The organism is Rothia sp. HMSC072E10, assembly GCF_001813965.1.
Lineage (GTDB): Bacteria > Actinomycetota > Actinomycetes > Actinomycetales > Micrococcaceae > Rothia > Rothia mucilaginosa_A.
The window spans coordinates 133,647-191,317 of sequence record NZ_KV814488.1 but is presented as its reverse complement, the minus strand read 5'-3'; the positions used below and the strand labels follow the sequence as shown (position 1 = coordinate 191,317).

Genomic DNA, 57,671 nt, shown 5'->3' with positions numbered 1-57,671 from the left:
CAGAGGCAGAGGGCAACAGGAAGATAAAACCCCTCCTAACGGAGGGGCTCTAGAGATACCTCTCGAGAAGTATAGAGAAAAGGGAGGGGCACTCCCCCACCGATTACTCAGTAGAGAAGAACCCCTCCCCCTCTATGTATAGAGAAAATCAGAAGAGACTAGACCAGCTCAACCGCGCCCTGGTTCTTCTTACCACGGCGAACCATCGCAAAACGACCGTGCAGCAGGTCATCCTTGGAGATGGTGGCGTCCTCACCCTGAACCTTCACGCCGTTCACCGAAGCGCCGCCCTCCTTCAGAATGCGACGAGCCTCAGAGTTAGACTTCGCAAAGCCCAGCTCGGTCAGCACCGAAATCAGGTCCAGGCGGTCCTCGGTCAGCTTCGCCGAAGGAAGCTCCGCAACCACAGATTCCAGGGTTACCTCGTCCAGAGCAGCGAAATCACCCTTGCCGAACAGAGCCTCCGAAGCAGCCACGGCCTGATCGGTAGCCTCGGTGCCGTGCACCAGCGAAGTCACCAGGTACGCCAGAGTCTTCTGAGCCTCACGCTTAAACGGTTCCTTCTCAACCTTCTCGGCAAACTCAGCAATCTCAGCGCGAGTCAGGAAGGTGAACACCTTCAGACGATCCACAACATCCGCATCCGCGGTGTTCAGCCAGAACTGGTAGAACGCGTACGGCGAGCACATCTGCGGGTTCAGCCAAATAGCGTTACCCTCGCTCTTACCGAACTTGGTGCCGTCAGAGTTAGTAATCAGCGGGGTACCAATAGCGTGAACGCTCTTACCCTCGACCTTACGGATCAGCTCGGTACCGCTGGTCAGGTTGCCCCACTGATCAGAACCACCGGTCTGCAGAGTGCAGCCGAAACGACGGTTCAGCTCCAGGAAGTCCAGGCCCTGCAGAATCTGGTACGAGAACTCGGTGTACGAAATGCCCTCGTCTGAGTTCAGGCGCTTCGCCACAATCTCCTTCTTCACCATAGTGCCCACGCGGAAGTGCTTACCAACATCGCGCAGCAGCTGCAGAGCAGACATCTGACCGCTCCAGTCCAGGTTATTCACCATCCGAGCAGCGTTCTCACCCTCGAAAGACAGGAAACGCTCAATCTGTGCACGCAGGGACTTCACCCACTCAGCAACAACCTCAGGAGAGTTCAGCACACGCTCAGACGTCTGACGCGGATCACCAATCAGACCGGTGAAACCACCCACCAGGCCCAGCGGCTTGTGACCTGCCAGCTGCAGACGACGCATCACCAGCAGCTGCACCAGGTGGCCCAGGTGCAGCGAAGCCGCGGTCGGATCATAACCCGTGTAGAAAGTCAGGGTCTCCTCACTCAGCGCCTTCTCCAGGGCAGCCTCATCGGTGCTCACGTGCACCAGGCCGCGCCACTTCAGCTCCTGCCAAATATTCTCGAAGGTATCGTCATTATGCTGCGCGTTGAGGATCTCGGCAGACATGCTTCTCCCATTCACAAGGTAACGACGCACGAGGCGTCCGAACAAAATATGTACTAAGCCTAACACCGCACCGGCACAAACGCTCAGAACAAGCGCCCGGCGGCGGGTGCATGGATGCGGCTACAGGCCCGCGGGCATGCGCGAGCCCACCAGATACAGGCGCTGGGTGGGACGGGTCATCGACACGTACACGTCACCCACCGCGCCGTCCGCATCATCAATCAGCTGCTGCGGTTCAACAATCACCACAACGTCGAACTCCAGGCCCTTCGCCTCCCACGGGGTCAGCACCAGCACCTGGTTTTCCAGGGCCGTCTGCGCGGTACCCGTGCGGTCGGCGTGCGCACGAGCCACCGCTCGAGCCGTCTCAAGGTACAGGCTCGACGGGCAAATCACGCCAATCAGCGCGCCGCCGGACTGGGCAACCTCATCGCTCACCACGGACACGGTCTGCTCCACCACGGCATCGGGGGCAACCTCGCGAATCAGCGGAGGCCACTGACCCTCACGAACCGCGCGAGGAGCCGACACCTCGTAGCCGGCAGCCCGAGCCACCGAAGCCGCCGCCTGCGCAATCTGCGCCGGAGTGCGGTAGTTAATCGTCAGCTCGTCCAGGGTGAAACGCTCCCCCACGAACGGTTCCAGGGCCTGCGCCCACGACGAAGCCGCCGCCGGCGACGAAGCCTGCGCAATATCGCCCACAATCGTGAAGGACTTCATGGGGCAGCGTCGCATCAACAGACGCCACTGCATCGGCGAGAGCTCCTGCGCCTCATCCACCACCACATGACCGTACGCCCAGGTGCGATCGGACGAAGCCGCGGCCGCCGCGGTCATCCGCTCGCCACGCACCTCGTTCATCATCGCAATCTGCTCGGGGGTAATCACGCCATCGGCGCCAATATCCTCCAGGGACTGATGTACGTTCTCCAAAGCCTTCGTCGCGTTCTCAAGGTTCGCGCGATGCTCGGCCGCCGCACGCGCCGCCGCAGCGGCACCCGTCACCTTCAAGAAATCGCCCAGCAGCTCCGCGGCCTCATCCAGCAGGGGGACATCGGCCTCGGTAAAGGGAGCATCCGCAGGACGAGCCAGAAGCTCTCGCTCCGCCTTCGACAGACTACGGGTAGCCGACTCCAGGTAGTGCGGCTTCGAATACAGCGAGCGCAACAGGGTCTCGGGCGAGAGCGGCATCCATGCCAGGTTTAGGGCGCGACGCACGTCCATGGAGGCGCGCACATCATCCTGCAGATACGGACGCTCCACCACACGACCCGCCGCACGGTTCAGCTGATCATCCAGCTTCGCGGTCAGCTCCTTCAACAGAATTTTCACGAAGGTTTCGCGGGCCTCGTTGTGCGGCTTACCGGTCGAGCGAGCGCGGGAACGAGCCGAACGCACCATCTCGGGGGTCAGCTCGACGTCCGTTCCCTCAACGTTCAGAAGCTGCGCCCGTGCGGGAACCTTCTGACGGTCCGCCACGGCGCGCTTGATGACCTTGACCATACGCAAATCGCCCTTAAGGGCGGCCACCGCGCGGTCTTCCTCGGGCACGGCGCGCAGGCCCGGGTACAGGGTCGCCAGCGAAGCCATCACCACGCCGGTTTCGCCCAGCGAAGGCAACACACGCTCGATGTACCACATGAAAGAATTCGAGGGGCCCACCACGAGCACACCCGCCTTCGACAGGCGCTCACGATTTGTGTACAGCAGATAGGCCGCGCGGTGCAGAGCCACCGCGGTCTTACCGGTACCGGGACCACCCTGGACCACGCGCACGCCCGGCAGCTCCGAGCGGATGATTGCATCCTGCTCGGCCTGAATGGTCGCCACGATATCGCCCATGCGGCCGGTACGCTTCTTATTCAGCGCAGCCAGCAGCGCGCCCTCGCCGTGCAGGGCGTCCGAGTCCTCCAGCATGGCCTCGTCGAAGACCTCGTCCTCAATGTTCACAACGGTGCGGCCCTCCAGCATCAGATGACGACGGCGACGCACGCCCATCGGCTGAAACGCGGTGGCCTGGTAGAAGGTACCCGCCTCGGGGGCACGCCAGTCCATGAGAAGGCGACGCTGGTTATCGTCGGTAATGCCGATGCGGCCGATGTAGCGCACCGCGTCCGCACCCTCGCGGTCCATGTCCAGACGGCCGAAGGCCAAGCGAGAATCCACGGCGTTCAGCTGAGCCAGGCGATCCTCGTAATAGGTTGCGAAGGAATCACGCTCCGAACGGTTCTGGTGCCCGCCCACCGCCTGGTTCTTGCGCACATCCGCCAGCTTCTGACCGGTCTCTTCGCGTAGCTCGTCCAGACGAGCGTATACGCGGGACACGTACTCGCGCTCAGCAGCCATCTGCTCTGCAAATAGCTGCTCAGCCTTCGACGATTCCTCGGGCCGGTGGGACAGGGATTCAGATGACACGCAAGCTCCTTAAACATAGTGCGTCTCAGTGCGGCACCGTGAGCGGCACCTAAAAATACGGGTCACTATTCTACAGGATGGGCTCTCGAGCCCAGAAATATGACGGCTTCCGGCAGCGCCGGTCAGACGGCGAGGTGCCCCTCCCGAAAGCATCGGAAGGGGCACCTCTGGTTCTGCCCTACGGCAGGAAGAAATAATGCGGAATCCGCTATCGGGCCGCTACTCGGAGACCAGGCTCAGGGTCTCAACGCGGTAACCGGCCAGCGCATCGCGGCCGCCCAGGCCGTCCAGCTCCAGCAGGGCAGCCACGCCGGCAACCTTAAGCTTGGCGCGCTCCACGAGCTTCACCGCGGCCTCCAGGGTACCGCCGGTTGCCAGAATATCGTCAAGAATCAGCACTCGGGTACCCGGCGCGAAGTCGCTGCAGTGAATCTCGACGGCCGCGGTACCGTACTCGAGCGCGTACTCCTCACGGTAGGTTTCGCGGGGAAGCTTGCCGGCCTTGCGAATCGTCATGATGCCCTTGCCCGTAGCGTAAGCCAGGGCCGATGCCAGCAGGAAGCCGCGGGCCTCCACACCGGCGACCACATCAAACTCGCCCTCGAAGCGGTGGGCCAGCTCATCGATGCAGGCCTTGAATACCTCGGGATTGGCGAAGAGAGTCGTCACATCGTAGAAGAGGATGCCCTCGTGCGGGTAATCCTGAATCGTGGCGCAGGCTGCGGGGATGCGCTGTTCGATGGGGGTAGCCTCAGAAGCGGGAACGCTCATGCTCTCTCTTTCGTGGGGTGGCGTCGGGCCCGAACGGCCCGGAATCGTCTGCGGCGGCACAGGCCGCCTAGAGAATTCTACTCTGTTCCAGCGCTTTTTTCCTCTATACACCCGCCGGTCACCCACATTAGCCCGCATCAACGCGAGGTTAATGCGCAAAGCCCCGGCCGCTTCCTCATGTGAGGGGGCCGGGGCTTTGAAGCGCGGGAAGCATCGGGGGTTAGGGCCCCGCGTTCTAGGACTCTACGCTCTCAGTATGCTCTTAGGAGTCCGCCAGCTTCGAACGCAGGTCCCGCTTCAGAATCTTTCCGGTCGGGCCCAGCGGCATCGCATCCACCGCAATGTAGCGGCGCGGGTACTTGTAGGCCGCAAGGCGGGTTCGGGCCAGGGCGTTGAGCTCCGCCTGCACCACGCCCCAGTCGGCTCCGGCCCGCGGCACCACAACGGCGACGATCTCCTCGCCCACTCGCTCATCCGGCACACCCAGCACCGCCACGGACTGCACCAAATCATGGGTGTACAGCACGTCCTCAATCTCGCGCGGGTACACCGAGTAGCCGTTGCGCAACACCATGTCCTTGATGCGGTCCATGATAAAGATATTGCCGTCGGCATCCACACGAGCCACGTCCCCGGTCGCAAACCACTCACCGTCGAACACTCCGGCGGTTGCCTCGGGGTTATTCCAGTAACCGAGCATCACGTTCTCGCCGCGCACCCACAGTTGGCCGCTCTCCCCCGTCGGGCGCTCAACACCCGCCGAGTCGCGCACCCGAACCTGCACACCCGGCAGGACGCGGCCCACCGAACCCAGCACCATGCCGAAGGCCACCTGGTTGAAGGAGACCACGGGCGAGGTCTCGCTCAGACCGTAGCCCTCGTACACGGTACAATCGGCCAGCTCCTTCCAAGCCTCGTGCACCGGAGCGGGCAGAGCCGAACCACCCGAAATGCCGAAGCGCACCGTACCGCGCAGCCGGGCGCAACGCTCCGGCTGCTCAGCCATGAGGGCCGCAAGAGAGATGTACATGCTCGGCACGGCCGCCAGCACCGACACCCGGGCCGCCTCAATCAGGCTCAACGCGTGGTCGGGCGTAAAGCGCGGAAGCAAAGCCACCGTTGCGCAGGCCGCAAAAGCCGCGTTCATCGACACCGTCTGGCCGAAGGCATGGAATAGAGGGAGGCCGCCAAAGATGACGTCCTCGGCGGTGAAACCAAAAACCTTCACACAGCTGCGGGCGTTCGAGAGGATATTCGCGTGGCTGAGGGTGGCTCCCTTCGGGCGGCCGGTCGTGCCCGAGGTGTACAGGATAACCGCGGGATCCTGCTCTTTCACCACGGCGGGTGCCAGCGGAACGTCCACACCGTCAAAGGGGGCCAGGGGCGAGGCGGAGGGCTCAAAAATTTCGCACCGCACCGAACCGTTCTTCACCGGCACCGTCGAGGCGGCCTCCTGCGCCAGGCGAGTGCCGGCAAAGGCGAAGAGAACCTTTGCTCCGCTGTCTTCAAGGTGGTACTCCAGCTCCGCACCCGACAGCAGGGGGTTGAGCGGCACGCAAATCGCACCGCGCGCGGCAATACCGTAGTAGAGGGCGGGCATCAGCGGCACGTTCGGCATGGACAGGGCCACTCGGTCGCCCGCCTCCACGCCCAGGGTTCCCAGGTATCGCTGCACCTCTGCCGCGGCGGAGGCCAGTTCGCCGTAGCTGATGTTCAGTAGCGAGGAGGACTCTGCGGAGTCCCCCGCGGCGGGCAGTGCGAGCGCGACCTTGCGTGGGGAGGCCGCGGCCGCCTCCGCCAGAATTGAGGCGGTATTATTCCGGGCCGAGGGCTCGGCCTGCGAGGGGTGACGGGGCGCAGAGCTGGGTGTCGAAGTCATCGTTGAGTTCTCCTGCGGTATTGTTCGAATCGTCTTCGTCTGTAGGCGAGAGGCCCTCGTGCGGGCGGCTCCCGCTGCCCGGGGTCGCTTGCCGCGGCGTGGGCACACAACGGGGGTGCGTCCGGGACCGCCGATTCGTTCATCGGAAGGTCCGGGACACACCCCTCGCACGCTACTGGGCTGCCGACCAGTCCAGGAAGCTTTCAGCCAGCCCGGCCCCGCCATTGGGGTCGCGGGTAATCACCATCACGGTGTCGTCTCCAGCAATCGTGCCCAGGATGGCGTCCATGCCACTCTGGTCAATCGAGGAAGCCAGGAACTGGGCCGCCCCCGGAGGGGTACGCAGCACCGTGATATTCGCCGAACCCTCGGCGGTAATCAGCAGCTCCTTGAACAGGGAAATCATGCGGGCGTCCGGCGCGGTGCCGCCACCGCGACGAGCCGGATAGTTCGGAACAGCGTAAATCAGACCGGCGCCCTCATCGCGGATGCGCTCGGCTCCAATTTCAACGAGATCGCGGGAAAGGGTGGCCTGAGTAACCTTCATACCGTCATCGGTCAGGTACTGCGCCAGTTCAGCCTGGGAACGTACACGTCGGGTCTGCAGCAGCTCAACGATGCGGGCCTGACGCGCGATCTTGGTCGAGGGGAAAGGCATGTTATCTCTTCTTCCTACGGTGCCAATCACGAGTGTGGACCTTCCCGTCCGTCGGTGGAACGGGTAGCGTCCTCTCTACCCAAGATAATACATATGCACATAAATATGCGTCATAAATATGGATTATTCTCATATTTATAGGGAAATCCGCCCCGGAATCTCACGATATGTACGTTCCGGCCGCCGTATCTCCGCGTGCAAATACGCACCCGGACGTATAACCTCGCGTGCTATGCATAGGCGCCGCCCCCCTCTTTGGGGAGCATCTTCCGGGAGCACAGCGAAAGCCCGCCTACCGCACCGACTACGCTCATCACGTACCGGCGCGGGAGGCGGGCCCCCACAAAATCGTTATGGAAGGACTGATCGGTTAGTCCTCGTTATCCACCAGACCGTCCAGGTCCTCGTATTCCACGTTACGGGAACGGCGGTTCAGCCACACGGCGAACACCATACCGCCCAGCAACACCAGGATCGCACCGATGATGCTTGCGATGCCGGCCACGCGATGACCGGTCACCTGGCCCTCGGTTACGGGCTTCAGGGTGCCCTTCTCTGCGGTGTAAACAACCTCGAGCTGACCGTTGTTTTCAACCAGTAGGCCGTCCACCTCACGCGGGAAATCGGCCGGAACGTCACCGGTCTGCGAACCGCGGAACTCCACCGTAGCGCTGGAATTGACCTTGTACTTATCCTTCAGATTCGACACGTACGTCTTGCCGTTGAGCGCATCATCGGCGGGGAGGTTGCCCTTATAGCGCGCCACGTTCTCCTTGGTAATCAGGTCGGGAGTCAAATCCTGGTAAGTGCCCTGCACAACCCAGCTGTGGCCGGCGTAGTCGGCATTCGCGTTCACCCAGGCGAAGGAACGCACGCCCACGACCGCCAGAATAATGGCCACGACCACCGCGACGACGGCCGAGAGCACCGACAGCCAGTTCACGCCGGGGCGCTCCTCCAGCTCATCCTCGCTCATCGCAAAAAGGGAGGCGTTTTCCTCGTCATCCTCGTCGTCATCGTACTCTTCGTAGTCGTCGTACTCGTCGTACTCTTCATACTCTAGTTCTTCGGGCTCCTCGTAGCGGAAATCCTCGGAATGATTAGTCGCAGAATCCTCGTTCTGCGGACGGCGATCGTGCGAGCTTTCTCGGTTAGACATTATCTCTCCCTCAAATCGTCTACCTTCTAGGGTACCCATTACCGCGGAGCATCACCAATAAAAGAACAGACTTGCGCTTTATTCTTTATCTGACGAGGCCAAACGCGCATATTCAGATACAAATTCGGCGGATGCGCCGCCGAACGCGCAGGTGTTCACGCAAACGGGGTGGGAGCCGAAGCCCCCACCCCGTCAGCGTCACTTGGTCTCGACTAGACGCGAGCCTCCGCGCCCAGCTGCTCGACGGCGGCCGCCACGGCTGCCTCTCGAGCGGCGGAAGCCTCGTCCGCGGTCAGAGTGCGATCCGGTGCGCGGAAACGCAGCGCGAACGCCAGGGACTTCTTCGACTCATCGATGCCGGTACCGCGGTAATCGTCGAACACGCGGATATCCTCCAGCAGCTCGCCGGCGCCCTCACGCAGCACGCGCTCCACCTCAGAAGCGGGCAGATCGCGGTCCACCAGCAGAGCTACGTCCTGGGTTGCCGCCGGGTAGGTCAGCACCGGAACGGCCTGGTGTACCTCGACGCGGTGCGCGAACAGGGCGGAGAAGTCCAGCTCAAAGGCGCAGGTGCGCTCCGGCAGGTTCAGCTCCTGCAGCAGCTTCGGGTGCAGCTCACCGGCGAAACCGATGCGCTCGCCGTTCGCATCCAGGACCTCGGCCACGCGCCCCGGGTGGAACGCGGTATGAACGCCGTTAAGCACGGTAATCGGCGCGGATACGGCATCCGCAATCAGACGCACGGCGTCCAAGGCATCGCGCCAATCGTAAGCACGAGGAGCCGCACCGGGCATCACCTCGTGCTCGGTGCCGGCGAACAGGCCGGCAATAAACGAGGGCTGCTTCGGGATGCCAGCGTTCAGGTCCGCCAGAACCTCATCCGAGGGGCGAACGCCCAGCGGCGGGATAGAGTCCGACCCCAGCTTCTCACCCGGGATGAACACGTGGCCGGATTCGAAGATAGCCAGGTTCTTGAAGCCGCGGGAAAGGTTGCGCTTGAGCACCTCGACCAGGCCGGGCAGCAGCGAGCGGCGCATCCAGCCCTCAGCCGAAGAAATCGGGTTCTCCAGGCGAATTGAGGGCACCTCGGTCACGGGGTTCTCGGGGGTGCTGACCCACGGAGCCGACCACAGGTTGTTCGCCTCAGCCGACACGAAGGGGTAGGCGAAGACCTCGGTCAGACCGGCTGCGGCCAGCGCGTTCAAGGCGCGGCGCTTGCCCGCCTGCTCCGGGGTGTAGCCGCGACCCGCGGGAGCCACCGGCAGGGTCGAGGGGATGTTCTCGTAACCGTCGATACGGGCGATTTCCTCGGTCAGGTCTTCCTTCGCACGCAGGTCGGGGCGCCAGGAAGGAACGGCCACCAGGTAGCCGGACTCGGTGCGCTCCACCGAGCAACCAATCTCGCGCAGGCTGGACTCAATCTGCTCCGGGGAGTAGTCCACACCGATGCGGCCGGCGGTGTACTCGGCGGGCAGCTCGATGACGACCGGCTCGTAACCGAGGGACACGTCGGTAACGCCCGGCTCAGCCTGGGCGCCGGCCAGCTCGACCAGTAGCTCCACGGCACGCTGGGCGGCAGCTGCCTGAATCTGCGGGTCCACGCCGCGCTCGAAACGCTTGGAGGCCTCGGAAATCAGCTTGTGGCGGCGGGCGGTGCGAGCCACCGACACCTCGTCAAAGCGTGCGGCCTCAATCAGGATGCGGGTGGTCGAGTCGGTCACCTCGGTCGAGGCTCCTCCCATCACACCGGCCAGGCCGATTACGCCCGAATCATCGGCAATCACGATGTCCTCGGGGTGCAGGGTACGCTCCACGCCGTCCAGGGTCACCAGCTTCTCACCGGCCACCGCGCGGCGCACCACAATCTCACCCTGAACCTTGTCAGCATCGTAGAAGTGCAGCGGCTGACCGGTCTCCAGCATCACGTAGTTCGAAATATCCACCGGCAGCGACAGCGAGCGCACACCCGCCAGACGCAGACGCGAAGACATCCAGGTCGGAACCGGGGTCTCGGCCTTCACGCCGGATACCTCGCGCATCACGAAGCGCACGCAACCCGGATTACCGTGAATCGGGGCATCGTCGCGCAGGACCACCGGGTGACCGGCGTCGTTCGCCTCCGGGGCGCGCTCGCCGTACGCCAGCACAAAATCCTCGAAGGGGGTTCCGGTTGCGTGGGACCACTCGCGGGCGATACCACGCAGAGAGAAGGCGTAACCGCGGTCCGGGGTCACGTTCACCTCAGCCGCCTGATCGTACAGGCCCAGCAACTCCATCGCGTCGGTGCCAAGCTCCGGATCCAGGCCCAGGGTCGAGAGCACCAGAATGCCGCCGTGATCTTCACCAATACCCAGCTCGCGGGTCGAGGCAATCATGCCGGCCGACTTGTGGCCGTAGGTCTTGCGGGCGGTAATCGCGAAACCACCGGGCAGAACAGCGCCGGGCAGGGTCACAACAACCTTGTCGCCGGGCTTGAAATTGTGGGCACCACAAATAATGCCCTGAACACCGGAAGGCTCGATGCCCTTACCGGTCAGAGTCTGCTCCTGACCCTCCGGAACCACGCGCACCTGGCACCAGTTCACGGTCTTGCCGTTCGAGTGGGTCTCCGGCTCCATAGAGAGAACCTGGCCCACCACAATCGGGCCCGACATCTCGTCGGTGGGGCGGTGAACGTCTTCTTCTTCCAGGCCAACCTTCACCAGGGTTGCCATCAAATCTTCAGCCGAAGCATCCTCGGCTACAGGCACGAACTCGCGCAGCCATGACAGGGGTACACGCATAATTTAGATCTCCATCCCGAACTGCTCAGAGAAACGGATGTCGCCCTCGACCATGTCGTGCATGTCGGCGACGTTGTTACGGAACATGAGGGTACGCTCAATACCCATACCGAACGCGAAGCCCGAGTACTCCTCGGGATCGATGCCGGCGGCACGCAGCACGTTCGGGTTCACCATGCCGCAGCCACCCCACTCGATCCACTGGGGGCCGCCCTTGGCGTTGGGGTGCCACAGGTCCAGCTCGGCGGAGGGTTCGGTGAAGGGGAAGAAGTTCGGGCGCAGGCGAATCTTAGCCTCTTCGCCGAACATGGCGCGTGCCATGTACTCCAGAGTGCCCTTCAGATCGGCCATGGTCAGGCCCTTATCCACGGCCAGGCCCTCAATCTGGTGGAAGACCGGGGTGTGGGTCGCGTCCAGCTCATCGGTGCGGTACACCTGGCCGGGGCACACAATGTACAGGGGCAGCTCACGCGAGAGCATCGAGCGCATCTGCACCGGGGAGGTGTGGGTGCGCAGTAGCAGGTGAGCGTTCTTCGGCTCAACGTAGAAGGTGTCCTGCATTTCGCGCGCCGGGTGGTCCGGCTTAATGTTCAGGGCGTCGAAGTTGTACCACTCGGACTCCAGCTCGGGGCCGTCGGCAACCTCCCAGCCCATGCCGACGAAGATGTCGGTCAGACGCTCCTGCATCAGGGCGATGGGGTGGCGACCGCCCAGGGAGCGGCGAGCGGATGCGGCCGACATGTCCACGGCCTCCTCGGCCAGGATGCGGGCCTCACGCTCGGTCTCCAGCTCCTTAGTGCGAGCCTCAATAACCTCGGTCAGTGCGGCACGGGCCTGGCCCAGCAGCTTGCCCACGGGGCCCTTGTGCTGGTTCTGGAGGTCGCGCATCTGGCGGTTGGCAACGCTCATGACGCCCTTCTCGCCGAAGAAGCTCAGGCGCACCTCCTTGAGGCTGTCAAAGTCTTTTGCCTTCTCGCGAATCTCCCGCTGGGCGCGCTCTCGCTCGGCCTCAAATGCCTCACGAACGGCGTCCAGACCCTTTTCGGGGTTGTTCTCCAGGACCTGCGCGATGTTGGCGAGGACCTGCGCCGGGCCCTTCGGGCCCTCGTGTTCCTGCACGGAATCGGTCATTGTCACTCTTCTCTGCGTACCACCGGCACGTTGGGGCCGGTCGGCTGGTTTGTCACTATGGGGCGGCACCGCGGGGGACCGCGAGAGCTCACTAATTGCCCCGGGCACGGCGGGCGCCGAGCGTGTGAGGGGCGGAGCATCCCGGCAGGGTCTGCGGGCGCATATCCTACCCATTTTAGACCAGAGAACCACGCGAAAGCATCAGAGCGCCCGGATAGTCCATCCGGGCGCTCTGATGCTTTGATTAGGTGTGGAGTCGTCAGGTGCGCGCGCCCCGCGGCGGCATATTTGCCGAACGGGTCCCCACGGAGGCGAGGATTAGGCCAGCGCTTCCTTGACCTCGGGGTCGAAGGAGGAGCGAATCCACAGCACGTTGGCGATAAACCACGCGGCGTACAGCGGCACGAAGCCGTAGCGCTGAGCGTCAATCACGTTGCCAATCAGCGAGAGGACCGCGACGAAGGCGCCGAGAATCGCGAAGATGAGGCCGACGGTCAGGCCCTGGCGCTTACCCTTCTGAATCGTGAAGTACACCCACGAGTACACGATGGCCGAGCCGATGAGCAATCCCAGGCCGCCCGCAACGCCAAACTCCGGCAGGCCCTTCAGCGGGGACAGGTTATCCGGTGCGAACGAAGAAATGATGCCGTGGACAAAGCAGAGCAACGCGGAGACAATCATAATCTCCTGCAGGCGCAGAATCTTAGGGTGCTTGGTCGGCGAGTGGAACAGGATTCCACCCGGCTTGGAGCCACCTTCCTGAATGTAGATGGCCTGGGTGTCTGAAGGTACCGCGTCGGAGCGGTACGCATTCGGGTCGTACGGAGGTTGAGCAGTCATCATTGTCTCCCAATTTGTATGTGATTTCTCCCTCAATACTACCCGGTCGGTAAGAAGTTTCCAAAGAAAATGCTCGTGTCGAACTCATATATGACGATGTGCCGGTGAACCTCCCATCGGGGCGTTCACCGGCACATCGGGCGGTATTGGAGCATCGGGCAGATGCCCAGCTACATCGAGCGCGCCTAGTTAAAGAGGCCCGAGCAGATGTAGTCGTTCTCATCCTTCACCCCGGGCGGCACCGCGAAGAGAGCGTTACCGGTATGGCGCAGGTACTCGCTCATCGCGTCAGAGGCGGTCATCGTGCTCAGCATCGGGATGAAGTGCGTGCGCGGATCGCACACGTAGGCGATGAAGAACAGGCCCGCGTCCAGGCGGCCCAGCTCGTCGGCACCATCGGTGTAGTTGAAGCCGCGGCGCAGAATCTGCACTCCCTGGTTCTGATCCGGGTGCATCAGACGCATATGAGAATCCGCCGGGATCAGGGGGCCGGAGCGACCCATCGCCGAAAAGTCGGGCTTCGTGAATTCCTCACCGCCGGAGAGCGGGGCACCGGTCGTCTTCGTACGACCCACGATTTCCTCCTGCTCGCGCAGGCGGGTGCGGTCCCACGTCTCAATGTTCATGCGGATGCGGCGGGTGGCCAGGGAGCTGCCTCCCTCCCTCCACGCCGGGCTGTTCGCCGAATTCTGCGAGGAGGTCCACACGTGCTTCTTCAACAGGTCGGGGTCTTCAACCTTCAGGTTGTTCGTGCCGTCCTTGAAGCCGAAGAGGTTACGGGCCGTCGCCTGCGTGGTGGTCGTGGAGGCGGTACGCCCGAAGCCCAGCTGCTGCCAGGCCACCACGGCGCGGCCACCGGCGATACGAATCAGGTTGCGAATCGCGTGGAAGGCCACCTGCGGGTCGTCGGCGCAGGCCTGGATGCACAGGTCGCCGTCGCTGCGCTTCGCCTCCAGCGCGTCTCCGGTCATGTGCGGGATGCGCACGAGCGCCTCGGGCAGCTTGCTGGCGAAACCGAAGCGGTCCTTGCCGTTCTCGTCGACAAAGAAGCTACGTCCCAGGCCGAAAGTAATGGTCAGGTGCGCGGCGGAGAGGTCCATGGCCTCGCCGGTGTCCTTGGGCGGTGCCTCGTAGGAGCGGTCCTCCCCCACGAGCTCGCCGGTCTGCATCCTTGCGGAGGCCTTCGTCCACTCCTGGAAGAGGGAACGAATCTCTTCGCGGTCGGTGGTCTTCAGGTTCAGCGCCACGAAGTACATGCGGTCCTGCACCTCGGTGGAGATGCCGCTCTGGTGCTCACCGTAGAAGGGGTGAGAGTCGTTCGAGGTACCCGAGGCAGAGCTCGATGCCGAAGCCTGGCTGCTGGAGTTTGACGAGCATCCGGCGAGCGCACCCAACGCGCCCAGGGCTCCTGCACCGGCGAGCGCCGCGCCCAGCGCACCGCGGCGGGTGGTACCGGCGGCGCGGGTAGCCTCGCGGTGAGTCTCCGGGGTGGTCTCGGCGGCCGAAGAATTGTGGTCAGTAGGCATGGGAAGCCTTTCTTCTGTGCTGAATATGGTGTGATGAATCTGCGGAGGGCTCGGGGCCCGGGAAGGCCCCAGCCGGGCGGGGGCTCAATGCCCCCCACCCAGCTGCCGGTAGCGCATCCGCCCACGCGGCGGCTACCGTACGATGCGTTACTTCGCGGCGGAACCGGTGACGACCTCGGTCATCTTCGAAACCGGCTCGGACAGAGCCTCCACGGCATCGGAGAGCTCGCGGATCTGGTCCTTAGTCAGCTCGGTGTAGAGGGCGTAACCGTCACCCTTCTTGTACTTGTTGAGCAGGTTCTGCACGGTGTCGAACTTCTTCTCGATGTCCTGGGCGAGCTTGGGGTCCTTCTGCTTCAGAATCGGCAGAACGCCCTCGTAGGCCACGCGGGCGCCGTCAACATTGCCCTGGAAATCGGAGAGGTCGGTGTGCGACCAGGTCTCTTCCTCACCGCTGATCTTGGTGTTGAAGATTTCGTCCAGCAGTTCCTTCGCGCCGTTAGAAATCTGGAATGCCTCCAGCTTGAAGTTGGGAGAGTGCACCTCGTCGTAGAGCTTCTGGGTGTCTTCCACCAGTTTCTTGGCGACCTCCGCGCGCTGCTCCTTGGTCAGCGGAGTGTATGCCTTACCGCCGTTGTTCTCGGCGGTCGGCTGCCACAGATCCTTCTCGATCTTGTGCCAGCCGGTCCATTCCTTGCCCTCTTCCACGTCTGCCTCGCGGGCATCCAGGGCCGGGTCAAGCTCGCCGCCGCCGAAGGATTCTGCCACGGGCTCGATGCGTTCGTAGTGTAGGCGAGCCGAGGAGTACAGGGCCTTCGCCTCGTCGTCCTTACCGGCGGTGTACAGCTCGGCGAACTGCTCGGTCTTGGTCTTCAGCGATTCCACCTGGTCCTTGACGTAGGCGGTGTACTGGGTGACCGCGGTGTCGCGCAGGGCCTGCTCGTCGGCCGAGATAGCAGCTGCGTTCTCGTTCTTGGTCACGGTGAAGTCGCCGCGGATGCCGTCGCCCACCATACCGGGCTTGCAGGCGGTCTTGTAGCTACCCTCGGGCAGTTCCACGGTCAGGTCACGGCTGAGGTTCGGGCCAATGTTCTCCACCTCGGAGACGATGCGCAGGCCGTCGGCACCAAGCACGTAGAACTCGTTGACCTTGGTACCCTCGTTCTTGACCTTGAAGGTCACGGTGCCGGCCTTGGCGGTGGTAGCCGAGAGCTTGCAGGCATCGTCGCTTGCGGTGACGTTAATGGTGCCGTCGGAGGATGCGGCACCCGAGGCGGAGGACGCCACGTTCTGGTTGTTGGGGGTGCAGCCGGTCAGGGCGAGCGCACCAACCGAGAGCAGTGCACCTGCGGAGGCGAGAGTCTTACGCATGGTTTCTCCTTATGTTGTATGTGTATGTGTACGTGTTCGCGGCGGTTCTTTGTCGCACGTTGAGGGGTGTCCGAAAGAATCATCCGGTGGGTTATTCGGGTAGGTCCGGAGCCGGCCGGCTCCGAGAGCCCTATGCCGCCGTCTTTTCGGCTTCGGTTTTCGCCGCCTGCTTCTTAGCCGAGGACTTCAGGCCCGGGCGCTGCGCGCGGATGAACAGCGGCATCACGATGCCCACGTACAGGACCCAGGCGCCGGCCTCAATCCAGGTGGTGGTCGAGGACAGGTTGAACACGGCCTTGAGCAGGGTGCCCACGAAACCGCTCGGGTCGATGTATCGGTAAGATTCGAACGCGGTGCTGTTCAGGCCCGGCAGGATACCGGCCTCCTGCAGGTCGTGAAGACCGTAGGAGAGCACGCCGGCCGCCACGATGACCAGGAACGCGCCGGTGATGGTGAAGAAGCGGGAGAGGTTGATGCGCATCATGCCGCGCATCATGGCCCACGCCATGAGGATGGCGACCAGGATGCCGACGAGGGCGCCGAGCATGGGGGTCGCGTTCGCCTCCTGACCGGCGGTGCGGGTGGCCGACCAAATGAACAGGGTGGTTTCGAGACCCTCACGGCCCACGGAGAGCGCGGCGAGCAGGACGACCGCCCAGGCGCTGGTCTGCGCGGCATCCAGCTTATCCTTGAGCTCGGCAGAGAGCATACGGGCGTTTTCTGCCATCCAGAAAATCATCCAGGTGACGAAGCCGACCGAGATGATGGAAAGGGAACCGCCGATGGCTTCCTGCGCCTCGAAGGTGAGGGTTTCGGGGCCGAAGGTGAGTAGCGCGCCGAAGCCGAGGGAGACGATAACCGCGACCGCCACGCCAAGCCACATCGGTGTGAGCAGGTGGGTTCGCTTTGTCTTGCGGATGTAGGCCAGGAGGATTCCGACCACCAGGGCCGCTTCGAGACCCTCGCGTAGGCCTATCAGAAAGTTTCCGAGGAAGGCTCCCCAAAAATTCATGTCAGTATCACCAAATCAACATATTTTTTTATCCTAATTGACCCCTTAAGACTACGGGGAAACCGGCTCGTTTGACGACACTACCGCGCGTTCTGTCTGTGCGGCTCGAAGGCCTATCGAGCCTTTATTCGCTCAGAATCTCCCCGATAGACACAGATTGTCAGCATATCTTTACGACATTTGAATACCTGGCTAATAAAAAAGGCAGGTTGGGCTTAGTTACAGGTTATGTTTCACGCATAAAAATACACGCGGGGTGGGGGTCCGTATCGGACCCCCACCCCGCGTGGACTTTTAAAAAAAGCTGAGAAAAAACTATTCGGACGAAAATATTACGCCGCGTGAATGCCGTTACGTTCCGTCAAGGTGCCGCAACGGCTACCGGAGTGTCCTCGGCACGCGAGGTGCGCGCCTTTAGCTTTCGTCGCCCGACCCAGACCGACCCGACCCAGACCGACCGAGCTGACGCAGGAGCGCCTCCACAATCGGGAAGTCGGCGGGAATCCACGGCAGCGCCAGAATCTCGGCAGCCTCCGTGGCCTCGAGGATTCCCTCCCCCGCCGGGGGAAGCGGCATCCACCGCAGGGCGCTGTGATCTTCCAAAGTATCCGGAGTACCCGAAAGAATCTCCGCAAAGAACACGCGCATCGCCAGACGCTCGCTCAGACGCCAACCCTGCGGATACGCGCCGGGCACCTCAGCACCCAAACGCGCCTGCACACCCAGCTCCTCCTTCAGCTCACGCACCAGCGCCTGCTCGCAGCTCTCCCCCGGCTCGACCTTACCGCCCGGGAACTCCCACATGCCGGCAACAGTCTGCGGCTCAGAACGCTGAGCCACCAGCATACGGGTCGGAGCCACCAAAGAATCAACCACGGCGGCGCCAACCACCTGAACCTCAAACGAGGGCGACACTTCACTCATCTTTCTCTACCTTCTTCTACGCTTTAGAATCCTTCAGCGGATGCGCATCCTCAGCAGCGTGCTCCGCTACTTCCTTCTCGGCATCCTCAGTATCCTCAGGCTCAGGAGCTTCCTCCACGCCTTCCTGCCACTCTTCTTCCTCATCATTCATATTCGAGGCTTCTGCCACCTCACGGCGAATATTAGTGCCGTCATTCAGCAGAATCAGAAGGCGGTTACCGTTCTTGAACTCCATGAGGAAGACATCCTCAAGCTCGACCTCAGCGGCACGCAACTGTAGGTACACCCAATCCTCGGTCTTGTGCGCATCCGCGATATCGCGAGTGACCAAGCTACCCTTCACAATCAGAGCAAAGTTCGGCACACCGTCACCCTTACGGATCACGCTCAGCGCACCGTTCGGTTCAATCTGAGCGAACTCAATGTCTTCCAGGTCGTAAATACCCTGCGCACGAAGGTCAGCAATCAGGCGCATCGGATCAAGAACCACATCTGCCTGCTGGAAGCTCTTAATATCGATATCACCATCCGTAATGACCGGCACGCGCTGCTCACGCACCGCCATATGCAGAAAACGAATCTTCGTGGTCGCCACGTTCAGCAGCTGAATCATGCACAGCGTAAACACCATGTAGATGACAAAGTAGAACAGGCTAATCTGCTCGCTGTACAACACGCCACCGAACACACCACCGATGACAAAGTTACCGATGGTATCAATCGGGGTCTGGTGCCCCGCCTGAGAACGGTGAGTCAGACGCAGGTACACCAAAAGAATGATCAGGCCAACGAAAATCTTTAGCAAACGATAAACGATCATCTCAACGGTCATAACAAAAATCTCCTAGAACTAAGCCCGGAAAATATCCGGCTCCAAATAAATGATGCGTGCCGCAGGAACAGCCTCGCGAATACGAACCTCAGCCGCGTCAATCTCATCAGCCACCGCACGACCAGTGTCAGCATCATGAATGCGAATCTTTGCCGCCACCAGAATCTCCTCAGGACCCAGGTGCACAGTCTTAATGTGGATAATGCGCTCGCTGTCGCCATCCTCAATCGCCGCGCGAATCTTCGCCAAATCCTCCGGAGAAGCAGCCTCACCCAAAATCAGGGACTTCATCTCCACCGCAAGGAACACAGCAATAAAGACCAGCAGAATACCGATAGCCAGGGTGCCGAAAGCATCCCACAGGCCATTACCGGTCAGTAGGGTCATTCCCACACCAATCAGGGCCAGCAGCAGACCGACCAGTGCGCCCGCATCCTCAAGCAGAAGCACCGGAAGCTCCGGGTTCTTCGAGGTGCGCAGGAAACGCAGCCAGCCCTGCTTACCCTTCAGGCCGCTGGATTCCTTGACAGCCACGCGGAAGGAATTACCCTCCAGCAGAATCGAGCCCACCAACACGGCCACCGGAACCCACTGCCACTCGGTAATACCGTGCGGGTCGTGAAGCTTCTCGAAACCCTCATACAGGGCGAATAGACCGCCCAATGCAAAGATGATAATCGAGACGATGAACGCGTAAATGTAACGGTTACGGCCGTAACCGAACGGGTGCTCCTCGTCGGCCTGCTTGCGGGAGGCGCGGCCACCCAAAAGAAGCAGAACCTGGTTACCGGAGTCAGCCACCGAGTGGATGCCCTCGGCCAACATCGAGGAGGAACGGGTCAGGGCAAAAGCCAAGAACTTCAGGACGGCGATACCGAGGTTCGCCCCCAGGGCGGCAATAATCGCCCCGGCTCCCGAGTGGCCGGAATGACTGGATTGAGACATATTTACCTTTCTGCAGGCCGCGCTAACCCGAAAAGCACGGAACCATCGGGGGCGACACTATTCAAAAGTCTGTAAAAGGCCCGCGGCGGGCACGGCTAAACCTCGGCCCGATACAGCCACGACGAACACAGCTCGCCGGGAGAGTACACCACGGGATGATGGGCTTACGGTATTAGCCCAAAGCGTTCGAGCGCTGCGCCATCGCTGAAGCATACAGGCACACAGCAGCAGCCGTACCCACATTCAGGGACTCCGCCGAGCCGTACACCGGCACAGCCACTCGCATCGTAGCGGCAGCCTTCTCTTCAGCGTTCAAGCCCTGCGCCTCATTACCGAAAAGCCACATCGTCGGCTTAGAAAGATCAAAATTACCCTTCACGCCGGACGGGGCGCTCGTCTCCACACCCGCGCGACGGGCCGCGGTGTACTCACTCAGCTCCTGCAGGTTCACCACGCCGTAGCCGTCAGCAGCCAACACAGCAGTACCCTGAGACTTCACATCCTCCGCGAAATCCTCCAGCTGCACGCCCTGAATAATCGGCACATGGAACAGCGAACCCGCGGTGGAACGCACCGTCTTCGGGTTGTACAAATCCACCGAACCCTTAGTCGTAATCACCAGGTCAGCACCGGCCGCATCCGCCACACGCAGGATCGTGCCCGCATTACCCGGATCCTGAACACGAGAGAGCACAGCAATCAGCTTGGGGTTCAACGCGCCCTCACCCCAGAGCAGCGAGAACGACGCATCCACCATGAAAGAAACCGCAATAATACCCTGCGGGCTCACCGAATCAGCCATCGCCTCCAGCACCTCATCGGTCACCACACGCATAAAGACGCGGCGACCCTCCTCGGGGGTGGGGGTGCCGTACACCTGCTCCAGTAGCTCAGCGATATCCTCATGACGGTCAAAAGCCGCCTCCGTAACGTAGACAGCATCCAGAATCGGCTTCTTCAGATGCGCCTTCAACGCCTCACGCACAGCCTGCGGGCCTTCCACCAGGAATTGGCCCTTCTTCGTGCGGGCAGCGCGGGTACGCAGCTTCGCAATATCGCGCACACGATCTGCCTGCGGATTGGACATCACAACGGGGGTACTAATACGTTCAAAAAAGTTCACTCTTAAAGGGTACAGGCAAAGGCACACCCAAAAACGCAGAACAGTCACCAGCGCCCCCCAGATACGCAGAAAGCGGCCGCCCACACTCAAAAGTGCAGACGGCCGCTCACGACGCTTAAGCATCCTACCCCGAACCTAGATCTTCGAGGCAAGAACACAACCTAGGCTCATTAAGCCTTGGGAGCCGAGGTGTCCTCGGGCAGGTTGTTCTTAGCAATCTCAACCAGTGCGTTGAAGGCAGCGGGCTCGTTAACAGCCAGCTCAGCCAGCATACGGCGGTCAACCTCAACACCAGCAGCCTTCAGACCCTGGATGAAGCGGTTGTAGGTCAGGCCCTGTGCGCGGGAAGCAGCGTTGATACGCTGAATCCACAGGCGACGGAAGTCACCCTTCTTCTTACGACGGTGGTCGTAGCTGTAAACCAGCGAGTGAGTGACCTGCTCCTTAGCCTTACGGTACAGGCGAGAACGCTGACCGCGGTAGCCGGATGCACGATCGAGAATAGTACGGCGCTTCTTGTGCGCGTTAACCGCGCGCTTCACACGTGCCACGTGTGTCTCCTTCGTCTTATGTCCTGAACAGCTCACATATCACGCTGAACAGGAGCGAGTCTTTAATCAGTGCGCACCACTATCGGTGCGCCAGGTGCAGAGAGTAAGCGTTGCTTACTTACCCAGCATCTTCTTGACAACCTTTGCCTGGCCGCCGGTAACGATCTGGTCAGAAGCCAGACGACGGGTCAGACGAGAGGACTTGTGCTCCAGGTAGTGGCGACGGTTCGCCTGCTGGCGCTTAACCTTGCCGCTACCGGTGAGCTTGAAGCGCTTCTTAGCACCAGAGTGGGTCTTCTGCTTCGGCATAGCTGCCGTTCTCCTTACATTCATCCCCCGCCACAGTGGCGGGGTAGCTTAGTGGGGCTGCGTACGCGAACGCATCAGCCCCAAGGACCAAAGGTGAGGCACCCCTCGCGAGGTGCCTCGGAACCGGCACCGGGTGAACCCGCAACACCCACCGAGCGGTGGAGGCGCGTGCCCATCCTAAAGTGACGACCCGGTTCCCTACTCGGCGGAAGCCTGTGCCTTCAGCTCGGCAGGCATAGCGTCTGCCAGAGAATTAGTTACGGGCTTCGCCTTGGTCGTGTCAATACGCTCGCGACCCTTGCGACCGCCGGCGCCCTGCTCACGGCGAGCCTCTGCCTTACCGCGAAGCGGAGCCAGAACCATCACCATGTTGCGGCCATCCTGACGGGGGCGAGACTCAACGGTGCTCACCTCAGCCAGCTCAGCCGCCAGACGCTCCAGCAGACGCACACCCATCTCGGGGCGCTGCTGCTCACGACCACGGAACTGAATCATTGCCTTGACCTTGTCACCACCGGAGAGGAAACGACGAGCGTGTCCAACCTTGGTTTCGTAGTCGTGGGTATCAATCTTCAGGCGGAAACGGATCTCCTTCAGAACGGCGTTTGCCTGCTTCTTGCGGGATTCACGAGCCTTGATTGCGGCTTCGTACTTGTACTTGCCGTAATCCATGAGCTTGCACACGGGCGGCTTCGCGTTCGGGGCAACCTCGACCAGGTCGAGTTCGGCGTCCTCAGCCAGGCGCAGAGCGTCCTTCAGAGGGACAACGCCTACCTGCTCGCCACCGGGACCGACGAGTCGGACCTCGGGAACGCGGATACGATCGTTAATGCGTGGTTCGCTAATGACTAGCTCCTGTGCTCTGTGGGTTTCCCCGTGAATACTATCCGTTGCGGGCGCTAAAAAGCCCCCGCAGTTACACAAGCGGAGGCACAAACCAGCGTACGCCGAAATCGGCGGACGAACCCGTTCACCTCAAATCCCAGGGGCAAACCTGAGACGGCCAATCGGGTGGGAGGCGCGCTCCACTTGCAAACTGTCTACAACCATACCTCAGAACCGCCCGACGGCGCAAGGGATATACCCCACATCATGTTGGGTTGCGAGTCCCCGCGCTCGGCCGAATCGACGGGCGTCGCCCCGGGCGCTGCGGAGAGCCACAGGACCGCAGGGTGAACGCATTTACCGAATTAAACGAAATGTGAGATTCTAGGGTTATGAGCACTGAAAACAATAACTTCCGCTTTACCGCGGGAGAAGAAACCCCCGTCCACGGCCACACCGAGCTCACCGAGGAGCAGGTCGAGGCCGTTAATGAGCAGCTGCGCGATATTGCAGACGTTCCCGCCATCGAAATCATTAGCTCCGCGGCCATCCACATGATGAGCGCCGCAGCCGTCAAGTGCGGCCTGGCCTCCGACGAGAACGCAGACGATCTCAAGGACCTCGATGAAGCACGCAAGCTCATCACCGCCCTGGCAGGCCTGGTCACCGCTGCCGCCCCCGAAATCGGTTCCCAGCACGCAGCACCCCTGCGCGATGGCCTGCGCACCCTGCAGTTGGCATTCCGTGAGGCTTCCCCCTTCCCGGACGAGCCCGGCAAGGGCCCCGGCGAGAAGCTGACCGGCCCGGTGTACTAAACCGATCTCTCGAACCGGCCGGCCTACCATGTCGCCCCCAATCTATTCACGGTAAAGCCCCGTCTCCCTCGGCTGAAGGAGGCGGGGCTTTACCGTATATATTCTGCGCAATATATTCTGCGCGGACTGGTGGGATCCGACAGCCTTATCAGAAAGGAGAGATTCAGCGGGAGCCAGCGACCTCGAGTGCCTGCTCAAAGCTAAAGTTCCCCACGTACAGCGCCTTGCCCAGCACCACGCCCTCCAATCCGTAAGGCACCATGGCGCGCAGCTTCTCAAGGTCAGCCAGCGACGCCACGCCACCGGACGCCACCACCCGACAGACGGTCTGGGCCAGCACCTCATCGAGCAGTTCCGCGCCGGGACCAGCCAGCGAGCCATCCTTACTCACGTCGGTGACAATGTAGCGACGCACGCCCACGCTTTCTAGCCAGGCCAGCGCCTCCGCCACCTCGGGGCCCGACCAGTCGGTTCCGCGAGCCACCGTCACCCAACCCCGCTCGGGGTCGTAACGGGCGTCGAGCCCCAGGGCTAGAAGATCAGAATCCGCGTAACGAGCCAGGATACTTTCAAGCCAGACAGAATCCGCCAGCGCCGCGCTGGTCACGTTCACGCGGTCCGGGTTGAGGCTCAGGGCGCGCTCCAGGCTCTCAGCACTACGCACACCGCCACTGACCTGAATACGAACCGGAGCGGAGCCGCGGGCATTCTCGGCACGGACGGCGGCGGCAACCTCCGCCAGAACATCCGTATTCGTACCGCGGCCAAAGGCTAGGTCAAGATCAACCAGATGAATCCAGCGGGCGCCAGCCTTCACCCAGGTGAGCGCCGCCTTGACCGGATCGAGACGCTGCTCGCCACCGGACAGGGTGCCGCCCACAGGGCGCACCGCGTAGCCCTCGGAAATATCGACGGCCGGCAGAAGTTCAAGGATGGGTTTAGCCATTATGATTCCTCCCCACCGGTAGCGGATTCACCCGCGGCAAGCGACAGCCGGCCGGTCACCGCGAGGGACCCAACCCAGCGGCGCATAAATTCCGCACCCAGCTCACCGGATACGACCGGGCAGAACTGCACAGCGGTCAGCGGGCCGTTCTCCACCGCGGCAATATAGGGAGGTTCGGTTGCCGTCCAGCTCACCGCGGGAGGAGCGATATAGTCAATGCTCTGGTCAAAGGCCCACTCAAAAACACCGTGCTCGGACTTGAAACGGGCCTCGCCCTCAATATCTTTGAGCAGTCGACTGCCGGTCGAGGGGGACACCGCGGAGGAGCCGGGCACCAGGCCCCGGGTGGAAAGCTCCACGCTCTCGCCGGGCCACTCCCCCATACCCTGAACCTGCACGCTGCCCAGCTGTGGGTGGTTCACCGCGACGGATTCAAAAAGGCAGCTCAGGGCGGCACCGGCCGCGAGCACCGGACGGCCACCGGCCACGCGGCGCCCAATCACGCGCTCAGCGTCCTTGGCTTTTAGCTCGTCGAACGCCTCAAGGGAACCGGCAGGACCGGCAACCACCATGCCGTCAGCCTCGCGGAGCTGATGCGGGTCAGCGGTGACGATGACCTCCGCACCCGAATCCCGAAGAAGCTTTACCATGGCGCCGTGAGTTCCGGGATCTCCCAGAACGGCGACCACGGGGCGCGGCGAGGAGACCGCGTCCTGATGGGGCTGAGAGGGTGTTGACATCGCGTGCTCCTTGAGTAGTGCGGTAGGCGGTTCGTAGCCGATTCATAATCCGCTGACGGGTGAGCCGAAGCTCTCGCCTCGACAGCTTTGCCTAGTGGCGCGGCTTGGGAACCTCGAGGCGCTGACCGGCGTCGACAGCGGTGCTCGTCAGCGAGTTCATCTCCATAATACGCACCACGGTATCACGGACATCACCGCCGGGGTTCACCGACTGGGCGATGTCCCACAGTGTCTCGCCGTGCTTAACGGTCACAGTGGCTTGGGTAGCCGATGCGTTCTCAACACGGGGGCCGAAGGAAGGGCCGAGGAAGGTAATGGCGCCCAGCACCACGAGCGCGGCCAGGGTCAGCAGGGGCAGCCCCTTGAAATTGCGCAGGGGGTTGAAGCGTTCAAGGCGAGACGATAGGGAGCGAAGACCCGAGATAGCGGAGGGCACAAGGCCCGCACGGCGGGAAGACGATTCCCTCCCCTGCCCGGAGAGGTGCGCCGAAACGGAGCGTTCATTCACCGGAGCGGAGGGGGCCACAGGCCGAGCAGCCGCCGCGGTGGGAGAGACACTGCGGACGGGCGCCGGAGAGGCAGAAAGCTGAGGAGCGGATGCGCGACGGGAGGAGCCTCGAGCGATGCGCGCGGACTGCCGTGCGTGCGCGGGGTGAAGTACCACCAAACCTTCCGGAAGGGTAGCAGACGCAGAGGCACGGTGAGGGGCCAAAGAAGCTGCGGTCATAATTGTGGTTCCTTTCTCTCAAGCTCACTCCCGCGGTAATCCGCCGGGGTGAACGGTGCCGGCTCTCTCGAGACTCGACGGGTGAGTTGAGTGTGGTTGTTCGTTTTTCTGCCCGGGACCCGACACATCGGGTCAAGGAACGTTCGGGGTTTTGTCTTGCAGACGCGTTCCCCAGAACTCCCCTTCGGCTTAAGGAAGGTCGTTCGGTCTCTCGTTCGAATACTCTCGAACATTCGACGACCCCCTTCCAGACCCGCAAGGCAGAACGAGTATTCGAATTACATGGAGAATACCCCGTTTGCACCCCGAAAATCGGAGGGTTTTCTACTGTATCCGAATCCGTGTTCTAAAGTCTAGCAGATACATACTAAAAATTCCTCCGGTTTCGAAGAAAAAATCTAGTATATTTGTTTGAATTTGTCGGTAGAGTGTTCTACACTTGTGTCAAGAGATGTTCCACACGCTCGTGATAATTTCCACCATGGCGGGGCGTGACTCGCGACGGATCTAGAATCTGATCCACCCCTGACGAGATAAGGGGTATGTTTCACCTAAGCCGTGCGATATACGTCACCGTATGACGAACACGTGGACGACCCATCCGTGCTCCGCCGAAGGTACAGCAACCTTCGGCGACACAGACCAAAGGAAGAGATATGGCAACAGCACCCCGCCCGGCGCTGACCGCGCGCCAGCAGAAGATTCTTGACGCGATCCGCACCGAGATTGAACAGAAGGGCTATCCGCCGTCCATGCGCCAGATTGGCGATATGGTGGGTCTTGCGTCTCTCTCTTCGGTCACCCATCAGCTTGGCCGACTCGAAAATATGGGCTACATTCGCCGCGATCCCAAGCTCCCGCGTGCCATCGAGGTGCTCGACGAAAACGGCGCCGGCATGCACACTCCCCTGCCTGAACTTCCGAACTTTGAGGTTGGCGAGGACGACCTCGTACCCGTCCCCCTCGTCGGTCGCATTGCCGCGGGCGGCCCCATCACCGCCGAGCAGTCTGTGGAAGATGTACTCGCCCTGCCGCGCCAGCTGGTCGGCAACGGCAAGCTCTTTATGCTCAAGGTCAAGGGCGATTCCATGATTGACGCCGCCATCTGCGATGGCGACTGGGTCGTCGTGCGTGAACAGCACACCGCCGACAACGGCGACATCGTGGCCGCCCTGCTGGACGATGAGGCCACCGTGAAGGTCTTCCGCCAGGTTGATGGCCACACCTGGCTCATGCCGCGCAACGCAAGCTACGAACCGATTATGGGTGACCGCGCCACCGTCATGGGCAAGGTTGTTTCGGTATTGCGTAGCCTCTAATCCCCGCTCTTCGCGAGAGCATCATGGGGTGCTATGCCTCCCGGCGCCAACGCCCCGATCTGGTAGCTACGTCCTTTGAGACTTCAGCGCTTCCAAAGCCCATAACGAACAAAGCCCCCGGCACTCGCAAGTTTGCGAGTGCCGGGGGCTTTTCTCTGACTCTACGGGGAAATAGCCCTGCGGGGAAAACGCGCCGCCCGCTCAATACACAATGGCCCGCTCAGCACACGGTAGACGGGCTACCTGTCGATGGATTCCGAGAGACGGGCCAGCGCACCCACCACGGCCTGCTTATTCTGGGTGGGCCACATCGGCGGCATGGCCCTCATCAGGTAGCCGCCGTAGCGCTTCGTTGCGAGTCGCGAATCCAGAACCGCCACGACCCCGCGGTCATTCACCGAACGGATCAGGCGACCCGCGCCCTGCGCCATGCGGATAGCCGCGTGATGCGCAGAGACGGCCATGAACCCGTTACCGCGGTGACGGTTCACCGACTCCGTGCGGGCCTGCGCAATCGGATCGTCCGGTCGCGGGAACGGGATGCGATCCATCACCACCAGACGGCAGGAGTCTCCGGGGACGTCAACGCCCTGCCATAGGCTCATCGTTCCGAATAGGCACGAGTCAACATCCTCGCTAAACTCCTCCACCAGGGCCTTCAGCGAGGATTCACCCTGCAGAAGAATATTCAGATCGCTGTGCTCACGCATATACTCTGCGGCGCGCTCGGCGGCACGCTTCGAGGAGAACAGACCCAGGGCACCTCCCTCGGACGCCTCGCACAGCTCGCGAAGTCGCTCCAGCTGGCCCTCGTGCACGCCAAATCCCGGGGGCTTCAGATCCCCGGCTACGTATATGATGCCCTGCTTGCGGTAGTCGAAGGGCGAACCCACATCGATGCTCGTCCAGCGGGGAGCCCCCTCCCCCTGCAAGCCCAGGGCGCCGGCGGCCACATCGAAGGAGTCGCCCACCGTCAGGGTCGCGCTCGTTAGGATTACGGTGCGGTCGGCAAACAGACCGTCGCGCAGCTGCAGGCCAACGCTCAGTGGGGCGATATTCAGGGTCGCCGGGTCGGTATCGGAGGCGGCCACGTAGCGGCCGTTCTCCCAGCCGCCCTGACGCGAAACCCACAGCACATCCTGCTCAGCCGAAGCCTCCAGGATGCGGTTGCTCACCTCGTGCACCTCCGAGACGCGGGAACGGGCCATCTGCAGGCCGGCGTCGGCCTCCTGGCCGTCCGGTTTCGTATCGGAGAGCGCGGCGCGGGCCGCATCGTTCACCGCGGACAGGGCCGTGAGCAGACGACCGTCGAGGCCGTTGAGCAGCCCTTCGGGCAGGCCCTCCAGTGCGGTTTCCAGGGTTCCGGTGGCCATCTCCAGGGCCCCGGAATCGGCCTTAGAGTGTTTCTTCACGCCTCGAGCGGCGCGGCGAACCATCGCAACGGTCAGCGATCCGGAAACCGCACCGGTCACTCGGTCCACCAGCTCGTGGGCCTCGTCGATGATGACGGTCTCGTGCTCGGGCAGAACCTTCATGCCCTCGAAAGCGTTAATGGCCAGCAGGGCGTGATTCGTGATGACGATATCTGCCTCGGCGGCACGACTACGCGCCATCTCGCTAAAGCACTCCTCCACCAGCGGGCAGCGGCGGCCCAGACACTCGGCGGCGCTCACCGAAACCTGAGCCCACGCGCGATCGGACACACCGGGCTTGAGCTCGTCGCGGTCGCCGGTCTCCGTGCGGTCAGCCCACTCGCGCAGGCGCACGACTTCCTCGCCCACGCGGGAGGTCGAAGAAGGCATGTCGAAGAGAGCATCCTGTTCCTCTTCGGGGTAGCCGCCCTCGAGCTTGTGCAGGCACAGGTAGTTGTTGCGGCCCTTGAGCAGGGCCACCTGCGCCTGCGACTCCGGGCGCGGCTCCAGTGCTTGCAGAAGACGCGGAATATCGCGGTTCACGATCTGCGCCTGCAGGGCCAGGGTCGCGGTAGCCACCACGATGGGCTGGTCGGACTCCCCCACGCGAGCGAGAGCCGGAACCAGGTAGCCCAGAGACTTACCGGTGCCGGTGCCGGCCTGCACGAGCAGATGTCGTTGCAGTTCGAGGGCCTGCGCCACGTGCGCCGCCATCGTGCGCTGACCTTCACGTTTCTGCCCGCCCGTGGCCTCCACAACCTCGTCGAGCAGGTTCAGGGCATCCTTCGCACCGGGCAGGGTCTCAAGCTCCTGCCCGGTGAACCGGGTACCGTCGGGTGCAGTCCCGGAGGCGTTTTTGGGCGCGCTAGTGCGTCCCGTCGTCTTCTGCGTCACGTTAACCGGATCCTAGCGAGTCTCGGCGGTATCAGCTTCGGCGGTGAGGGCGCGGGCCTCGGCCAGCTCCTCCTCCAGAACCTCCAGCAGGTCGCCCTCCAGCACGTACTCGGCCAGGTCCGAGGCGACGTCCTCGCGGACCAGCGCCGTCACGAAGGTGCCGTCCGATACAAAATCGGTGCTCTTAATCTCGGCGTCCCACTCGTGCAGGCGCGAAATAATCTCGCCGTGGTTGTAGGGAATCAGTAGCTTGACTTCAATCGAGGGGCGGGGAATAGTGTCCGCGATCTTCTGCTTGAGCTCCTCGATGCCCTCGCCGGTGCGTGCCGATACGATGACGTGCTCGGGCTCGCGCTGGCGCATCCGCTCCAGCACGAACGGGTCGGCGGCGTCCGCCTTATTCAACACAATGATTTCGGGGATGTGGCGAGCGTCCACCTCGGCAAAGACCTCGCGGACGGCGCGAATCTGGCCCTCCGGGTCCGGGTGGGAGGCATCCACCACGTGCAGGATGACGTCGGCGTCGGCAACCTCCTCCAGGGTGGAGCGGAATGCCTCCACCAGCTGGGTCGGCAGCGAGCGCACGAAACCCACCGTGTCGGAGAGGGTGTAGCCGATGCCGTCGGGGGTCTGCGCCTTGCGCACAGTCGGGTCCAGGGTTGCGAACAGGGCGTTCTCCACGAGCACGCCCGCGTCGGTCAAACGGTTCAGCAGGGAGGACTTGCCGGCGTTCGTGTAACCGGCAATAGCCACCGAGGGCACTCGGTTGCGGCGGCGGTTCAGGCGCTTCGTCTCGCGGGCCGGGGCCATCGCGGCAATTTCACGCTTGAGCTTGGCCATGCGGGCGCGCAGGCGGCGGCGATCCATCTCGATCTTGGTCTCACCGGGACCGCGCGAGCCGATACCCTCACCGGAGGCGGCACGGCCACCGGCCTGACGGGACAGGGAGGCGCCCCAACCGCGCAGACGCGGCAGCATGTACTCCAGCTGGGCCAGCTCGACCTGAGCCTTACCCTCGCGGGACTTAGCGTGCTGAGCGAAAATGTCGAGAATCAGGGCGGTGCGGTCGATGACCTTCACCTTGACGATATCCTCGAGGGCGCGGCGCTGGGAGGGGGCCAGCTCGGAGTCGACAATCACTGTGTCGGCGCCGGTGGCCTCCACGATGTCCTTGAGCTCCAGGGCCTTGCCGGAGCCAAGGAAGGTGCCCGGGTCCGGCTTGAGGCGGCGCTGAACCAGGCCGTCCAGCACCTCGGAGCCGGCGGTCTCGGCCAGCGCGGCCAGCTCACGCAGGGAGTTTTCGGCGTCCTCGACGGTGCCTTCGGTCCACAGGCCGGCCAGCACCACGCGTTCCAGGCGCAGCTGGCGGTACTCGACCTCGGTGACGTCCTCCAGCTCGGTGGAAAGGTTAGCTACTCGGCGCAGGGCGCGGCGCTCGGCGAGGTCTTCCTGATCTCCATCGAACTCGGAGTGCTCACGCTGAACATCGGAAATTTCACGCGCGCGGGTGTCGAGCACGCGGTGGCTACCGCGCGTCGGCGCGCTCTCGTGATGCGCGGTGCCCGCGGCATCGTAGGTGGTCAGTGAGGAGGCGGACTGGGAGCGGCCCAGAACGCGGTCCACGGTGCGGCGCAGCTGCTCGTCGCTCGGCAGCTTCTCGGCCTCAGATACGGAATTATTCTTAGAAGTCATACGCCTTCCATTCTACCGCCGTTGCCCCGCTCGGGTAGGGGGTTTGGTCACCTGTGCGCTCAGGGCGTGCAGGCGGGCACAGCACCGTTCGGGCCAGGAGCGTCAGGCGGGATCGGGACGCCGTTCTGCCCCCGGGAACCGGGCCGGTGCGGGCCTCCCGGTACACTGGATAGCATGAGCGAGCAGCATTACTTTTCTGAGACCCCCGAGACGGAGTTCAAGCCCCGCCCCGTGCAGGTGGAGCTGGCAGGCCGCAAGGTCACCGTCACCACCGCCAACGGCATCTTCAGCCCCTCCGGCATCGATAAGGGCACGGCCATCCTGCTTCAGGAGGCCCCCGAACCCCGCGGCGAGCGCCTCCTCGATATCGGTTGCGGTTGGGGCCCCATCACCCTGACCCTGGCGATGCTCGCCCCGCAGGCTCAGGTACACGCGGTGGACGTCAACTCCCGCTCTATCAGCCTGACCGAGCGCAACGCCGCCGCGCTCGGGCTGCCGAACGTCACCGTGGGAACCCCCGGCTCGGTGGATCCCGAACTGCGCTTTGACACCATCTGGTCGAACCCGCCGATTCGCGTGGGCAAGGAGGTTCTGCACGAAATTCTGCTGACCTGGCTGCCGCGCCTGGCCCCCGAGGGGGACGCGTACCTGGTGGTGCAGAAGAACCTCGGCTCCGACTCGCTGCAGAAGTGGCTGGATGCGAAGCTGGAGGAGCTGTACCCCGGCGAGTTTGAGGTGTCGCGCTACGCAACGGCGAAGGGCTTCCGTATTCTGCTGGTGCACCGCCACGGGGCCTAAACCGCCCGGCGAAAGCCACCCGGCTAAAACCGCCCGGCGGAGGTCGCCAACCGTTTAAGACATAGCGGCGGCGGGTGTTTTCTGAAAGAATCTCAGAAAACACCCGCCGCTTTTCTATATCAAGTCTCTGCACGCTCAGGCCGTGTTCCGGGCGCAGTACCTTAGCGCATTACCCTAGCGCAGCACCACGGTCGAAACCATCTGCGCCGGGCCGGCCAGCACCACGTGCTCAAGGTCGTCCGGGCCAAGCACGAAGGTGACGGCCAGGGTACCGCCGGGCACGTGCACGAGCCACTCGTCCGGCGCCTCCTCGCCGCCCCAGAATCGGGTGGCTGCGGCGGCCGCACAGGCGCCGGTACCGCAGGAGAGGGTCTCGCCCACGCCGCGTTCGTGCACGCGCATCCGGATAGCGCCCACGTGGGTGCTACCGTCATTTTCCAGGTCGACCGGCACCACGAATTCGACGTTCGTGCCATCTGCGGGTGCCGGGTTAACCTGCGGCTGGCTGTACAGGTCCAGGCCGTCCAGCTTGCCCTCGGAGCCGAGCATGACCACGGTGTGCGGGTTGCCCATCGAGATGGACAGGCCGGCGCGCGGGGTCTTCAGGCCGCGGGCGGACACCAGGCAGTCCTCGCCTCCCTCGCGGGCGGCGTCACCGTGGATGAAGCTCCAGGGGCCCATGTCGACGGCGTAGCCTTCCTCGGTGCGGGCGACGGTCTTCACGCCGGCGCGGGTGGCAATCTGCACGGTCTGGCCGACCTCAAGCTCGATCAGGCCCTCGGTGCGCAGGTAGTCCACGAAGGCGCGCACGCCGTTACCGCACATCTCGGCGATGGAGCCGTCACCGTTGCGGTAGTCCATGAACCACACGGCGTCGGGGTATTCCTCGAGGAGCTTCTGGCCGCCGCGGGAAGAGGTGCTTCGGGCAGCGCGAATGAAGCCGTCCGCGCCGATACCGAAGTGGCGGTCGCAGGCACGGGCGACCAGGTCGGGGGTGAGGGCAATCTCTGACTTTTCATCCGTCACGAAGATGAAATCGTTGCCGGTGCCGTGACCCTTGGTGAGGGTCAATCCTGCCAGCTCGCCCCAGGTGGAGGGGTTCTCGCTCATATGCTGTCCTTAAACGTCGGGGGCCTGTCCGTTTATGATTTTACCGTGCCGACCAGTTCGAGGGGGTATCTGTTCGGCGGCGGCTCGTTATTGTGGCTTATCGGGTGCTTTCGCGGATGATGGCTTCCGCTTCATCGGCAAGGGTGGGTGAGAGCGCATCCAACCAGTGCACACGCTCATCTCCCCTGAACCAGGTCAGCTGGCGGCGCGCAAACTGGCGGGTGGCAATCGTCGTGTCCTCAATCGCCTGCTCCACGCTATAGTCCGCATCCTCAAGGGCGCGGGCAAACTGTGCGTAACCAATCGCGCGGGAGGCGGTCTTCCCCTCCTGCAATCCCTGCTCGTTCAGGGCACGCACCTCGTCCAGCAGGCCGCGCTCGTGCATGAGCTCCACGCGGCGGTGCAGACGCTCATGCAGCAGGACACGATCCATATCCAGACCAATCTGAATACTCTCGGTCACGTACTCGCGCACCGGCATGAACGCAGAAAACGGGCGGCCCGTCACCTCGAACACCTCCAGGGCGCGAATAATGCGGCGCTCGTCCTTCACGCGCGCAGCCGACTCAGGATCGACCTCCGCAAGGCGGGCGTGCAGGACCCCGATGCCCTCGGTGCGCGCCTGCTCCTCGAGGCGCTCGCGCACCCGCGCATCCGTACCGGGGAATTCCAGCTTATCCAGGGCGGCGCGCACATACAGGCCCGAACCGCCCACCAGAATCGGGTAGCGTCCACGGCCACGAATCTGCTCAATCAGCTCGCGGCTGCGCTCCTGAAACTCCGCTACGGACGCCTCATCCCGCACGTCCATGATGTCCAGCAGGTGGTGCGGAACACCGCGCATCTCCTCCGCGGTGACCTTCGCGGTACCAATATCCATACCCCGGTAGAACTGCATGGAGTCAGCGTTAATGCACTCGCCATTCAGGCGCAGAGCCAACTCAATCGCGAGCGCACTCTTACCGGTGCCGGTCGGGCCCATAATAGCGATAACGGGCAGGGTTTCGGAGATAGTCATGCGCCCCATTCTACCGGTTCCCACTGCCCCACTCGCGGTGAGGATGAGGACCCGAAGAACGGGGCGCACGATTCGTTATGAAAGATTAGGGGCGCAGGCCGATGGTCGGCATGCCCAGGCCCACCGGCGCACCGGGAACCTGGGTGGTGCCGGTACCGCAGGAATCGGCCTGGGAGCGGTCCCACGCGTCGCCGGCGCGGGTGCGGCGCAGGCTGTACTGCTCGGCGGTCGGATCGGAAATCAGGTGGAAGGAGCCGGCCTCGGTAATCGGCACGGTCACCATGTCGCCGGGGCGGGGAGTCTCGCATCCCTCGGGCACCGAGAAGTGCACGAGGCGCTGGTCCGGGCCGCGACCCGAGAGGCGGTGGGTCTGCTCGGCCTTACGACCGGCCTCCGCCACGACCATCAGCTCGACGGTCTTGCCGAGCTGCTTGCGGTTTTCCTCGCCGGCGATGCGGTCCTGCAGGGCAATCAGGCGCTCGTAGCGTTCCTGCACGACCTCCTTGGGAATCTGGTTCTCCATGGTCGCCGCCGGGGTGCCGGGGCGAATCGAGTACTGGAAGGTGAACGCGGAGGAGAAACGAGCCTGCTCCACAACCTTCAGGGTCTCCTGGAAGTCCTCCTCGGTCTCGCCGGGGAAGCCCACGATGATGTCGGTGGTAATCACGGCGTTCGGGATGCGCTCGCGCACCTTCTCCAGAATGTTCAGGAACTTCTTGGAGCGGTAGGAACGGCGCATGTCCTTGAGCACCTTGTCGGAACCGGACTGCAGCGGCATGTGCAGCACGGGCATGACGTTCGGGGTTTCGGCCATCGCGTCGATCACGTCGTCGGTAAACATGGCCGGGTGCGGGGAGGTGAAGCGCACGCGCTCCAGGCCCTCAATTTCACCGCAGGCGCGCAGTAGTTTGGAGAATGCCTGACGGTCGCCGAACTCCACGCCGTAGGAGTTCACGTTCTGGCCCAGCAGGGTCACCTCGATAGCGCCGTCGTCGACCAGCGCCTGAACCTCGGCGAGCACGTCGCCGGGGCGGCGGTCCTTCTCCTTACCGCGCAGCGAGGGCACGATGCAGAAGGTGCAGGTGTTGTTGCAGCCCACGGAGATAGAAACCCAGCCCGAGTACACGTGATCGCGCTTGGTCGGCAGGGTCGAGGGGAACACCTCGAGGGATTCGAGCAGCTCGGCCTGCGCCTCGTGGTTGTGGCGGGCACGCTCCAGCAGGGCCGGCAGGGAGCCGATGTTGTGAGTACCGAACACGACGTCCACCCAGGGCGCCTTCTCGATAATGGCGTCCTGATCCTTCTGCGCCAGGCAGCCGCCCACGGCAATCTGCATACCCTCATGGCGGCGCTTGACGGGGGCCAGCTGGCCGAGGTTACCGTAGAGGCGGTTAGCGGCGTTTTCACGCACCGCGCAGGTATTGAAAACAACCAGGTCGGGTTCGACGCCCTCCTCAGCGCGAACGTAGCCGTTAGCTTCGAGCAGACCCGACATTCGTTCGGAGTCGTGCACGTTCATCTGGCAGCCGAAAGTGCGCACTTCATAGGTGCGGGGGCTGGTTTCGGTGGTCTGGGCGGAATCGCTGAGGGTCGAAGTCATGCCCTATAGGGTATCCGATGGGGGATAATGGCTCTATGCAGGTTTCCCTTAGTAGTAACTTTTCGCGTTTTTCACCGAACGATTCTTCTGGCTCTTCCGATGCCCCCGCGCAGCAGGCGGAGGCTCCCGAGGTGCTAAACCCGGAGGAGGTCGCCCCCGAGGCCGGGCGCTCCCCTAGCGCCGAGGCCGGCTCTACCGACGATGCTCTCATCGAGGAGGCCATCGCCCTCTACGCCCCCGTGCCGCCCCAGGCGAGCGCAGACTCCGCCGCGATGCGCCGCAACCTCTCGCGCATGTTGGCCTGGGCGAAGGGCCTGGAGCAATCCGGCGGCCGCGACCTTGCGAGCGTACGGATTCTGGGCACCGGCATGCGCTCGGTCGTGGTGCGTGTGAACTTTGAGGCAGCCGACCCCGCGGAGGCCGCCGAGGCCCTGCCGTCCTCCCTGATTCTTAAGCGCTACCGCCGCAAGGATTCCACGCAGAACGCCGGCGGCTTCGGGTACCTGCGCGAACGCTACGGCCTGCCGGCCCTCAACGAGCAGGTGCCCGGGCTCTTCCCGCGGTTCTACGGTGCCGATGCCGAGCTGCGGGTCATCGCGCTCGAGGACGTAAGCGCCGGTACCGCCGAGGATGAGCAGTACTCGGTCGCCCACGCCCTGACGGAGGGCACCGAACAGCAGGCGCTGGATGCGCTGAACTACTACATTGAGGCGTACCGTTCCCTTGGCGCCAGCGGCATCATGGGCGAGGCCGTGGAAAGCTACCGCGCGAACCTGGCCCGCGCCGACCGCAAGGCGCAATTCCCCGGGGCCATCGCATCCCCGGCGCTGGCCGAGCGTGGCCTCAAGCGAATTTACGGCGTGGACGAGCAGGAGCACCCCGAGAACCACGAGGGTTTTGAGCTTCCCGAGGACCTCGAATCGCGCAGTACTCTGCCGCCCGCCGTGGAGGAGCTCTCCTTCCGCTTCCGCCGCGTGGTGCAGCCCTTCTTCACCAAGCGTCCGCCCGTTCCCGAGCAGTTCAAGCTTAACCGCGGACGCGTCTACATGCTGTCCTCGGGCGATTTTTCGCCGCAGAACGTGCTCATCGGCCCGGCCGAGGACGCACCGGTGCGCATCGTGGACGCTGAGGGCACCTGCCTGCATCACCGCGGCTTCCCCTTCGTCGAGGCCATGCTGGGCTTCCCCTCGTCGCCGGAATACCCGCGCTACCGGGTGGACCGCCAGCGGGCCCTGCCGGCGCTGTACTCCGCGCTCTTCGATGATGCTCCGCTCGAGGCGCACCTGGCCGAGGATCTTGCGGTGTGCACCGCGGTTACGGTGTGCGTGCTCGTGGAGCTCTACTCCGCTTCCCCGCGTGCGGTTCTGCTCCCGATGATTCGCCGCGAGGGCGCGCAGCTGATGCGCCTGCTCCTGCAGATCTCGGGTTCGCAGGATGCAACCCTGGCTGAATGTGCCGAGCGTCTGGACTCACCCGAGTAGGGAACGGCCATAGGCCTTCGACAGGGGCTTTATAGGGTTTTAAAAGGGTGAGCCCGCCACAGAGTATTTCGGTGGCGGGCTCACCCTTTTGCTCGTCATAGTGCCGAGCGTAGCTGCGCAGTCCTCCTGCCGTCCTCCTGCCGACTTCCTACCGCAGGCCCCTACCAGAGGTCGTCCTCCGCGCCGTAGGCGGCAAGCTCCTCGCGGATTACCGACATCGATACCGAGGAGGAGTAGCCGCGGCGCGCAAGCATCCCCAGCAGGCGACGGGTGACCCTATCCTTCTCGGCGCGGTCGCTCAGATCCATGCCGGGGCGCAGCTTCTTGCGTACCAGCTCGGCGGCGTCCTCACGTTCCTGCTCGTCGGTACGCTGGGCCAGGGCGTTCTCCGCTTCCTCACCGCGCACCCCGCGCTCGGCCAGCTCGCGGCGCAACGCGGCGCGCGAGAGCTTCTTGGTGCGGCTCTTCTGCCGCACAAAGGTCTCGGCGTATTCGGCGTCGTCGATGAGCTTGGCCGCCTCGAACTTATCGAGCAGCGGCTCGATGAACTCGGCTTCGAAGCCTTCTGACTGGAGCTTCTTGCGCAGCTGCCCCCTGGTCTTTGCCGAGTAGGCCAGCTGGTTGTACACGATGGTCTTGGCGCGGGTGTAGGGGTCGGCTTCCTCGGCGGCGCGGTCGGCGCGCACCTTCTGCTTCCAGGAGGGGCCCTGCCCGCCCATCCCCACGGAGCCGTTCCCGCCGTTTCTCGGCGCGCGAACCCCGGAGGCTTGAGAGGCTCGGGGCGCGGCCGGGCGCTTGCCGCTGCCGATACCCTGAGCCTCCTCCTCGGCGATACCCCGAATAAAGGCTTCCTCGGCCGCGGTGAGCTTCTCGTTCAAGCTGCTTCCCTCCCTGAATAGGTTGCTCCCCGAGCCGCGACCCGCGGGGCTCTTACGGGTTTCCTCTTCCTCGCTCCGGGCCCCGAAGGCGGGCGCGTAGGGCGAGCGCTTCTGCATCTTTTCCCACTGCGCCGGGCTCATGCGACGGAATCCGCGTTTGTACTCGCTCGGCTTCTGCCGGTTCGAGCGCTTCTTCTGCTGTTTCTCCCGCTGCTGCGCCTGACGCTCAATCTCTTCTTTTTCTTCTGCGGTGAGCCCCGACCCGATGGATGCGGCCCCGGCCCGGCTCATGCGGCCGGCCGCCATGGAGCGGGGTTCCGCACCTCCAGGCGTGAAGGCCCGCACGGGGGCCTCGTCGATGGAGACGGCCGGCAGGTTCGGATCCACCCGCAGGCTGCGGCGCGGCGAGCCCTCCGAAGATTCCTCGGACCCTTGCCCTGCTCCCCCGCCCGGTGCGGGTTCAAGGGGTGCCGCGGGCACCGGAAAGTAGCCTGGGTAGTCGTCCCCGAGATCGCGGGCGATGGGCTCCTCGCGGAAGCCGTGGGCCGCCGGATGCCAATCGGGGAACTCTTCGGTTGCCTCTGGGACCGGCATCTTCCAGGAGGTCTTTTCCCCGGAAACCTTGCGCGGGGCTGCGTTTTTCCGGGTTACGTTTTCCTGCGCAGGTTTTGCCTGCGCCAGTTTTTTGGGCTCGGATCCTACCGCCCGCGATGCTTGGGGCGCGGAGGTCTTCGGAGATGCTTCCGGCGGTGTTTTCGCGGGCCTGTTCGCCCCGGGCTTCTGTGCCATCGGTTTTTGCGCTACAGATCTTTGCGCCCCGAACTTTTGCGATACGGGCACTTCAGATGCCTGGCGCGGCACGGCGGGTGCGTCAGGCTCCGCGGATGCGTACTGCGGAGCCCCCCAGTCGAGGACGGGCTCGGCCAGGGGCGCGGGCGCTTCGAAGGCCAGTGCCTCGAAGGCTCCCAGCTCGGCCGGGGCGGTGGGTGCTTCAAAGGTGAGGGGTTCAAAGCCTCCGTGAGCCGCGATACCGCCGTCCGCCGATTCAAAACCTGAAAAGCCGTCGGTGCCCGACACCGCGCCGCCGAAGTTCTGCGCCGGAGAGGACCCGAAGAAAGGCTCGGTTGCGTCCAGGGCGGCGAAACCGGCGTCGTCCTCGCGCATACCGTCACGCTCGCCGCCGCGCGCGTTCTCGTCTTGGCCGAATACGCCTCGTTCCATCTGCCTGTCCCCTCCTCTCTTTCTAACCCGCCGAAGCCCGTGTGCCTCCGGTTGGAGGCGCTCCCCCATTGTATCGAGCCGCACCGCCGCCGGTTCCGGCTTAAACGGCAATCGCCGCGCACCGTGCGAAAAGCACAGCGCACGGCGATTACCACGCGTTGTCGAGCGGGCCGCACATCCTATCGGGAACGGCCCACGGGCGAGGGTTTAGAACTCCTCAGCCAGCTCGTCCAGCGGATCGTTCTCGGTGCCCTCGGCCTCTGCGGCCTCCTCGGCGGGCTCCTCCTCGATGATGCCCAGCTTCACCAGAACCTTGTACTGCAGTTCCTCGGTCAGCTCGGGGTTGTCCTTGAGAAGCTTACGAACGTTTTCGCGGCCCTGGCCCAGCTGCTCACCGTCATAGGTGAACCATGCACCGGACTTCTTGACGATATCGTTCTCCACGGCCAGGTCGAGAATACCACCCTCAACGGAGATGCCCTCGCCGTAGAGGATGTCGAACTCGGCCTGCTTGAAGGGCGGAGCCATCTTATTCTTCACAACCTTGGCGCGGGTGCGGTTACCAATCGGGTTCGCGCCGTCCTTCAGAGTCTCAATACGGCGAATGTCGATGCGCACCGAAGCGTAGAACTTCAAGGCCTTACCACCGGTGGTGGTCTCGGGCGAGCCGAAGAACACGCCAATCTTCTCGCGCAGCTGGTTGATGAAGATCGCGGTGGTGCCGGTTGCGGAGAGGCGACCGGTAATCTTACGCAGAGCCTGGCTCATCAGGCGGGCCTGCAGACCAACGTGGGAGTCGCCCATGTCGCCCTCGATTTCGGCGCGGGGCACCAGCGCGGCCACGGAGTCGACCACCACGATATCCACGGCGCCGGAGCCGACCAGCATATCCATGATTTCCAGGGCCTGCTCGCCGGTGTCGGGCTGAGAGACCAGCAGCTGGTCGATGTCCACGCCCAGCTTAGCGGCGTAAATCGGGTCGAGGGCGTGCTCGGCGTCGATGAACGCGGCCACGCCGCCGGCCTTCTGCACATTAGCGACGGCGTGCAGGGCCACGGTGGTCTTACCCGAAGACTCGGGACCGTAAATCTCAATCACGCGACCACGGGGCAGACCGCCGATGCCGAGAGCGGCATCCAGGGCAATGGCACCGGTAGAGATAACCTCGGTGGTGGTGGTTTCCTTATCACCCAGGCGCATCACGGCGCCCTTACCGTAGTTCTTATCAATCTGTGCCATGACGGCTTCAAGTGCCTTGGCGCGACCCTCTTCGGGAACGCGAGCTACGCTCTGAGACTTGGTGCTCTTAGCCACGTTAGTACCTCGTTCTTTGTGGTGTCAGTGATGACGTCAATAATGTTTCTAGGAATCGGCGGGGCTCGTCGCCCCAGCTTTTCGCCTGCCGGTTCCTTCTGAGACTACTCTAGGGTCACGGCCTGACAGGATAAGGCCATTTTCACGATGTGTGGAAAAATCCCGCGGATTTTTCGAAAAATTCTCGATGTGGAAAAGTCTAGCACGAATCGAACAAAATTACGAGGTATTTTCGAATACCTCGCATAAGATTTCGGCAAATATTTTCGAATATTCGAAACCCGCCCGAGGATGCCTCAATCGGTTCGCGCACACCTTTCGGGGCCTGGGGCGCACCGTAACCCGGCCGCCACGCTCCCCCGTAGCGCATCCCCGCGGCATTTAGACACGCCGCCCAGGCACGCGCCGAGCTAACGCAACGGTTCCTTATCCGGGCCCCAGCGGCGCTCCTGCGGGATCTCCTGTTCCTCGCAGATGGCAAACCAGACCGTCTTCGGATTGACACCGGCATCCAGCGCCTCCGCCGCCGTCCGGTGATTCAGGGATCCCAGCACCAGATCCCGGGCCAGCACCGGGGCATACCCGGCGCCAAATTCGTGCTCCATGAGCGCCCAAAACTCGCTCAGCTTCATCGCAATCTCCTTCACCGCACCCGGCGGCAGCGTGCCCATTGGCGGAGCACCCACCCCGAGTTCTTCGTTCTCACAATTCCGTCTCGCCATTGCTCGACAAAGAACCGATGCCGCACACCCGTTCGGGGTGTACGGCATCGGCCCAATAGCGGTGCGGAGCTTCCGCACCCTCACGTCTTAGAGAGAGACGTAGTAGTCGTTCTTGTAGCGCTCGGACAGCTCAGCCGGAACGGTATCCGGAATCTGAACGCCCTCGGCGACGGCCATACGATCGGCGACCTCGCGCAGCATCTGGGACATCGGGATGTCCAGAGCCTGGCAGATCCAAGCCAGCAGCTCGGAGGAAGCTTCCTTCTGACCGCGCTCAACTTCACTCAGGTAACCGAGGGAAACGCGGGCACGCTGCGAAACCTCTCGCAGGGTGCGGCCCTGACGCTGGCGGACATCGCGAAGAACCTCACCGATGGCCTGGCGGAGGGGAACAACTCGTGCTTCCTCAACGACCGGAGTCACCTGCTTGGGGGTCTCGTCGATTTCCTTCCACTTCGTAATACCGTTGATTGATACGCGCTGCTTAGCCATGAGCTTCTTTATCACTTTCCTGAGTAGGTCCTCCCGACGCGCGGGACTGTACAGAGTTAAGCCTAACTGATTTTTGGGATGCGAGCTACAAAACTCGCTGTTTTCGTCATCTTCTTCAGACTTGTATCCATTCAAACAGACCAAGCTATGTGTTTATTCCCTTGAAGCTGGGAGAAGACTGGGAAATCCTTTGAAGCGTAAAATATCCTCCCCGAGTCTTTCCCCTGTGCCTTCCCCCAAGCTTCACGAGCACCGCCTCACGTGCCTCACACACCGCCTGGTCATGCCATCGGGACGCGCCGCGGGGCTGGGTCCTAGAGGCTCTCCCTCAAAGAGCCGGAGGCGCTCCCCCGCACCGCGCGGGCCAGTAGCGCAATCGCATCCGCGCTCGCCGCCGCGCGAACCCGGGCGCGATCCCCGTCGTAGTGGCGCTCGAACACCTCACACCCGCCCGGGGCGTGCACCCCGATAAACACGGTGCCCACCGGCTGGCCATCCGCGGGGTCGGGCCCCGCCACACCCGTGGTCGACACCGCGTAATCGGCACCGCACACCCGCGCCGCGCCGGCCGCCATCTGAGCCGCCACCTCCGGGTTCACCGCGCCCTCGGTCGCAAGCAGCTGAGCGTCCACGCCCAGCACCCGCGCCTTCACCTCGTAGGCGTAAGAAATCACGCCGCCTCGGTAGTACGCCGATGCACCCGGCACCGTGCAGATTGCGCCGCCCACGTCCCCGCCGGTCAAGGACTCAGCAGTGGCCACCTGCACCGGACGTTCCTGGGATGCGCACGAGCGCACCGCATCGCGCAGCAGCAGGGCCGCCGCCTGCGGGGTACCCGAAAAAACCTCGGCGCGCGCCAGCTCGGGCGAGGCCGACTGGGTGCCTTCGTTCAGAAGAGGAACCATGATTCATCCTTTCCCGGCGGCCGGGCCGACCCGACCGCCCGTTCACGCACCCGCTCCTTCCGCGAGCGCCCCGGTGCTCGAGCGCCGCTAACGCTCACCCCGGGTACAGTTCGGGGGAGCGGCATGAGCCACTCCCCCATCAACGTCTATTGAGCGCGCTGCTTCTGCGCGGCCTGGTTCTGCAACCAGGTGCGACGCAGGTTGTAGGCATCGCGCACGTACACCAGGCCGGTCCACACGGTAATCGCCGTGACCGCGCCCATCAGCACCCAGCCCGGCACCAGCCAGCCCAGGCCCAGCTGACCCAGCGGCAGGAGCATCAGCACCAGCGCCACGGTCTGCAGTACCGTCTTGATTTTGCCGCCCTTGCTGGCCGCCATCACGCCGTACTTGATGACGAACAGGCGCATCACCGTGATGCCCCACTCGCGCAGCAGAATCACGATGGTCACCCACCACCACAGCTCGCCCAGGGCCGAGAGCACAATGAACGCGGCACCGGTCAGGAACTTATCGGCAATCGGGTCGGCGATCTTGCCGAAGCTCGTGATGAGGTTGCGGGAACGCGCCAGGTATCCGTCGGCCCAGTCCGTGAGCATCGCGAGGATGAAAATCACCCAAGCGAGCCAGCGGTGGGTCGGGTCGTCGGCACCAAAGGTACCGCCACTGACCAGCGCCACGATGAAGAAGGGCACCGCGATGATGCGCAGAACCGTCAGCACGTTGGGAACGTTCCAATTCGACGTGCGAGGCTGCACCGCCCGGACCTCACCGGTGGGGGTTGGGGTGTGAGCGTCGCTCATGGGTGCTCCTTAGAATCGGCGGGCTCGACGGGTGAGCCCGGTGTTGCAGTTTCGATGCGGGCCGCACACCGCGCGAGGCACGCGCACAGCCATCGTCAAATATTGGCACCGAAGGGTATCGGGAACGCACAAACGCCCCGTACGTCCATTATACGGGTGCCTCATCGGGCACCGCCGAACGCGCGGGGCGCTTGTGGATAACGCGTGAGCTTAGCGGCCCGTCAGCTGCCAGGCGTCCTCCGAGCCCTCGTCATCGGATTCGTCGTAATAATCGGTAACCGGCTCCCCCGGATCCACCGCGTTCGCGTACGGATCGGCCGCCGGGGGCTCCTCGCCGCGAATACGCGCCAGGGTGGCCTGCAGGTCGTCGGGGCGGACCAGCACCTCGCGGGCCTTCGAGCCCTCCGAGGGGCCCACCACGCCCTGCGACTCCAGCAGGTCCATGATGCGTCCAGCCTTCGCGAAGCCCATACGCAGCTTACGCTGCAACATCGAGGTCGAACCGAACTGGGTCGTAATCACAATCTCCGCCGCCTGCAGCAGATCGTCGAGGTCGTCGCCGATTTCCTCATCAATCTGCTTCTTTGCGGCCGAAACCATCACGTCCTCACGGTAGATGGTCGGGGCCTGCTTCTTCACGTGCTCAACCACGGCGTGAATCTCGGATTCGGAAACCCACGCGCCCTGAACACGCATCGGCTTCGAGGCGCCCATCGGCAGGAAGAGCGCGTCACCCTGACCAATCAGCTTCTCGGCGCCGGGCTGATCCAGCACCACGCGGGAGTCAGTGACCGAGGAGGTCGCAAACGCCATGCGGGAAGGAACGTTCGCCTTAATCAGACCGGTCACCACGTCCACCGACGGACGCTGGGTAGCCAGCACCAGGTGGATACCGGCGGCGCGGGCCAGCTGCGTGATACGCACGATGGCCTCTTCCACGTCGCGCGGGGCGACCATCATCAGGTCGGCCAGCTCGTCCACGATCACCAGCAGGTACGGGTACTCGTGAATCGTGCGCTTGCTGCCGGGCTCGGGCTGAACCTTACCCTCGCGCACCGCCTTGTTGAAGTCGTCCACGTGCTTGTAGCCGTAGTGGGCGAGGTCGTCGTAGCGGGCGTCCATCTCGCGAACCACCCACTGCAGGGCCTCGGCGGCCTTCTTCGGGTTCGTGATGATGGGCGTAATCAGGTGCGGAATACCCTCGTAGGCGGTCAGCTCCACGCGCTTGGGGTCGACCATCACCAGGCGCACCTGGTCGGGGGTTGCGCGCATCAGAATCGAGGTAATCATCGAGTTCACGAACGAGGACTTACCGGCACCGGTCGCACCTGCGACCAGCATGTGCGGCATCTTGGCCAGGTTGGCCAGCACGAAGCCGCCCTCAACGTCCTTGCCCACGCCCATGACCATCGGGTGGTGGTTCGCGTGGGCCTGCGGGGAGCGCAGCACGTCGCCCAGGGCCACGGTCTCGCGGTCGGTATTCGGAATCTCAATGCCGATCGCGGACTTGCCGGGAATGGGCGAAAGGATGCGCACGTCCGGGCTGGCCACCGCGTAGGCGATGTTCTTGCTCAGCGCCGTCACGCGCTCCACCTTCGTGGCCGGTCCCAGCTCAATCTCGTAGCGGGTCACGGTCGGGCCGCGCGAGAAACCGGTCACGTGGGCGTCCACCTTGAACTGCTCCAGCACGCTGGTGAGGGCCTCGACCACGTGCTCGTTGACCTCGGAGGACTCCTTGGCGGGCGGGCCGGAAACCAGCATCTCCTCCGAGGGCAGCACGTAGGCGCCGCGGGAGGACTGCACAACCTGCTCGCCGCGAGCCTGCTCGGTGGTCGCGGTCTGGGTGTTGTTCTGCAGGGGGCGGGACAGGCCGCCGCCGGAGCGTGCCGCCTGCTGGGACGCGCCCTGGTTCGTACTCTGGTTTGCGCCCTGATGCGCGCCGGCCGAATGCATGCGGGTCGGAATCGGAGCCTGACCCGCGGCGGCACCGCGGGCGGCCTCCTGAGCGGGTGCGCCCGCGGGCGGAACCACATCGCGGGGCCTGGTCTGCGGGGCGGGCTCGGAGGGAGCCTGCTGCGAGGAGTCGCCGCCGAAACCATCGTAGGCTTCCACGTCGAAGAGGGGCTCCTCCCCCGGGATGCGGCCGTGCGCCACCGCGGCGCGCTGCACCTGATCCAGGCGGGCGGCGGGAGCCTGAGAGGCCTCCACGTCAAAGAGGTCGGGGCCGCTCGAAGCCGCGGCGGGAGCCTGGTTCAGGCGACCGGGCAGGCGACTCAGGCGGTTCGGCTTGGCGCCGGTGCGCGCGCCGGGAGCGGGGTTAGCGGGCTGCACGGGCATCTGGGTGGTCTCGGGGTGGGCGTCGTCCACCACGGCGTTCACGAAGGCCTCGTCACCGGCGTACTCGTCGAGGGGGCCGTCATCGCCCTTGGAAACGCCAAAGCCCAGCCAGCCGCGCAGGCGCGCCATCAGGCCACCGCCCGAAGAAGAGGCTCGGGCCGGCTTCTCGTCGTCACCGTACAGGTAGCTGCGGTCGTGCTCCTCGGCGTTCAGGTCCACGGTCTGAGTTGCATCGTCCGAGGAGGAGCGCTCGCGGGTGGTGCCGTTGGGCTTCTCGCCCAGGGCCAGGCCCACCAGGTGCCGGGTGCGGGGCACAATCTGGCGAATCGGGGTGTTGGTCATGACCAGCAACCCTGCGAGCGCCAGCAGCAGGTGAATCAGAATCTCCACCGCCGCGATACCCCCGCTCAGGCGAACGATGGGGGTGCCGAGGATTACTCCCGTGACGCCGCCTCCGGCCCATACGGCCTCGAAACCGTCCGCAAAGGTCGGGTGCCCGGCGTGGCGGGCGAAGAAGAGGGAGGTCGCAATCAGCAGAATCAGGGAGCCCAGGGTCACCCGGTTATTGCGTTTGACCAGGTCGGGGCCTCGGAAGACGCACCAGGCCAGCACAAAGCTGAGCACCGGAATCAGCAGGGCACCCTGGCCGAAGATGCCGCCGAGCATCGTGTGCCAGGCGTCCAGGGGCGCGCGCAGCAGACCGAGAGAGGTGTGGGCGCGCCAGTTGTACCACTCAACGCCGGCGCTGATGAGGCCGAAGAGCAGCAGTACGAGCGCGCCGCCATCACGACGCTGTTCGGGTTCCAGGTCGGTGCGCGCCGTGCCAATCGAGCGCACCGCGCCGCCGATAGCGTGAGCGATGCTCAGCCAGACGGAGGCGATGGCGCCGGCGACAGGATTCGTCGCCTCGGCACCGCGACGGGCACCGCCCCTCGAGGAGGTGGTGCGCTTGCGGGTGGTTTTCTTTGACTTAGCGGTCGTACTACGACCCTTTGTGGTCCGTGGAGCCATACCTTTTAGAGTATCAACCTTCCCGTTAATCTAACGATTTCTTCGTTATCAGTGAGCGCAGCGACTGCGATGGGGCGTCGAACGCGGGTGCTGGACCCGCCGAAACCCGCCGAGCCCTGCCGGATGCGCAGGGGGCGGGGCCGACACTCGGTATCGACCCCGCCCCCTGCGTTTCAGGTAACCCGTTTCAGCCTCGGCCCGAAAGCCGATGCCACCTGCGGGAGGCGGCCGCGCTGATATTTAGTTCTTAGCGTCCGGAGAGGTGCTCTCGATGACCACGGGCACGATCATGGGCTTGCGGCGCAGGCGGCGAGAGATCCACGCGCCGATGGTGCGGCGCACAATCTGCTGCAGCTGCTGCACGGTGTGCACCTTCTCGGGTGCGCGGTGCAGTGCGTCCTCCAGGGCGGCGGTAATCTTCGGGACGATCTCGTCGAAGACGGCGTCGTCCTCCGCGATACCGCGGGCGTGGATGTCCGGGCCGGTCACCACACGCTTGGTCGCGCGGTCAATCGCGGTCACGATGGACACGAAGCCTTCCTCACCCAGGATGCGGCGGTCCTTCAGGTCGCTCTCGGTCACCTCGCCGACGGAACGGCCGTCAACGTAGAGGTACTCGCAGGGAATCTCGCCGACCACGGTGGCCACGCCGTCGCGCAGATCCACCACGGTGCCGGACTCGCACAGGAGTACGTTCTGTGCGGGAACGCCGGTCTCGATGGCCAGATCGCCGTTGGCAATCAGGTGGCGCACCTCGCCGTGAACGGGCATGACGTTCTTGGGCTTGAGGATGTTGTAGCAGTACAGCAGCTCGCCGGCGGCCGCGTGGCCAGACACGTGAACCTTCGCGTTGCCCTTGTGCACCACGTGGGCGCCCAGCTTCATGAGGGCGTTGATGATGCGGTACACGCTGGTTTCGTTACCGGGAATCAGCGAGGAGGCCAGCACCACGGTGTCGCCCGGCTCAATCTGAATCTTGTGGTCGCCGTTAGCCATACGCGAGAGCGCCGCCATGGGCTCGCCCTGCGAACCGGTGCACATCATCACGATCTGGTCGGGGCGGTAGTCGTCAACCTTCTTCAGGTCCACGAGCACGTTGTCGGGCACCTTCAGGTAGCCCAGCTTCTCGGCGATGGTCATGTTGCGCACCATGGAGCGGCCCACGAGCACGACCTTGCGACCTCGTTCGGCGGCGGCGTTCAGCACCTGCTGCACGCGGTGCACGTGCGAGGAGAAGGAGGCCACGATGATGCGGCCGCGAGCGTCACGGAAGACGTTCGAGAGCACCGGGCCGATGTGCTTCTCGGTCGGGGTGAAGCCGGGAACCTCTGCGTTGGTGGAGTCCGGCAGGAACAGGTCCACACCCTCCTCACCCAGGCGGGAGAAGTGGCGCAGGTCGGTCAGGCGACCGTCCAGAGGCAGCTGGTCCATCTTGAAGTCACCGGTGTGCAGGACCTTACCCGCCTTGGTGCGGATGTAGACAGCCAGCGCATCCGGAATCGAGTGGTTCACAGCAACGAACTCACATTCAAACGGACCGAAACGCTCCACCTGGTGTTCCTTCACCGCGAGGGTGTAGGGCTTGATGCGGTGCTCGGCGAGCTTTGCCTCGACCAGTGCCAGGGTCAGCTCGGAACCGACCAGGGGGATGTCGGGGCGGCGGCGCAGCAGGTAGGGAACCGCGCCGATGTGGTCCTCGTGGCCGTGGGTCAGCACCATGGCGACCACGTCGTCCAGACGGTCGACAATGTAGCTGAAGTCGGGCAGGATCAGGTCCACACCGGGCTGGGACTCTTCGGGGAAGAGCACGCCGCAGTCAACAATCAGTAGCTTGCCGTTAATTTCGTACACGGTCATGTTACGACCGACTTCGCCCAGGCCGCCCAGGGGCACCACGCGCAGGGTGCCCTTCTTCAGGCGGGGAGGCAGGGGAAGATTCGCTTCAAAGACGCTCATCGTGTGTCTCCTCTTTCTATTTTCTTACTATCTGTTGTGTCGTGATTCGTTCGAGGGGCTCAGGCGCCGGGCCTTAGCGTGCGGGCCTGCGTTCGCATCCTCGTTCGTCACGGGAAGTCTAGTGATATGCGTTCCGGGGCGAGTTTCGCTCCGAATACGGGTCTGGAGTGTTCCAAATGTTGTGGAGTTTCCGGGTATTCCGAGTGTTCCGGGGTTTCCGCGGGTTACGCGACGTGTTTCTGCGGCCTATCGGTGCCGCGGCGGGTCATGGTCGTTTCGGACACCTCGGGAAATACGCCAGAGCGGACCCCTCGCCGTCGTAACGGCGAGGAGCCCGCGTTGGGGGCCGCGTTCCACGCGTGCTGAAAGCATGCGTCACGGTAATTCGCTATGAGCGGCCAAATTACCGCGTGGGCGGCCAAAAGTCTCTCTTAACCTGCTTCACGCCGCCCGGGCACACTAGCCCGGACGTATAAAAGAAGCTGAATAAAAGTTTATGCGTTTTTCAGGGTGTGGGCAAGGCTGGAGGTCATCAGGTCCTCGCGCATGGCGGCCAGCACCTCCGGTTCGGAGAGCACGTGCGGCAGGCGAACGACCGGCTGGCCCAGCACGCCCTGCCAGGCGAGAATCTCCTTGGCGGCCACGCAACCGGGGGCGCGACCCATGGTGGCGCGCACGATCGGAGCCAGCTCCAGGTGCAGGCGCTGCGCTTCCACGAGGTCCTGGGCCACCACCGCGTCAATGAGCGCGCGGAAGAGGTTCGGGGCCACGTGCGCGGTCACAGACACCAGGCCGACGGCACCCATCGCCATCCAGGGCAGGGTCAGGCCGTCGTCGCCGCTGTAGTAGTGCAGATTGGTGGTTGCCATGACCTCGGTTGCGGCGCCGAAATCAGCCTTGGCGTCCTTCACGGCGACGATGCTGTCAATCTCGGCCAGGCGGCGGTAGGTTTCGGGGGCAATCGGGATGCCCGCGCGGCCCGGGATGTCGTAAAGCATCACGGGAGTGTCGGTGGCCTTGGCCACGGTGGAGAAGTGGGCGTACACGCCCGGCTGGGTCGGCTTGTTGTAGTAGGGGGTCACGACCAGCAGGCCGTCCACGCCGACCTTCTCTGCACGGTGGGCCAGCTCAATGGTGTGCGCGGTGTCGTTCGAACCCACGCCGGCAATGATCTTGGCGCGAGAGCCGACGGTGTCCTTCACAATCTGGAAGACGCGCTCGTTCTCGTCGTCGGTCATGGTCGAGTACTCGCCGGTGGTGCCGCAGACCACCAGGCCGTCGTGACCGTTGTCGACCAGGTAGTTCGCCAGGTCTGCCACCTGCTTCTCGTCCACGGAGCCGTCCTGCGCGAAGGGGGTGACCATCGCGGTCAGCAGGCGGCCGAAGACGGGCTCAACAAAGGTACCGGGGTTAGATAGGTTCTCAGACATATTTCCAGGGTACCCCCGAAATGCAGATTTTTACTACATAACGCATAAATTTTCATATAGTGTCGCGCGGCACCCCCCTCCCCCCGCACGCCGCGGCGGGTTCCCGAGGTGCCTCCCGCGGGCCCCGGCCCAATAGACCGCCCCGGCTCGCCGACCTAATACTCATATGGCAAAAGGGCCGCCCCGGGTACTCCCCCGGCGCGGCCCCTCAACCTTCGGGAGCGCAACCGCTCCTCTCGAGGCTCTTAGCTCATTTCCTTCGCGGCGCCACCCGAGCGCAACGACCACGCGTTACGCATCGCCGCGCGGGCGCGCTTGCGCTCGCCCACCGCATCGTACATGCAGGCCAGGTTGAACCAGGTCTTCCAGTTCTCAGGCTCCTGCTCAACCACCGCCGCGAAGGACTCAAACTCCGCCGCGGCCGCCTCGCGGTCCACCTTACCGCTCGGGGTGCGCGGCAGGTTATCCTCCGCCAGGTCCCCCGAATCGGACAGCTGCTGAGCCATCATCTGAATACGTGTTCCAAAGAGAATCTCACGCACCAGGGCCCACGCGCCGAGCACGGGCAGCAGAATCATGCCGAGCCCCAGCACCACGCCGGCCACCGAGCCCGAAAGGAGCAGGGACACGCCACGATCGGCCGTGTACACCAGGTACAGCACCAGCAGCGTGCAGGTCAGCGCGGCGAAGGTCTTGCCGAACCCGCCGGCATCCACGGTCACGAAGACCGCGCTAAAAATCAGCACGCCCAGGATGAAGGCGCGCGCCACGATGGGCAACGGCAGGATGAGCACCGTCACCACCAGCAGAACGCACGCGCACGCCGTCCACAGGCGCAGCGAAGCCCACCAGGGGCCGCGGTTTCGCGCCTCGGCGGGAGCCGGCGAACCCTCGGAAGAAGTCTGTTCAGACATCGTGCCCTCCTAAGACAGGTCCATATAGGCGTCCAGGCCCACGCTCAGGCCCGGATGCGCCGCCACCTCGCGCACGCCCAGCAGCACGCCGGGCATGAAGGAGGCGCGGTCGAAGGAATCGTGACGAATCACCAGCTGCTGGCCGGGGTCGCCCAGCAGAATCTCCTGGTGAGCCACCATGCCGCGCAGACGTACCGCGTGCACGTGCACGCCGTCCACCACCGCGCCGCGCGAGCCCAGCGGATCGGATGTCGTGGCGTCCGGGCTCGGACCCACGCCGGCCTCGGCACGGGCGGCCGCCACCTTGCGGGCCGTGTGAACCGCGGTGCCGGAGGGGGCATCCACCTTGTTCGGGTGGTGAATCTCAATGATTTCAACCGAATCGAAGTAGCGGGCGGCCTTGGCCGCAAACTCGGTGGCCAGAATCGAACCGATCGCGAAGTTCGGGGCGATCAGTACGCCCACGCCGGGGTGCTCGCCCAGCAGCTCGCGCAGGGAGTCCAGGCGTTCGGGGGTCCAGCCGGTCGTGCCGACCACCGCGTGCATGCCGTGCTCAACCGCGAAGCGAACGTTGGCCTCGCTCGAGTCCGGAACGGTCAGGTCAATCACGATTTCGGCGCCGGAGTCGACCAGCTCCTGCAGGTCGTCACCGCGGCCCAGGGCCGCCACCAGGTCCATATCCTCGGCGGTGTTGACGGCGCGAACCGCCTCCGACCCCATGCGGCCCGCGGCCCCAAGAACCGCTACCTTCCAAATCTTCTCGCTCATGCGCTCTCCTCGCTTCTTCCGTGGCGGTAGGCCCGTTGTGGGGCGACCCGTCACCGTTTCTTCTCCTCCATTATCGCCGATGCGCTACCGCGCGACCCTCCGGGGGCCTCTTCTCGTCTCTCGGCCGGCCTTCCCGGAGCGCCCGCTCGCGCCCCAATCCCGGCGCTGACGTGCTGGCTCTCGGCGCCATATAAGAATCCCACTACGTCATCTAATGGAATCAAACCTATAATAGGTTGGTATTTAATTTTCAATCCGTCCCTCGGAGTACACAGACCGTATGAAGTCCCTCTTTACCTCCTCTGTACGCCCATATGAAGCAAACCGGCGTTATATTCTGCCTGGTTTGGACGGTTTGCGCGCCATCGCAGTGCTCCTGGTGATCGTGTACCACTTCTGGCCCACGGTCCTGCCCGGCGGCATGATTGGCGTGGATATCTTCTTCGTCATCTCGGGTTTTCTCATCACTTCGCTCCTGCTGCGCGAGGGTGCGCTGAACGGCCGCATCGCGCTCGGTAGCTTCTGGATTCGCCGTGCCCGCCGTCTGCTGCCGGCCATCGCCCTCATGATTCTCGTGCTGGGTCCCGTGAGCCTCATCGTTGGCGGCGATATCCAGGTCAACCTGGGCCGCCAGCTGCTGGGCGCGGCAACCTTCTCCTCCAACTGGATTTCCATCTTCGCCGGAAACGACTACTTCGCGCAGACCTCCCCGGAGCTCTTCACGAACTTCTGGTCCCTGGCGGTGGAAGAGCAGTTCTACGTGGTCTGGCCGCTGCTCATTGTTGGTTTTGGCCTGTTGTTGCGCCGTTCGTGGCGTCGTTTTAGCGTGGTCATGGTGTTGGGCATTATTGCGTCACTGAGCGTTGCTACCGCTCTTCTGATGTCCGGCGCACCCATTAGCCGCGTCTACTACGGCACCGACACTCACCTGTACGGTCTGCTGCTCGGCGCCCTACTGGCGTTTGCGCGCCCCTGGTCGCTGTACCCGCCGTTGCAGCAGTCCGTGCTGTACCGCGTGGCTCAGCCCTTTGGCGTGGTTGCTTTCGCCCGCGTCATGATTAGCTGGCTGTCCCTGTTCGCGCTGATTCCCTACGCGGTTCTCGTGCCCGAATCGGCACCCGGTGCAATCCCCTGGGGCCTGTTCGGCGCTTCCCTGCTGGCTCTCGGCGTGATTCAGGGCATGCTGCCCGATATGCTTGCCGGTGCCTCCGAGGCCCTGCGCCGCCTGCTGAACTTTGCGCCCCTGCGCTGGGTGGGCGAACGCTCCTACGGCCTGTACCTGTGGCACTGGCCGCTGGCCGTGGTCATGCACTACGTACTCGGCGCGGACCGCTCCCCGCTGGTGAACGTCGGCGTGCTGGTGGCGACCTTCGCCATCGCCGAGATGTCCTACCGCTGGGTTGAGACCCCGATTCGACGCCACGGCTTCCGCGGAAGCGCCAACCGCGTTATCGCCTCCTTCCAGAACGCCACTGTTAAGGCCCTGCCCATCGCCCTGACCCTGCTCGTGATTGCGGCCGCCGGCGCGACCGGCGTGGCCGTACGCACCGCGCCGGCCATGACCACCGCCCAGCAGTCCGTTGAGGACGGCAAGCGCGCCGCGGCCGAACGTCTGAAGGCCCGACAGGAGGCGCGCGCCAGCGCCTCCGCGAGCGCTTCGGCCAACCCCACGGCCAAGGACGGAAAGGATGCGAAGGCCACCGCCTCAGCAAGCGCCTCGGCCTCCCAGGAGGCCACCGGCCCCATCGACTCCTCACAGGTGACCGTCGTGGGTGACTCCATCGTGGTGGCGACCTCCCCCGATCTCTACGACAAGATGCCCGAGGCCCAGATTGATGCGGCTGAGGGACGCACCATCGCTAACGCGCTGCCCATTATTAAGTCCATGGGCGCCAACGGTCAGATTCGAAAGACCCTGGTGCTATCGGTGACCGCAAACTCGACCATTCTGGACGGTCAGCTCGATCAGGTGCTGGCGGCCATGCCCGCCGATTCGAAGCTGGTGCTCGTGACCGGTTACGGCCCGCGCAACCTGAGCTGGATTGAGTACTCGAATACGAAGATTCGAGAGTTTGCTTCCCAACATTCCGACCGCGTGATTATCGCGGATTGGAACTCGGCGATTCGCCAGGCCCTGCAGACCCAGAGCGGCCTGCTCGCTTCCGACGGCGTGCACCCCGAGGCGGCCGGCCAGGAGCTCTACGCCCGGGTCGTGGAGCAGGCCATCGCCAAGGCACAGAAGAAGTAGCGGCGTCGCAGCTACAAAGCGCAAGTACCCGCGTCGAACCGACCCGAACCGGCTGGCCCGGTGACGTTAACCCGGTGACGCTGGTTGGAGCAATGCATAGGCGGTTCTGACGCGATGAAGACGCGCTGAAAGGCCCGTTGGTCACTCCCATGAGAGTGACCAACGGGCCTTTCGATTTCCCGTAGCTCTATTTCACGCGGCGAGGACCAATGCCCCGCACGAGCTACCGCACGATGGTCGTAATCATCTGCTGCTCACCCAGGAAGGCGGCGAGATCGCGTACCTCGTCGAGGGAGACGGCGCGAATCTTCTCCAGCAGCTCGTCGGTGCTCGTGAACTGGCCAGAATCCATCTCCGCGCGGCCCAGGCGGGACATGCGCGAGCCGGAGTCTTCGCTGCCGAGCACGGTGGAGCCAGCCAGCTGACCGCGCACCTTCAGCAGCTCCTCCTCGGTGATGCCGGCGGCCGCGAGCTTATCGAACTCGTGGCCCATGACCTCGCGCACCTGCTCGGTCTTGGCAGGCAGGCAGCCGGCGTACATGCCGAAGTAGCCGGCGTCCGAGTAGGCACCGGAGAATGCGAAGGTGCTGTACGCCAGGCCGCGCTTCTCGCGGATCTCCTGGAACAGGCGCGAGGACATGCCCGCACCAAACGCGCTGGTCAGCACGCTCAACGCGTAGCGGCGGTCGTCGCCCGCGATGATGCTCGGGCAGCCCATCACGATGTTGGTCTGCTCAAAGCCCTTCTGCACCTCGCGCAGCTCGCTCAGCGGTACGATGCCGCTGTCGGTACGCACGCGGCGCGGTGCGGGGGCCACGCCCTCCCGCAGGTCCCAGCCGTAGCGGGTGAGCGACTCCAGCACGAGGCGAACCATGGTGCTGTGCTCCAGGGAACCGGCGGCGGAAATCACCAGGCGATCCGGGGTGTAGTAGCGCTTGTAGTGCTCCCACACGGCGTCACGCGGGACCGCCTGAATCTCCTCGGGGGTGCCGCCGATGGGGCGTCCGAGGGGGTTGGCGCCCATGAGCTGCTCCACGAAGTTCTCGAAGGCGACGTCGGTCGGGTCGTCCTGATCCATCGCGATTTCTTCGAGAATCACCCCGCGTTCCTGCTCCAGGTGGGCGGGATCAAGCAGGGCGTTGGTCACCATATCGGTGATGACGTCCACGGCCATGGGCGCGTCGTCGTCGAGCACACGCGCGTAGTAGCAGGTGTGTTCTTTGGCGGTCAGCGCATTGGATTCTCCGCCCACCGCGTCGAAGGAGGACGCAATGTCGAGCGCCGTGCGGGTACCGGTGCCTTTGAACAGCAGGTGCTCCAGAAAGTGCGTGGAGCCGAGCATGCCGGGAGCCTCGTCACGCGAGCCCACCCCCACCCAGAAGCCGATGGACACGCCGCGCGTGCCGGGCATCTTCTCGGTGATGACGCGCACGCCACCGGGCAGGATGGAGCGGCGCACCTCGTTGCCGCCCGCGCCCTCGTAGATGAGGCGGCCACGCTCGTAGTCGAGCTCCTCGGCAATGGCGTCAAGCTCGACGGGCAGGGAAATAGACATTCAGTGTCCTTCGATGTGAGTTCGGTTAGCTAATCTTTTGTTCGATGGGACGCGGCAGGGTAAAGAGCGGAATCCGGAGCTTTCGTGCGCAGTACCCCAGCAGCAGCGAGGCGAGGATCGCAAAGATCGTACCGCCCACCAGGAACAGAGGTACCGAGAAAAGACCAGACTTCGTCAGTACGAAACGGAAGGCGGCACCGCACACGATGTGCGCGATAAAGATTTCCAGGGAGTGGCGTCCCAGGTAGGCGAGCCAGCCGCTCCACGGAACCCGAGCCAGCAGGTAGGAGAGCGAGAGCACCGTCAGCGAGGATATCACCGTCGCAAGAATACCCATAGCTACCGCACCAACATCATTCGTGAAGTAAGGAATGACGGTAGGCGGAGTAGCCTGAATGTTCATCAGAAGGTAGATGTAGTCGAACAGGCCAACAGCAACGATACCCGCGTGAGCTGCCAAGGGAATGGAGCTCATAATGCGTTGGAATCGTTCATGGCCAAGCGCCACACCAACGAGGAAGAAGAAGAGTAGCGAAAGGCCCTGAGTACCGACATACTCGCCGATGTACCCCCACGAGGCAAGCGCAAGAATCGCTGAGCCAGCAATCGTTAGGGCAGCGATAGCGTTCTTCTGCCATACTCGCGTCACCACAGCAATAATGGTGACAATCATGAGCCAGGGGAAGAACCAAAGCTGACCTTCGGGCTTCCACAGCTCCAGCAGGCTCATAACAGTCGTCTTATCGGAAGAATTAGACGGAAGTACAAGCTTCATACCCACCTGTAGAACCTGCCAAATGACGTACAGGTATCCGAAGAGAACCAGACGTTTCGTCAGGTACGAGGAGGGGGTAGTCTTCAACGCTCCTCGCGACACGAACAGGCCGCTCAGGAAGGCAAAAACTACCAGGTGCCAAAAATAGACACCGTAGTCAAGAACATATTTATAGGGGCGGAAGGCTTCCGTCCCCAGTCCAGATGCCCACATCCCTCGATGAATGTGCCCAAACACAATTGCAATGATTGCGATGCCTTTAGCAATATCAATTGTGCTGTCACGTCGTGTCAACATTCGCTCACTTTCCTTCCAGTGCAAGAGAAATATATTAATCTTATCCCTCTTACTCGCGACAAGGGGCGCCCGGTGCATCCGGCGGGGAGTGAACCGCACCGGGTGCGCCGAACGCCCCTCATCGTTAGACGGGTCGACTACTCGTCGTCGCCGCCCTCAACGACCGGTGCGAGCGAGAGCTTGCCGCGGTCATCAATCTTGGTGATCTCCACCTGAACCTTCTGGCCCACGGAGACAACGTCCTCGGCGTCAACCACGCGCTTGCCGCCGTTGAGCTTACGCATCTCGGAGATGTGCAGCAGGCCGTCCTTACCGGGGGTCAGCGAGATGAAGGCGCCGAAGTCGGTCACCTTCACCACGGTGCCCAGGTAGCGCTCGCCGACCTCGGGAACCTGCGGGTTCGCGATGGCGTTCACGGCGGCGCGGGCAGACTCGGCGGAGGGGCCGTCGGCTGCGCCGATGTACACGGTACCGTCGTCCTCGATGGAGATGTCGGCGCCGGTGTCCTCCTGAATCTGGTTGATCATCTTACCCTTGGGGCCGATGACCTCACCGATCTTGGCAACCGGAATCTTCACGGAGATAATGCGCGGTGCGTACTCGCTCATCTCGTCGGGTGCGTCGATGGCGCTGGTCAGCACATCCAGGATGTGCAGGCGAGCCTCGCGGGCCTGGGTCAGCGCACCGGCCAGCACGGAGGCGGGGATGCCGTCGAGCTTGGTGTCCAGCTGAATTGCGGTCACGAACTCGGAGGTACCCGCCACCTTGAAGTCCATGTCGCCCAGTGCGTCCTCGGCGCCCAGGATGTCAGTCAGGGCGGCGTAACGGGTCTCGCCGTTCACTTCGTCGGACACCAGACCCATTGCGATACCCGCAACGGGTGCGCGCAGCGGCACGCCGGCGTTCAGCAGGGACAGGGTCGAGGCGCAGACCGAACCCATGGAGGTCGAGCCGTTGGAGCCCAGAGCCTCAGAAA

At 63.6% G+C, this 57,671-nt stretch carries 46 protein-coding genes; 5 read left to right on the top strand and 41 right to left on the bottom strand.

From position 1 onward, the window contains the following. Positions 1-158 precede the first annotated feature (158 nt). From tyrS to infC, 19 genes are all read right to left on the bottom strand, one after another. Positions 159-1,463, bottom strand: a complete 1,305-nt coding sequence (tyrS, locus tag HMPREF2944_RS04090) for a tyrosine--tRNA ligase (RefSeq protein WP_070680742.1) — start codon at positions 1,461-1,463, stop codon at positions 159-161. 120 nt (positions 1,464-1,583) lie between these two features. Further along, complete coding sequence (locus HMPREF2944_RS04085; protein WP_070680739.1) at positions 1,584-3,878, bottom strand: HelD family protein; 2,295 nt, start codon at positions 3,876-3,878, stop codon at positions 1,584-1,586. Positions 3,879-4,097: 219 nt separating this feature from the next. Beyond that, on the bottom strand, positions 4,098-4,649 hold the full coding sequence (locus tag HMPREF2944_RS04080; RefSeq protein WP_049346408.1) for an adenine phosphoribosyltransferase: 552 nt from the start codon (positions 4,647-4,649) through the stop codon (positions 4,098-4,100). A gap of 262 nt (positions 4,650-4,911) precedes the next feature. Further along, positions 4,912-6,528, bottom strand: a complete 1,617-nt coding sequence (locus tag HMPREF2944_RS04075; protein ID WP_070680736.1) for an AMP-binding protein — start codon at positions 6,526-6,528, stop codon at positions 4,912-4,914. A 172-nt stretch (positions 6,529-6,700) separates the two neighbouring features. Continuing rightward, positions 6,701-7,186, bottom strand: a complete 486-nt coding sequence (locus HMPREF2944_RS04070; protein WP_049332718.1) for an arginine repressor — start codon at positions 7,184-7,186, stop codon at positions 6,701-6,703. Between the two features lie 370 nt (positions 7,187-7,556). Beyond that, a complete protein-coding gene (locus tag HMPREF2944_RS04065) occupies positions 7,557-8,345 on the bottom strand; it encodes a hypothetical protein (RefSeq protein ID WP_070680733.1) in 789 nt (262 codons plus the stop codon). A gap of 212 nt (positions 8,346-8,557) precedes the next feature. Continuing rightward, a complete protein-coding gene (gene pheT, locus HMPREF2944_RS04060) occupies positions 8,558-11,128 on the bottom strand; it encodes a phenylalanine--tRNA ligase subunit beta (RefSeq protein ID WP_070680730.1) in 2,571 nt (856 codons plus the stop codon). Positions 11,129-11,131: 3 nt separating this feature from the next. Further along, positions 11,132-12,259, bottom strand: a complete 1,128-nt coding sequence (gene pheS / locus HMPREF2944_RS04055) for a phenylalanine--tRNA ligase subunit alpha (RefSeq protein WP_070680727.1) — start codon at positions 12,257-12,259, stop codon at positions 11,132-11,134. A gap of 318 nt (positions 12,260-12,577) precedes the next feature. Next, positions 12,578-13,099: an ABC transporter ATPase gene (locus HMPREF2944_RS04050; protein ID WP_049333108.1), complete on the bottom strand. Its 522-nt coding sequence runs from the start codon at positions 13,097-13,099 to the stop codon at positions 12,578-12,580. 185 nt (positions 13,100-13,284) lie between these two features. After that, entirely contained in the window at positions 13,285-14,625 is a 1,341-nt protein-coding gene (gene efeB / locus HMPREF2944_RS04045) for an iron uptake transporter deferrochelatase/peroxidase subunit (protein WP_070680724.1), read from the bottom strand. A 147-nt stretch (positions 14,626-14,772) separates the two neighbouring features. Then, complete coding sequence (gene efeO / locus HMPREF2944_RS04040) at positions 14,773-15,996, bottom strand: iron uptake system protein EfeO (protein ID WP_070680720.1); 1,224 nt, start codon at positions 15,994-15,996, stop codon at positions 14,773-14,775. A 130-nt stretch (positions 15,997-16,126) separates the two neighbouring features. Then, entirely contained in the window at positions 16,127-17,008 is an 882-nt protein-coding gene (efeU, locus tag HMPREF2944_RS04035) for an iron uptake transporter permease EfeU (protein ID WP_070680717.1), read from the bottom strand. A gap of 414 nt (positions 17,009-17,422) precedes the next feature. Continuing rightward, entirely contained in the window at positions 17,423-17,932 is a 510-nt protein-coding gene (locus HMPREF2944_RS04030) for a (deoxy)nucleoside triphosphate pyrophosphohydrolase (protein WP_070680714.1), read from the bottom strand. 16 nt (positions 17,933-17,948) lie between these two features. Continuing rightward, on the bottom strand, positions 17,949-18,764 hold the full coding sequence (locus HMPREF2944_RS04025; protein ID WP_049338510.1) for a DUF421 domain-containing protein: 816 nt from the start codon (positions 18,762-18,764) through the stop codon (positions 17,949-17,951). An 18-nt stretch (positions 18,765-18,782) separates the two neighbouring features. Next, positions 18,783-19,709: a cation diffusion facilitator family transporter gene (locus HMPREF2944_RS04020; protein WP_070680711.1), complete on the bottom strand. Its 927-nt coding sequence runs from the start codon at positions 19,707-19,709 to the stop codon at positions 18,783-18,785. 172 nt (positions 19,710-19,881) lie between these two features. After that, the gene (locus HMPREF2944_RS04015; protein WP_246826251.1) at positions 19,882-20,796 is read right to left on the bottom strand and encodes a TrmH family RNA methyltransferase; all 915 of its coding nucleotides are present in this window, start codon (positions 20,794-20,796) and stop codon (positions 19,882-19,884) included. A gap of 206 nt (positions 20,797-21,002) precedes the next feature. Continuing rightward, entirely contained in the window at positions 21,003-21,383 is a 381-nt protein-coding gene (gene rplT / locus HMPREF2944_RS04010; protein ID WP_005507127.1) for a 50S ribosomal protein L20, read from the bottom strand. 114 nt (positions 21,384-21,497) lie between these two features. Beyond that, positions 21,498-21,692, bottom strand: a complete 195-nt coding sequence (gene rpmI, locus HMPREF2944_RS04005) for a 50S ribosomal protein L35 (protein ID WP_004006287.1) — start codon at positions 21,690-21,692, stop codon at positions 21,498-21,500. Between the two features lie 198 nt (positions 21,693-21,890). Continuing rightward, a complete protein-coding gene (infC, locus tag HMPREF2944_RS04000; RefSeq protein WP_371326325.1) occupies positions 21,891-22,616 on the bottom strand; it encodes a translation initiation factor IF-3 in 726 nt (241 codons plus the stop codon). Positions 22,617-22,909: 293 nt separating this feature from the next. Here infC and HMPREF2944_RS03995 point away from each other — a divergent pair, with 293 nt between their 5' ends. Further along, on the top strand, positions 22,910-23,332 hold the full coding sequence (locus tag HMPREF2944_RS03995) for a DUF1844 domain-containing protein (RefSeq protein ID WP_049332734.1): 423 nt from the start codon (positions 22,910-22,912) through the stop codon (positions 23,330-23,332). A 163-nt stretch (positions 23,333-23,495) separates the two neighbouring features. Here the strand turns inward: HMPREF2944_RS03995 and HMPREF2944_RS03990 are convergent, their stop codons facing one another. From HMPREF2944_RS03990 to HMPREF2944_RS03980, 3 genes are all read right to left on the bottom strand, one after another. Beyond that, positions 23,496-24,278 (bottom strand): HisA/HisF-related TIM barrel protein, encoded by a 783-nt coding sequence (locus tag HMPREF2944_RS03990; protein WP_070680708.1) that lies wholly within the window; start codon positions 24,276-24,278, stop codon positions 23,496-23,498. Next, positions 24,278-25,018, bottom strand: coding sequence for a type 1 glutamine amidotransferase family protein (locus tag HMPREF2944_RS03985; RefSeq protein WP_070680705.1), 741 nt, complete (start codon positions 25,016-25,018; stop codon positions 24,278-24,280). Before HMPREF2944_RS03985 ends, HMPREF2944_RS03990 begins: the two co-directional genes overlap by 1 nt. A 91-nt stretch (positions 25,019-25,109) precedes the next feature. Further along, complete coding sequence (locus HMPREF2944_RS03980; protein ID WP_141755731.1) at positions 25,110-25,745, bottom strand: LysM peptidoglycan-binding domain-containing protein; 636 nt, start codon at positions 25,743-25,745, stop codon at positions 25,110-25,112. Positions 25,746-26,401: 656 nt separating this feature from the next. Between HMPREF2944_RS03980 and lexA the strand changes: the two genes are divergently transcribed. Continuing rightward, a complete protein-coding gene (gene lexA, locus HMPREF2944_RS03975) occupies positions 26,402-27,064 on the top strand; it encodes a transcriptional repressor LexA (RefSeq protein ID WP_049332741.1) in 663 nt (220 codons plus the stop codon). A gap of 239 nt (positions 27,065-27,303) precedes the next feature. Here lexA and HMPREF2944_RS03970 read toward each other — a convergent pair whose 3' ends face one another. Both HMPREF2944_RS03970 and hflX read right to left on the bottom strand, forming a co-directional pair. After that, a complete protein-coding gene (locus HMPREF2944_RS03970; RefSeq protein WP_070648961.1) occupies positions 27,304-29,370 on the bottom strand; it encodes an ATP-dependent DNA helicase in 2,067 nt (688 codons plus the stop codon). Positions 29,371-29,382: 12 nt separating this feature from the next. Next, complete coding sequence (gene hflX, locus HMPREF2944_RS03965; protein WP_070680698.1) at positions 29,383-31,062, bottom strand: GTPase HflX; 1,680 nt, start codon at positions 31,060-31,062, stop codon at positions 29,383-29,385. A 174-nt stretch (positions 31,063-31,236) separates the two neighbouring features. On the opposite strand from hflX, the gene HMPREF2944_RS03960 reads away from it, so the two are divergent. Beyond that, positions 31,237-31,860 carry a class I SAM-dependent methyltransferase gene (locus HMPREF2944_RS03960; protein WP_070680694.1) on the top strand — a complete coding sequence of 208 codons (624 nt, stop codon included), beginning with the start codon at positions 31,237-31,239 and terminating at the stop codon, positions 31,858-31,860. A gap of 174 nt (positions 31,861-32,034) precedes the next feature. Here the strand turns inward: HMPREF2944_RS03960 and dapF are convergent, their stop codons facing one another. The 3 genes from dapF to miaB form a co-directional block, all read right to left on the bottom strand. Then, positions 32,035-32,970: a diaminopimelate epimerase gene (gene dapF, locus HMPREF2944_RS03955; RefSeq protein ID WP_070680691.1), complete on the bottom strand. Its 936-nt coding sequence runs from the start codon at positions 32,968-32,970 to the stop codon at positions 32,035-32,037. A 97-nt stretch (positions 32,971-33,067) separates the two neighbouring features. Continuing rightward, complete coding sequence (gene miaA / locus HMPREF2944_RS03950; RefSeq protein WP_070680689.1) at positions 33,068-33,988, bottom strand: tRNA (adenosine(37)-N6)-dimethylallyltransferase MiaA; 921 nt, start codon at positions 33,986-33,988, stop codon at positions 33,068-33,070. 85 nt (positions 33,989-34,073) lie between these two features. Then, positions 34,074-35,588, bottom strand: coding sequence for a tRNA (N6-isopentenyl adenosine(37)-C2)-methylthiotransferase MiaB (gene miaB, locus HMPREF2944_RS03945; RefSeq protein ID WP_049344409.1), 1,515 nt, complete (start codon positions 35,586-35,588; stop codon positions 34,074-34,076). A 35-nt stretch (positions 35,589-35,623) separates the two neighbouring features. Here miaB and HMPREF2944_RS03940 point away from each other — a divergent pair, with 35 nt between their 5' ends. Continuing rightward, positions 35,624-37,069, top strand: coding sequence for a hemin ABC transporter substrate-binding protein (locus HMPREF2944_RS03940; protein WP_070680685.1), 1,446 nt, complete (start codon positions 35,624-35,626; stop codon positions 37,067-37,069). A gap of 161 nt (positions 37,070-37,230) precedes the next feature. Here the strand turns inward: HMPREF2944_RS03940 and HMPREF2944_RS03935 are convergent, their stop codons facing one another. The 11 genes from HMPREF2944_RS03935 to dapB form a co-directional block, all read right to left on the bottom strand. Then, positions 37,231-39,168, bottom strand: a complete 1,938-nt coding sequence (locus HMPREF2944_RS03935; RefSeq protein WP_070680682.1) for a RecX family transcriptional regulator — start codon at positions 39,166-39,168, stop codon at positions 37,231-37,233. A gap of 207 nt (positions 39,169-39,375) precedes the next feature. Further along, entirely contained in the window at positions 39,376-40,482 is a 1,107-nt protein-coding gene (gene recA / locus HMPREF2944_RS03930; protein ID WP_049332756.1) for a recombinase RecA, read from the bottom strand. Positions 40,483-40,892: 410 nt separating this feature from the next. Next, positions 40,893-41,114 carry a DUF3046 domain-containing protein gene (locus HMPREF2944_RS03925; protein WP_049333114.1) on the bottom strand — a complete coding sequence of 74 codons (222 nt, stop codon included), beginning with the start codon at positions 41,112-41,114 and terminating at the stop codon, positions 40,893-40,895. Between the two features lie 177 nt (positions 41,115-41,291). Next, a complete protein-coding gene (locus HMPREF2944_RS03920) occupies positions 41,292-41,696 on the bottom strand; it encodes a helix-turn-helix domain-containing protein (RefSeq protein WP_070680679.1) in 405 nt (134 codons plus the stop codon). Between the two features lie 314 nt (positions 41,697-42,010). Continuing rightward, complete coding sequence (locus HMPREF2944_RS03915; protein ID WP_049332760.1) at positions 42,011-42,604, bottom strand: CinA family protein; 594 nt, start codon at positions 42,602-42,604, stop codon at positions 42,011-42,013. A gap of 143 nt (positions 42,605-42,747) precedes the next feature. After that, positions 42,748-43,404: a CDP-diacylglycerol--glycerol-3-phosphate 3-phosphatidyltransferase gene (gene pgsA / locus HMPREF2944_RS03910; protein ID WP_070680677.1), complete on the bottom strand. Its 657-nt coding sequence runs from the start codon at positions 43,402-43,404 to the stop codon at positions 42,748-42,750. Between the two features lie 210 nt (positions 43,405-43,614). Further along, the gene (locus HMPREF2944_RS03905) at positions 43,615-46,752 is read right to left on the bottom strand and encodes a DNA translocase FtsK (RefSeq protein ID WP_070680674.1); all 3,138 of its coding nucleotides are present in this window, start codon (positions 46,750-46,752) and stop codon (positions 43,615-43,617) included. Between the two features lie 240 nt (positions 46,753-46,992). Beyond that, entirely contained in the window at positions 46,993-48,708 is a 1,716-nt protein-coding gene (locus tag HMPREF2944_RS03900) for a ribonuclease J (RefSeq protein WP_070680671.1), read from the bottom strand. A gap of 494 nt (positions 48,709-49,202) precedes the next feature. Beyond that, entirely contained in the window at positions 49,203-50,138 is a 936-nt protein-coding gene (gene dapA, locus HMPREF2944_RS03895; RefSeq protein ID WP_070680668.1) for a 4-hydroxy-tetrahydrodipicolinate synthase, read from the bottom strand. Between the two features lie 245 nt (positions 50,139-50,383). Next, on the bottom strand, positions 50,384-51,052 hold the full coding sequence (locus tag HMPREF2944_RS03890; protein WP_070680664.1) for a hypothetical protein: 669 nt from the start codon (positions 51,050-51,052) through the stop codon (positions 50,384-50,386). Between the two features lie 9 nt (positions 51,053-51,061). Then, positions 51,062-51,820 (bottom strand): 4-hydroxy-tetrahydrodipicolinate reductase, encoded by a 759-nt coding sequence (gene dapB / locus HMPREF2944_RS03885; RefSeq protein ID WP_049332771.1) that lies wholly within the window; start codon positions 51,818-51,820, stop codon positions 51,062-51,064. 280 nt (positions 51,821-52,100) lie between these two features. Between dapB and HMPREF2944_RS03880 the strand changes: the two genes are divergently transcribed. After that, the gene (locus HMPREF2944_RS03880; protein ID WP_070680662.1) at positions 52,101-54,068 is read left to right on the top strand and encodes an acyltransferase family protein; all 1,968 of its coding nucleotides are present in this window, start codon (positions 52,101-52,103) and stop codon (positions 54,066-54,068) included. 223 nt (positions 54,069-54,291) lie between these two features. Here the strand turns inward: HMPREF2944_RS03880 and HMPREF2944_RS03875 are convergent, their stop codons facing one another. The 3 genes from HMPREF2944_RS03875 to HMPREF2944_RS03865 form a co-directional block, all read right to left on the bottom strand. Further along, on the bottom strand, positions 54,292-55,623 hold the full coding sequence (locus HMPREF2944_RS03875) for a M16 family metallopeptidase (protein ID WP_049344392.1): 1,332 nt from the start codon (positions 55,621-55,623) through the stop codon (positions 54,292-54,294). 25 nt (positions 55,624-55,648) lie between these two features. After that, on the bottom strand, positions 55,649-56,695 hold the full coding sequence (locus HMPREF2944_RS03870; protein ID WP_049344388.1) for an acyltransferase family protein: 1,047 nt from the start codon (positions 56,693-56,695) through the stop codon (positions 55,649-55,651). A 137-nt stretch (positions 56,696-56,832) separates the two neighbouring features. After that, a partial coding sequence (locus HMPREF2944_RS03865; protein ID WP_141755732.1) for a S1 RNA-binding domain-containing protein occupies positions 56,833-57,671 on the bottom strand: 839 nt, incomplete at its 5' end.

What these genes read in the sequence shown, in the direction of transcription:
- HMPREF2944_RS03890 (WP_070680664.1), bottom strand. Translation starts at nt 51,052, where the DNA reads ATGTCTGAACAGACTTCTTCCGAGGGTTCGCCGGCTCCCGCCGAGGCG.
- HMPREF2944_RS04020 (WP_070680711.1), bottom strand. Translation starts at nt 19,709, where the DNA reads ATGTCTCAATCCAGTCATTCCGGCCACTCGGGAGCCGGGGCGATTATT.
- efeU (WP_070680717.1), bottom strand. Translation starts at nt 17,008, where the DNA reads ATGAATTTTTGGGGAGCCTTCCTCGGAAACTTTCTGATAGGCCTACGC.
- HMPREF2944_RS03940 (WP_070680685.1), top strand. Translation starts at nt 35,624, where the DNA reads ATGCAGGTTTCCCTTAGTAGTAACTTTTCGCGTTTTTCACCGAACGAT.
- HMPREF2944_RS03920 (WP_070680679.1), bottom strand. Translation starts at nt 41,696, where the DNA reads ATGGCTAAGCAGCGCGTATCAATCAACGGTATTACGAAGTGGAAGGAA.
- HMPREF2944_RS04030 (WP_070680714.1), bottom strand. Translation starts at nt 17,932, where the DNA reads ATGAGTGAAGTGTCGCCCTCGTTTGAGGTTCAGGTGGTTGGCGCCGCC.
- miaB (WP_049344409.1), bottom strand. Translation starts at nt 35,588, where the DNA reads ATGACTTCGACCCTCAGCGATTCCGCCCAGACCACCGAAACCAGCCCC.
- HMPREF2944_RS03880 (WP_070680662.1), top strand. Translation starts at nt 52,101, where the DNA reads ATGAAGTCCCTCTTTACCTCCTCTGTACGCCCATATGAAGCAAACCGG.
- pheT (WP_070680730.1), bottom strand. Translation starts at nt 11,128, where the DNA reads ATGCGTGTACCCCTGTCATGGCTGCGCGAGTTCGTGCCTGTAGCCGAG.
- HMPREF2944_RS03925 (WP_049333114.1), bottom strand. Translation starts at nt 41,114, where the DNA reads ATGAAGCTGAGCGAGTTTTGGGCGCTCATGGAGCACGAATTTGGCGCC.
- dapB (WP_049332771.1), bottom strand. Translation starts at nt 51,820, where the DNA reads ATGAGCGAGAAGATTTGGAAGGTAGCGGTTCTTGGGGCCGCGGGCCGC.
- miaA (WP_070680689.1), bottom strand. Translation starts at nt 33,988, where the DNA reads ATGACTATCTCCGAAACCCTGCCCGTTATCGCTATTATGGGCCCGACC.
- HMPREF2944_RS04025 (WP_049338510.1), bottom strand. Translation starts at nt 18,764, where the DNA reads ATGACCGTTGAGATGATCGTTTATCGTTTGCTAAAGATTTTCGTTGGC.
- HMPREF2944_RS04065 (WP_070680733.1), bottom strand. Translation starts at nt 8,345, where the DNA reads ATGTCTAACCGAGAAAGCTCGCACGATCGCCGTCCGCAGAACGAGGAT.
- efeO (WP_070680720.1), bottom strand. Translation starts at nt 15,996, where the DNA reads ATGCGTAAGACTCTCGCCTCCGCAGGTGCACTGCTCTCGGTTGGTGCG.
- HMPREF2944_RS03985 (WP_070680705.1), bottom strand. Translation starts at nt 25,018, where the DNA reads ATGTCAACACCCTCTCAGCCCCATCAGGACGCGGTCTCCTCGCCGCGC.
- hflX (WP_070680698.1), bottom strand. Translation starts at nt 31,062, where the DNA reads ATGACTTCTAAGAATAATTCCGTATCTGAGGCCGAGAAGCTGCCGAGC.
- efeB (WP_070680724.1), bottom strand. Translation starts at nt 14,625, where the DNA reads ATGCCTACTGACCACAATTCTTCGGCCGCCGAGACCACCCCGGAGACT.
- dapA (WP_070680668.1), bottom strand. Translation starts at nt 50,138, where the DNA reads ATGTCTGAGAACCTATCTAACCCCGGTACCTTTGTTGAGCCCGTCTTC.
- HMPREF2944_RS03875 (WP_049344392.1), bottom strand. Translation starts at nt 55,623, where the DNA reads ATGTCTATTTCCCTGCCCGTCGAGCTTGACGCCATTGCCGAGGAGCTC.
- pheS (WP_070680727.1), bottom strand. Translation starts at nt 12,259, where the DNA reads ATGACCGATTCCGTGCAGGAACACGAGGGCCCGAAGGGCCCGGCGCAG.
- HMPREF2944_RS04070 (WP_049332718.1), bottom strand. Translation starts at nt 7,186, where the DNA reads ATGCCTTTCCCCTCGACCAAGATCGCGCGTCAGGCCCGCATCGTTGAG.
- HMPREF2944_RS03980 (WP_141755731.1), bottom strand. Translation starts at nt 25,745, where the DNA reads ATGACCGCAGCTTCTTTGGCCCCTCACCGTGCCTCTGCGTCTGCTACC.
- HMPREF2944_RS03995 (WP_049332734.1), top strand. Translation starts at nt 22,910, where the DNA reads ATGAGCACTGAAAACAATAACTTCCGCTTTACCGCGGGAGAAGAAACC.
- HMPREF2944_RS04015 (WP_246826251.1), bottom strand. Translation starts at nt 20,796, where the DNA reads ATGTCCAATCCGCAGGCAGATCGTGTGCGCGATATTGCGAAGCTGCGT.
- HMPREF2944_RS04080 (WP_049346408.1), bottom strand. Translation starts at nt 4,649, where the DNA reads ATGAGCGTTCCCGCTTCTGAGGCTACCCCCATCGAACAGCGCATCCCC.
- rpmI (WP_004006287.1), bottom strand. Translation starts at nt 21,692, where the DNA reads ATGCCGAAGCAGAAGACCCACTCTGGTGCTAAGAAGCGCTTCAAGCTC.
- HMPREF2944_RS03905 (WP_070680674.1), bottom strand. Translation starts at nt 46,752, where the DNA reads ATGGCTCCACGGACCACAAAGGGTCGTAGTACGACCGCTAAGTCAAAG.
- HMPREF2944_RS03960 (WP_070680694.1), top strand. Translation starts at nt 31,237, where the DNA reads ATGAGCGAGCAGCATTACTTTTCTGAGACCCCCGAGACGGAGTTCAAG.
- HMPREF2944_RS03990 (WP_070680708.1), bottom strand. Translation starts at nt 24,278, where the DNA reads ATGGCTAAACCCATCCTTGAACTTCTGCCGGCCGTCGATATTTCCGAG.
- HMPREF2944_RS04075 (WP_070680736.1), bottom strand. Translation starts at nt 6,528, where the DNA reads ATGACTTCGACACCCAGCTCTGCGCCCCGTCACCCCTCGCAGGCCGAG.
- tyrS (WP_070680742.1), bottom strand. Translation starts at nt 1,463, where the DNA reads ATGTCTGCCGAGATCCTCAACGCGCAGCATAATGACGATACCTTCGAG.
- HMPREF2944_RS03900 (WP_070680671.1), bottom strand. Translation starts at nt 48,708, where the DNA reads ATGAGCGTCTTTGAAGCGAATCTTCCCCTGCCTCCCCGCCTGAAGAAG.
- HMPREF2944_RS03870 (WP_049344388.1), bottom strand. Translation starts at nt 56,695, where the DNA reads ATGTTGACACGACGTGACAGCACAATTGATATTGCTAAAGGCATCGCA.
- lexA (WP_049332741.1), top strand. Translation starts at nt 26,402, where the DNA reads ATGGCAACAGCACCCCGCCCGGCGCTGACCGCGCGCCAGCAGAAGATT.
- HMPREF2944_RS04050 (WP_049333108.1), bottom strand. Translation starts at nt 13,099, where the DNA reads ATGACTGCTCAACCTCCGTACGACCCGAATGCGTACCGCTCCGACGCG.
- pgsA (WP_070680677.1), bottom strand. Translation starts at nt 43,404, where the DNA reads ATGAGCGACGCTCACACCCCAACCCCCACCGGTGAGGTCCGGGCGGTG.
- HMPREF2944_RS03935 (WP_070680682.1), bottom strand. Translation starts at nt 39,168, where the DNA reads ATGGAACGAGGCGTATTCGGCCAAGACGAGAACGCGCGCGGCGGCGAG.
- dapF (WP_070680691.1), bottom strand. Translation starts at nt 32,970, where the DNA reads ATGAGCGAGAACCCCTCCACCTGGGGCGAGCTGGCAGGATTGACCCTC.